Source organism: Hydrogenophaga sp. GW823-FHT04C09, from assembly GCF_058796355.1.
Window position 1 is genome coordinate 278,513 of the sequence record NZ_JBXAIO010000006.1, and the last position, 44,270, is coordinate 322,782.

The 44,270-nt window shown below is 68.7% G+C and carries 40 protein-coding genes and 1 pseudogene (1 of these 41 cut by a window edge); 31 read left to right on the forward strand and 10 right to left on the reverse strand.

Features of this window, described 5'->3' with window-relative positions; genetic code table 11:
- A protein-coding gene (locus AC1Q9M_RS18325) for a septation protein A (protein ID WP_382324935.1) crosses the window boundary here: on the reverse strand, window positions 1-336 show its 5' portion. Its footprint begins 213 nt before the window's first position; the window shows 336 of its 549 coding nt (coding positions 1-336); the start codon lies at window positions 334-336; the stop codon falls past the left edge of the window.
- Window positions 337-476: 140 nt separating this feature from the next.
- Between AC1Q9M_RS18325 and AC1Q9M_RS18330 the strand changes: the two genes are divergently transcribed.
- Entirely contained in the window at window positions 477-1,436 is a 960-nt protein-coding gene (locus AC1Q9M_RS18330) for a YcjF family protein (RefSeq protein ID WP_492434971.1), read from the forward strand.
- Between the two features lie 87 nt (window positions 1,437-1,523).
- On the opposite strand, the gene AC1Q9M_RS18335 is transcribed toward AC1Q9M_RS18330, so the two are convergent.
- Genes AC1Q9M_RS18335 through AC1Q9M_RS18355 form a run of 5 tightly spaced genes read right to left on the reverse strand, consistent with a single transcriptional unit; the run spans window position 1,524 to window position 6,421 of the window.
- Window positions 1,524-2,549: an LLM class flavin-dependent oxidoreductase gene (locus tag AC1Q9M_RS18335; protein ID WP_382324933.1), complete on the reverse strand. Its 1,026-nt coding sequence runs from the start codon at window positions 2,547-2,549 to the stop codon at window positions 1,524-1,526.
- Window positions 2,546-3,466, reverse strand: a complete 921-nt coding sequence (gene cysK / locus AC1Q9M_RS18340; protein ID WP_492434973.1) for a cysteine synthase A — start codon at window positions 3,464-3,466, stop codon at window positions 2,546-2,548. Before cysK ends, AC1Q9M_RS18335 begins: the two co-directional genes overlap by 4 nt.
- Window positions 3,463-3,882 carry a peptide-methionine (R)-S-oxide reductase MsrB gene (msrB, locus tag AC1Q9M_RS18345; RefSeq protein ID WP_444686608.1) on the reverse strand — a complete coding sequence of 140 codons (420 nt, stop codon included), beginning with the start codon at window positions 3,880-3,882 and terminating at the stop codon, window positions 3,463-3,465. Before msrB ends, cysK begins: the two co-directional genes overlap by 4 nt.
- An 11-nt stretch (window positions 3,883-3,893) precedes the next feature.
- Window positions 3,894-5,381, reverse strand: coding sequence for a protein adenylyltransferase SelO (locus tag AC1Q9M_RS18350; protein WP_492434976.1), 1,488 nt, complete (start codon window positions 5,379-5,381; stop codon window positions 3,894-3,896).
- A gap of 44 nt (window positions 5,382-5,425) precedes the next feature.
- A complete protein-coding gene (locus AC1Q9M_RS18355; protein ID WP_382157782.1) occupies window positions 5,426-6,421 on the reverse strand; it encodes an AraC family transcriptional regulator in 996 nt (331 codons plus the stop codon).
- Between the two features lie 219 nt (window positions 6,422-6,640).
- On the opposite strand from AC1Q9M_RS18355, the gene AC1Q9M_RS18360 reads away from it, so the two are divergent.
- The 23 genes from AC1Q9M_RS18360 to AC1Q9M_RS18470 all read left to right on the forward strand — a co-directional run bounded on the left by AC1Q9M_RS18360 (window position 6,641) and on the right by AC1Q9M_RS18470 (window position 30,886).
- Complete coding sequence (locus tag AC1Q9M_RS18360) at window positions 6,641-8,365, forward strand: carboxylesterase/lipase family protein (RefSeq protein ID WP_492434978.1); 1,725 nt, start codon at window positions 6,641-6,643, stop codon at window positions 8,363-8,365.
- A 181-nt stretch (window positions 8,366-8,546) separates the two neighbouring features.
- Complete coding sequence (locus tag AC1Q9M_RS18365; RefSeq protein ID WP_444686606.1) at window positions 8,547-10,190, forward strand: 3-(methylthio)propionyl-CoA ligase; 1,644 nt, start codon at window positions 8,547-8,549, stop codon at window positions 10,188-10,190.
- A 136-nt stretch (window positions 10,191-10,326) separates the two neighbouring features.
- A complete protein-coding gene (locus AC1Q9M_RS18370; protein ID WP_382157788.1) occupies window positions 10,327-11,562 on the forward strand; it encodes a branched-chain amino acid ABC transporter substrate-binding protein in 1,236 nt (411 codons plus the stop codon).
- Between the two features lie 81 nt (window positions 11,563-11,643).
- Window positions 11,644-12,678: a branched-chain amino acid ABC transporter permease gene (locus AC1Q9M_RS18375; RefSeq protein ID WP_382157790.1), complete on the forward strand. Its 1,035-nt coding sequence runs from the start codon at window positions 11,644-11,646 to the stop codon at window positions 12,676-12,678.
- 3 nt (window positions 12,679-12,681) lie between these two features.
- On the forward strand, window positions 12,682-13,974 hold the full coding sequence (locus AC1Q9M_RS18380; RefSeq protein WP_382324918.1) for a branched-chain amino acid ABC transporter permease: 1,293 nt from the start codon (window positions 12,682-12,684) through the stop codon (window positions 13,972-13,974).
- A gap of 2 nt (window positions 13,975-13,976) precedes the next feature.
- Window positions 13,977-14,759 (forward strand): ABC transporter ATP-binding protein, encoded by a 783-nt coding sequence (locus tag AC1Q9M_RS18385; protein WP_382324916.1) that lies wholly within the window; start codon window positions 13,977-13,979, stop codon window positions 14,757-14,759.
- A complete protein-coding gene (locus tag AC1Q9M_RS18390; protein WP_382157796.1) occupies window positions 14,759-15,454 on the forward strand; it encodes an ABC transporter ATP-binding protein in 696 nt (231 codons plus the stop codon). The genes AC1Q9M_RS18385 and AC1Q9M_RS18390 overlap by 1 nt, the downstream gene beginning before the upstream one ends.
- A 342-nt stretch (window positions 15,455-15,796) precedes the next feature.
- On the forward strand, window positions 15,797-17,911 hold the full coding sequence (locus tag AC1Q9M_RS18395; RefSeq protein ID WP_444686605.1) for a 3-hydroxyacyl-CoA dehydrogenase NAD-binding domain-containing protein: 2,115 nt from the start codon (window positions 15,797-15,799) through the stop codon (window positions 17,909-17,911).
- 31 nt (window positions 17,912-17,942) lie between these two features.
- Window positions 17,943-19,118 (forward strand): acetyl-CoA C-acyltransferase, encoded by a 1,176-nt coding sequence (locus tag AC1Q9M_RS18400; protein ID WP_444686604.1) that lies wholly within the window; start codon window positions 17,943-17,945, stop codon window positions 19,116-19,118.
- A gap of 11 nt (window positions 19,119-19,129) precedes the next feature.
- Window positions 19,130-19,567, forward strand: coding sequence for a PaaI family thioesterase (locus AC1Q9M_RS18405; protein WP_444686603.1), 438 nt, complete (start codon window positions 19,130-19,132; stop codon window positions 19,565-19,567).
- Between the two features lie 13 nt (window positions 19,568-19,580).
- Complete coding sequence (locus AC1Q9M_RS18410; protein ID WP_444686602.1) at window positions 19,581-21,404, forward strand: acyl-CoA dehydrogenase; 1,824 nt, start codon at window positions 19,581-19,583, stop codon at window positions 21,402-21,404.
- Window positions 21,404-21,706, forward strand: a complete 303-nt coding sequence (locus tag AC1Q9M_RS18415; protein ID WP_382324912.1) for a Dabb family protein — start codon at window positions 21,404-21,406, stop codon at window positions 21,704-21,706. The genes AC1Q9M_RS18410 and AC1Q9M_RS18415 overlap by 1 nt, the downstream gene beginning before the upstream one ends.
- A gap of 27 nt (window positions 21,707-21,733) precedes the next feature.
- A complete protein-coding gene (locus AC1Q9M_RS18420) occupies window positions 21,734-22,525 on the forward strand; it encodes an SDR family oxidoreductase (RefSeq protein WP_291119432.1) in 792 nt (263 codons plus the stop codon).
- A gap of 7 nt (window positions 22,526-22,532) precedes the next feature.
- A complete protein-coding gene (locus AC1Q9M_RS18425; protein WP_382157808.1) occupies window positions 22,533-22,961 on the forward strand; it encodes a PaaI family thioesterase in 429 nt (142 codons plus the stop codon).
- A 29-nt stretch (window positions 22,962-22,990) separates the two neighbouring features.
- Window positions 22,991-24,007: an NADP-dependent oxidoreductase gene (locus tag AC1Q9M_RS18430; RefSeq protein ID WP_382157810.1), complete on the forward strand. Its 1,017-nt coding sequence runs from the start codon at window positions 22,991-22,993 to the stop codon at window positions 24,005-24,007.
- A gap of 16 nt (window positions 24,008-24,023) precedes the next feature.
- Window positions 24,024-25,079: a fatty acid desaturase family protein gene (locus AC1Q9M_RS18435; RefSeq protein WP_382324910.1), complete on the forward strand. Its 1,056-nt coding sequence runs from the start codon at window positions 24,024-24,026 to the stop codon at window positions 25,077-25,079.
- Window positions 25,063-26,712, forward strand: coding sequence for an isovaleryl-CoA dehydrogenase (locus AC1Q9M_RS18440; RefSeq protein ID WP_382326647.1), 1,650 nt, complete (start codon window positions 25,063-25,065; stop codon window positions 26,710-26,712). The genes AC1Q9M_RS18435 and AC1Q9M_RS18440 overlap by 17 nt, the downstream gene beginning before the upstream one ends.
- A gap of 23 nt (window positions 26,713-26,735) precedes the next feature.
- The gene (locus AC1Q9M_RS18445) at window positions 26,736-27,671 is read left to right on the forward strand and encodes a glutathione S-transferase family protein (RefSeq protein WP_492434985.1); all 936 of its coding nucleotides are present in this window, start codon (window positions 26,736-26,738) and stop codon (window positions 27,669-27,671) included.
- Window positions 27,668-28,135 (forward strand): GNAT family N-acetyltransferase, encoded by a 468-nt coding sequence (locus tag AC1Q9M_RS18450; RefSeq protein ID WP_382324904.1) that lies wholly within the window; start codon window positions 27,668-27,670, stop codon window positions 28,133-28,135. Before AC1Q9M_RS18445 ends, AC1Q9M_RS18450 begins: the two co-directional genes overlap by 4 nt.
- 25 nt (window positions 28,136-28,160) lie before the next feature.
- Window positions 28,161-29,066 carry an SDR family oxidoreductase gene (locus AC1Q9M_RS18455; protein WP_382157820.1) on the forward strand — a complete coding sequence of 302 codons (906 nt, stop codon included), beginning with the start codon at window positions 28,161-28,163 and terminating at the stop codon, window positions 29,064-29,066.
- 7 nt (window positions 29,067-29,073) lie between these two features.
- Window positions 29,074-29,631 (forward strand): methylated-DNA--[protein]-cysteine S-methyltransferase, encoded by a 558-nt coding sequence (locus tag AC1Q9M_RS18460; protein WP_382157822.1) that lies wholly within the window; start codon window positions 29,074-29,076, stop codon window positions 29,629-29,631.
- Window positions 29,628-30,548 (forward strand): helix-turn-helix domain-containing protein, encoded by a 921-nt coding sequence (locus AC1Q9M_RS18465; RefSeq protein ID WP_382324900.1) that lies wholly within the window; start codon window positions 29,628-29,630, stop codon window positions 30,546-30,548. Before AC1Q9M_RS18460 ends, AC1Q9M_RS18465 begins: the two co-directional genes overlap by 4 nt.
- Window positions 30,527-30,886: a VOC family protein gene (locus tag AC1Q9M_RS18470; RefSeq protein ID WP_382324898.1), complete on the forward strand. Its 360-nt coding sequence runs from the start codon at window positions 30,527-30,529 to the stop codon at window positions 30,884-30,886. The genes AC1Q9M_RS18465 and AC1Q9M_RS18470 overlap by 22 nt, the downstream gene beginning before the upstream one ends.
- Window positions 30,887-30,890: 4 nt before the next feature.
- On the opposite strand, the gene AC1Q9M_RS18475 is transcribed toward AC1Q9M_RS18470, so the two are convergent.
- Complete coding sequence (locus AC1Q9M_RS18475) at window positions 30,891-32,684, reverse strand: monovalent cation:proton antiporter-2 (CPA2) family protein (protein WP_382326654.1); 1,794 nt, start codon at window positions 32,682-32,684, stop codon at window positions 30,891-30,893.
- A gap of 125 nt (window positions 32,685-32,809) precedes the next feature.
- Between AC1Q9M_RS18475 and AC1Q9M_RS18480 the strand changes: the two genes are divergently transcribed.
- Window positions 32,810-34,024 (forward strand): multidrug effflux MFS transporter, encoded by a 1,215-nt coding sequence (locus tag AC1Q9M_RS18480; protein ID WP_492434989.1) that lies wholly within the window; start codon window positions 32,810-32,812, stop codon window positions 34,022-34,024.
- Window positions 34,021-35,406, forward strand: a complete 1,386-nt coding sequence (locus tag AC1Q9M_RS18485) for an MFS transporter (RefSeq protein ID WP_382324896.1) — start codon at window positions 34,021-34,023, stop codon at window positions 35,404-35,406. The genes AC1Q9M_RS18480 and AC1Q9M_RS18485 overlap by 4 nt, the downstream gene beginning before the upstream one ends.
- Here AC1Q9M_RS18485 and AC1Q9M_RS18490 read toward each other — a convergent pair.
- Window positions 35,380-36,441, reverse strand: coding sequence for a DUF72 domain-containing protein (locus AC1Q9M_RS18490; RefSeq protein WP_444686595.1), 1,062 nt, complete (start codon window positions 36,439-36,441; stop codon window positions 35,380-35,382). The two genes, AC1Q9M_RS18485 and AC1Q9M_RS18490, sit on opposite strands and share 27 nt — an antisense overlap.
- 97 nt (window positions 36,442-36,538) lie before the next feature.
- Here AC1Q9M_RS18490 and AC1Q9M_RS18495 point away from each other — a divergent pair, with 97 nt between their 5' ends.
- The 5 genes from AC1Q9M_RS18495 (at window position 36,539) to trhO (ending at window position 42,904) form a co-directional block, all read left to right on the forward strand.
- Window positions 36,539-38,911: a Tex family protein gene (locus AC1Q9M_RS18495; protein WP_492434992.1), complete on the forward strand. Its 2,373-nt coding sequence runs from the start codon at window positions 36,539-36,541 to the stop codon at window positions 38,909-38,911.
- Window positions 38,912-39,037: 126 nt separating this feature from the next.
- Window positions 39,038-39,865, forward strand: coding sequence for an HDOD domain-containing protein (locus tag AC1Q9M_RS18500; protein ID WP_382157839.1), 828 nt, complete (start codon window positions 39,038-39,040; stop codon window positions 39,863-39,865).
- Window positions 39,866-39,947: 82 nt separating this feature from the next.
- Window positions 39,948-40,781 carry an HDOD domain-containing protein gene (locus AC1Q9M_RS18505; protein ID WP_382157841.1) on the forward strand — a complete coding sequence of 278 codons (834 nt, stop codon included), beginning with the start codon at window positions 39,948-39,950 and terminating at the stop codon, window positions 40,779-40,781.
- A 40-nt stretch (window positions 40,782-40,821) separates the two neighbouring features.
- Complete coding sequence (locus tag AC1Q9M_RS18510) at window positions 40,822-41,916, forward strand: patatin-like phospholipase family protein (RefSeq protein WP_444686593.1); 1,095 nt, start codon at window positions 40,822-40,824, stop codon at window positions 41,914-41,916.
- 19 nt (window positions 41,917-41,935) lie between these two features.
- The gene (gene trhO, locus AC1Q9M_RS18515) at window positions 41,936-42,904 is read left to right on the forward strand and encodes an oxygen-dependent tRNA uridine(34) hydroxylase TrhO (RefSeq protein ID WP_382157845.1); all 969 of its coding nucleotides are present in this window, start codon (window positions 41,936-41,938) and stop codon (window positions 42,902-42,904) included.
- A gap of 2 nt (window positions 42,905-42,906) precedes the next feature.
- On the opposite strand, the gene AC1Q9M_RS18520 is transcribed toward trhO, so the two are convergent.
- Complete coding sequence (locus AC1Q9M_RS18520) at window positions 42,907-44,160, reverse strand: phenylacetate--CoA ligase family protein (RefSeq protein ID WP_382324886.1); 1,254 nt, start codon at window positions 44,158-44,160, stop codon at window positions 42,907-42,909.
- Window positions 44,161-44,171: 11 nt separating this feature from the next.
- Window positions 44,172-44,270, reverse strand: a pseudogene (locus AC1Q9M_RS18525) (ABC transporter ATP-binding protein); the annotation flags it as partial.

Below are 44,270 nucleotides of genomic sequence, written 5' to 3' on the forward strand. Positions count from 1 at the left end.
GGGGAGGTTGAGCTGGCTGCCCAGCAGGATCTGCAGGAAATTCTTCTTCCAGATCCACAGGGCGGCCGCCAGCACGATGGCCATGCTCGCGTACAGCACGGTGGGCTTCCATTTGATGAAGCGCTCGTCCTGAAGGAACAGCGTGAGCGCACCGAACACCAGCACCAGCACCAGCGTGACCTTGTGCAGGGTCTGCAGCTTGCGGTCGAGCGCGTAGATGAGGGCGGTCTGGACCAGGGTGGCGGCCATCAGCACACCGGTGGCGGTGTAGATGTCGGCCATCTTGTAGGCCACGACGAAAAGGCCGATGGGGAAAAAATCGATGAGAAAACGCATGCGGCGATTATCGGGCTTGGATATGACGCATCCTTAAGCGGGGCTTTGGGCGCGGCGACCGAGCGGAACTTGCGGCCCGGCAGGGGCTCTCTATCGTGTCCCCGGTCCCGATTCACCCTTTCTCCAGGAGCCTCGCGCGCATGACCCCACAGGAACAGCAGTCCATCCTCTCCATCGCCTTGCTGGCCGCGTTCGCCGACGGCAACAAAGCCGACGCCGAGCGCGAAGCGATCCGGCGCATGGCCGAATCGCTGCCGCACGAATCGGGCGGCACCGTGCTGGTGCGCCTGTACCAGGACGTGCTGCTCAAGCGCGTGTCGCTGGCCGATGCGGTGGCCGGCCTGCCGGACGCCGGGCAACGGCAGCTCGCCTACGAAATGGCGGTCTGTGTGTGCGACGCCGACGGACGGCAAAGCCCGGCCGAGGCGGCTTTCCTGAGCGATCTCAAGGCCCGCCTGAAGCTGGACGCGGGCGAGGCCGCCGCCTTCGAGCGCGAGGCGGATGCCGTCCTGGACGCGGCGGAGAAGGCGGTGCCGGTCGCCGTGCCCGTGGCGCCCCCGGTGGTCGCCGCCAGCGTGGCGCCGGGCGTGGACCTCGACAAGTCCATCCTGAACTACGCGCTGCTCAACGGCGCGCTGGAGCTGCTGCCGCAGTCCTGGGCCTCGATGGCCATCATCCCGCTGCAGGTGAAGATGGTCTACGCGATCGGCAAGGCGCACGGCGTGGAGCTGGACCAGGGCCACATCCGCGAGTTCATCGCGGCGGTGGGCGTGGGCCTGACCTCGCAGTACCTGGAGCAGTTCGGCCGCAAGCTGCTCGGCGGCCTGCTGGGCAAGGCGGCCGGGCGCACCGTGGGCCGCCTGGGCGGCGCGGCCACCGGCATGGCGTTTTCGTTCGCCACCACCTACGCGCTGGGCCAGGTGGCCAGGCGCTACTACGCGGGCGGGCGTGTGATGAGCACCGAGCTGCTCAAGCAGAGCTTCCAGGACCTGCTGGGCCCGGCCAAGCAGATGCAGGCGCAGTACCTGCCGCAGATCCAGCAGAAGGCGGCGACGCTGGACGCCGCCCAAGTCATGCAGATGGTGCGCGGCGGGGTGTAGAGAAGCACCCCTGCGCCGCCTCCGGCGTCTCCCCCTCGAGGGGGCGCACCCAGCGGCCCGGCAAAGCCGGTTCCGCGGGTGCTCTGGTCAAGCGGAGGCGGCGACCGGCTGCTGCGTGGCCATCGCCTCGGCGGCGATGCTCAGCGAGCGCAGGCGCAGCGCGGGGTCGAACAGGTCGCTCACGATCATGAACTCGTCGGCCTGGGTCACCTGGGCCAGCGACTGCAGGCCCGCGCGCACGGTCTCGGGCCCGCCGATCACGGCGGCGGCCAGGAAATCGGCGATCGCCGCCTGTTCCTGCGCGTGCAGGCCTTGCATGAAGCCCTTCACCGGTGGCGGCAGCTGGCCGCGCTTGCCGGTGAGGATGCCCAGCACGCGCTGGTAGGTGCTGCTCGCGAGGTACTCGGCCTCTTCGTCGGTGGGCGCGGCCACCAGCGGCACGCCCACGACGGCGTAGGGCTCGGCCAGCGTGGGCGAGGGCTGGAAGCGCGTGCGGTAGACATCCAGCGCCTGCAGCAGCAGGCGCGGCGCGAAGTGCGAGGCAAACGCATAAGGCAGGCCGCGCTCGGCCGCCAGCTGCGCGGAAAACAGGCTCGAACCCAGCAGCCAGATCGGCACGTTGGTGCCCGCGCCGGGGTTGGCGATCAGCCGCTGGCCGGGCGAGGCCGGGCCCAGCAGGTGCTGCAGCTCGGCCACGTCGCGCGGGAAGTCGGCCTCGGTCTCCACGCGGTCGCGCCGCAGCGCGCGCATGGTGTGCGGGTCCGTGCCGGGCGCGCGGCCCAGGCCCAGGTCGATGCGGCCCGGGTAGAGCTCGGCCAGGGTGCCGAAGGCCTCGGCCACCACCAGCGGCGCGTGGTTGGGCAGCATGACGCCGCCCGAGCCGATGCGCATGCGCTTCGTGCCGCCCGCGATGTGGCCGATCAGCACGGCGGTGGCCGAGCTGGCGATGCCGCTCATGTTGTGGTGCTCGGCCAGCCAGTAGCGCGTGAAGCCGAGCGACTCGGCGTGCTGCGCGGTGCGCAGGGCCACGGCCAGCGCGTCGGCCACGGTGCCGCCTTCGCGCACGGCCACCAGGTCGAGCATGGACAGGCGGATGTCGGAGAGGTTTTTCATGCCGGGAGGAAGCCTTCGATGGAGAGATACCGCTCGCCGGTGTCGTAGTTGAAACCGAGCACCACGGCCTCGGCCGGCAATTCGGGCAGCTTCTGCGCGATCGCCGCCAAGGTGGCACCCGAGGAAATGCCGACCAGGATGCCTTCTTCGCGCGCGCTGCGGCGCGCCATGTCGCGCGCGGGTTCGGCGTCGACCTGGATCACGCCGTCGAGCAGGCTGGTGTCGAGGTTGTTGGGGATGAAGCCCGCGCCGATGCCCTGGATGGGGTGGGGCGAGGGGTTGCCGCCGGAGATGACGGGCGAGGCCGACGGCTCCACCGCGAACACCTTGAGCTTGGGCCAGCGCGCCTTGAGCACGCGCGCCACGCCCGTGATGTGGCCGCCCGTGCCCACGCCGGTGATGAGCACGTCGATGCCGTCGGGGAAGTCGGCCGCGATCTCTTCGGCCGTGGTGCGCACGTGCACGTCCACGTTGGCGGGGTTGTTGAACTGCTGCGGCATCCATGCGCCCGGCGTGGCGGCCACGATCTCCTCGGCGCGCGCGATCGAGCCCTTCATGCCCTTCTCGCGCGGGGTGAGGTCGAAGCTGGCGCCGTAGGCCAGCATCAGGCGGCGGCGCTCGACCGACATGCTGTCGGGCATCACCAGGATCAGTTTGTAGCCCTTGACGGCGGCGACCATGGCCAGGCCGATGCCGGTGTTGCCAGAGGTGGGCTCGACGATGGTGCCGCCGGGCTGGAGCGCGCCCGAGCGCTCGGCGTCTTCCACCATGGACAGGGCGATGCGGTCCTTGATGGAGCCGCCCGGGTTGCTGCGCTCGGACTTGATCCAGACCTGCTGGCTCGCGTCGCCGAACAGGCGCTGCACGCGGATGTGCGGGGTGCGGCCGATGGTGTCGAGAATGTTCTGGGCTTTCATGGCGTGTCCTTCTTCGGTTGGTGTTCCAGCGAGGCGGAGTTCATGCAATAGCGCAGGCCGGTGGGGGAGGGGCCGTCTTCGAACACGTGGCCCAGGTGCGCGCCGCACTGGCTGCACACGGTTTCCACGCGCACCATGCCGTGGCTGCGGTCGGTGATCTCGGTGATGGCGCCCGGCACGGCCAGCGAGAAGCTGGGCCAGCCGCAGCCGGCGTCGAACTTGGTGTCGGCGTCGAACAGCTTGTTGCCGCAGCAGATGCAGTGGTAGCTGCCGTCGGCCCAGACCTGCTCGAACTTGCCGGTGTAGGGGCGTTCGGTGTGGGCATGGCGGGTCACGTCGAAGGCGCGCGGCTCGGCGCCTTTGGCGGCCAGCAGCTCGCGCCATTCGGCTTCGGTTTTCTGGACGGGGAAGTTCATCGGGAGGTCTCCTAGGACGAGCAGCTGATCTCGATCTGGCTGGCCCAATCGGGCGGGAAAGCGGCCAGGTCTTCCTGGCCGGGAAGTTCTTCAAATGGGTGTTCGAGCGCGTTTTGCAACCGCGCGAGCTCGCTGAAGTCGCCCTGCTTGGCGCGCTGGATGGCGATTTCGCCGAGGTGGTTGCGCAGCACCACCTGCGGGTTGGTGCGCAGCATGCGGGCCTGTGTGGCGCCGGCATCGAAACCGGGCTCGGTCCGCAGGCGCTCCTGCCAGCGAATGGCCCAGGCATCGAAGGCCTCGCGCTGCAGGAACAGGTCGCGCACCGGGTCGAGCGGGCCGGCCACGGCGTGGCTCAGGCGGCGCCAGAAGATGGTGAAGTCCACCGCGTCGGCCGCCATCAGCTTCATCAGCGATTCGGTGAGCTCGGCGTCGCCGTCTTCCGCGCGGCCCAGGCCCAGCTTGGCGTTCATGCGGCGCTGCAGCGCGGCCGGCATCAGCGCCTTGTAGGGCTCCAGCGCGTCCAGCGCCTGCTGCTGGTCGTCCATCAGCGGCAGCAGCGCCTGGCCCAGCGCGAACAGGTTCCAGTAGGCGATGTTGGGCTGGCGGTTGTAGGCGTAGCGCCCGCCGGTGTCCGAGTGGTTGCAGATGTGGCCGGGGTTGAAGGCGTCGAGAAACTGGAACGGCCCGTAGTCGATGGTCAGGCCCAGGATGCTCATGTTGTCGGTGTTCATCACCCCGTGGCAGAAGCCCACGGCTTGCCACTGCGCCACCATTTCGGCGGTGCGCGCGCTCACGGCCTCCAGCAGGGCCGCGTAGGGGCTGCCCGGTGCTTCGCGGCAGGCGGGGTAGAAGCGGTCGATCACGAAGTCGGCCAGCTGGCGCAGCTCGCCGTGCAGGCCGTGGTGCGAAAAATGCTCGAAGTGGCCGAAGCGAATGAAGCTGGGCGCCACACGCGTGACCACGGCGGCGGTCTCGATCTGCTCGCGGCGCACCGGCGCGGGCGAGCCCGTGACGCACAGCGCGCGGCTGGTGGGAATGCCCAGGGCGTGCATGGCCTCGCTGCAGAGGAACTCGCGAATCGAGCTGCGCAGCACCGCGCGGCCGTCGCCCATGCGCGAATACGGCGTCAGGCCGGCGCCCTTGAGCTGCACCTCCTGCGGGCCCGAGGGCGTGTCCACCTCGCCGAGCAGGATGGCGCGGCCGTCGCCCAGCTGGCCGGCCCATTGGCCGAACTGGTGGCCGCTGTACACGCTGGCCAGCGGCTGTGTGCCCGCGATGGGCAGGTTGCCGGTGAAGGCGTCGAGCGCGGCGGGCGAGGACAGCCAGGCCCGGTCCAGGCCCAGCAGATCGGCCACGGCCGGGCTCGTGCCCACCCAGTGGGGCGAGGGCAGGGGGGTGGGGGCTCTGAGGGTGTAGAAGGCTTCGCCCAGGCTGGCGAAGCGGTTGTGCCAGGCCAGGCCAAGCGCCAGGCTGGCGGCCATGTCGACGGGTCGGTTCATGTGCACCATTGTCCGCATCGGGGCCGACATGGCGGGGCGCAGGGTCAATCCGACGCGTTCAGCGACGCGGCCAGCGGCTCGCTCTCGGCCAGGCGGGCGCGGTACTGCCCCGGCGACACACCGAACCAGCGCTTGTTGGCGCGGAAGAAGTTGCTCTGGTCGGCAAAACCCAGCAAGTCGGCCACCTGGCCGAGGGTGTAGCGGTCTTCGGCCAGGTACTTCTGCGCCAGGTCGCGCCGGGCGTCGTCCAGCAGCTGCTGGAAGTTGGTGTCTTCCTCGCGCAGGCGGCGCTGCAGGGTGCGGTCGGCCATGGCCAGGCTGCTGGCGATGTCTTCGCGGCGCGGCTCGCCGAGGTGCAGGCGGTGGATGATTTCCTCGGTCACGCGCTGGCCGGTGCTGGCATGGCCCAGCCGCACCAGGCGCGACTCGATCACGCGCTGGTGCATGTCGAACAGCACCGGGTCGCTGGAGAGCAGCGGCATCTCCAGGTCCCGGTTGGTCAGCAGCAGCCGGTTGCGCGGCTGGCCGAAGCGCACCGGGCAGCCGAACGCCGCCACATAGGGCCGGGCATCCGCCGGCTCGGGGTCGACGAACTCCACGGCCTGGGGCTGCACGTCGCGCCGCGTGATCCAGCGGCACAGCGTGGCCACCGTGAGCAGGCTGTATTCCAGGCGCTGGCGCGGCAGCGGCCGGGTGTTGCCGATCAGGCCCAGCACCATCCAGTGGTTGCTGCCGTCGGGTTCGAGGTCGAGCGTGATCGCGTCCGAGATCACGGCGTAGTAGCGCGAGAGGTTGATCAGCCCGGCCTTGAGGGTCGGGCTGGCCAGCATCACGTAACCCACCATGTCGAAGTTGACATGCCGCGCCGGCAGCTCGCGGTCCATGCCCAGGGCCGGGTTGCCAGACCAGGCGACGGCCAGTTCCCACAGGCGGGTGATGTCATCGACTTCGACCCGCCCGTCCGGGTCCTGCAGCAGGGCGTCGTCGATGCGCGCGCCGGCCAGCAGGCGCGGCGCGTCCAGGCCCCGGGAGGCAAACATGTCGGCGAGGCATTTGACCCAGAGGGCGGAACTGCTTCTTCGGCTGGGGTGGTGGCGTCGTGAAGTCACTCGATTGGTCGTGTTGCGATAGCGGCGTATCGGGCACCCGTTCCTAGAATTTCCGAGGACGGTGGGCATCGGCGGGAAGCTGGAATTCAAAAGGATTTCAGGCGCTGGCGCAAGCGGGTTATCGCTTCAAAGAATCACAGGAGACAAGACATGGGCAGCAACACACGGTGGTGGGTGGCGGGCGCAGCCTGCCTGACTTTGATGGCCTGCGGCGGCGGCGGGTCCGGCGAGACGCCGCCCGTCCCGGGGCCGGAGGTCCGGCAGATCGCCCAGGGCACGATCAAGGGCCGCAACGACGCGGCCTCCAACGGCACCTACGCCTGGAAGGGCATTCCGTTCGCCCAGCCGCCGGTGGGCGCGCGGCGCTGGAAGGCGCCCGCGGCGGTGGCGGCCTGGAGCGGCACACGCGACACCACCCAGTTCGGCGCGGCCTGTCTGCAGAACGGCCGCCTCTACGGGCCGGGCGCCAACAACCGTTTCGACGCCACGATCGGCGCGACGCTGAACACGCCGGTGGGCAGCGAGGACTGCCTGTTCCTCAATGTGTGGCGGCCGGCCAGCGCCACCACCGGGCTGCCCGTGATCGTCTTCGTGCACGGCGGCAGCAACATCACCGGCTACACCGCCGACCCCATCTACGACGGCGCGGCCCTGGCGCGCAGCGCCAATGCGGTGGTGGTCACGCTCAACTACCGCCTGGGCGTGCTGGGCTTCATGAACCTGCCGCAGCTCAAGACCGGGCTCGACAGCGCGGAGGATTCGGGCAACTTCGCCCTGCTCGACATCGTGCAGGGCCTCAAGTTCGTGCAGCAGAACGCCGCCGTCTTCGGTGGCAACGCGGCCAACGTGACGCTGATGGGGCAATCGGCCGGCGCGACCAACGTCTGGTCGCTGGTCGCCTCGCCGCTGGGCGCGGGCCTGTTCCACAAGGCCGTGCCGATCTCGGGCGGCATTTCGCTGGCGAGCAACCTGCCGGTGGGCACCATCCCCTCGCTGAACGACGCAGCGGCCTCGCTGGCGCAGGGCAATGCGCTGCTGGTCCGGCTGGTGATCGCCGATGGCCTGGCCGTCGACCTGCCAACGGCGCAGGCCTACATCGCCACGCAGTCGGCGCCGCAGGTGGCGGACTACCTGCGCGGCAAGGCCGGCGGCACCGTGCTCACCACCTTGCTGGCCAACAACCTCACGGGTTCGGGCCCGATTCCCGACGGCACGGTGTTGCCGCTGAACCCGATCAACGAGTTCGCGGCGGGCCGTTACAACAAGGTCCCCGTTCTGGCCGGCACCACGGCGGAAGAGGGCAAGCTGTTCCCCAGCTTCCTCACGCTGCTGGGCGGGCCCGCCGGCTTCATCGTGACCGACGCCCAGCTCTTCAACCTGCTGTTCGGCTTCGACCCGAATGCGCCGACGCTGCTGACCGAGGGCGACTTCCTCAACGCCGCGTACCTGCCGTCCAACGCGGCCGTGACCGGCTGGACCGCGCGGGCCGCGCAACTCACGGCGGCGTCCTTCGGCGTTGGCCGCGACAACGTGCTCAACACGCTGCGCACGCAGCAGGCCGACATCTGGCACTACCGGTTCGACTGGGCGCAGCAACCCGCGCCGTGGAACACGGTGTATGGCGCCGCGCACGCCTTCGACCTGCCGTTCGTGTTCGGCAACTTCGGCCCTTCGCTGTTCGCCAACGCCATCGGCGGCAACGCCAACCGGGCAGGGCGCGAGGCGCTGTCGGGCCACATGATGGCCAGCGTCGGCCAGTTCGCCCGCACCGGCAACCCCAACCACGCCACACTGGGCGCCACCTGGCCGGCCTGGCCCGGTCAGCTGCATTTCAACGCCTCGCTCACGGCCGCGCAGATCAGCGCCGTGCCTTGAGGCAGATCAAGCCACCGCCATTCACCCCATTCGACGCAACACCATGTTGATGAAGGCCGAGGTATCGTGTCCCGCAACGGACACCGAGGGCATTCCCCCTGGATATCCCCGGGGCAGCCGTGCGGGGCAACCCGCTACGATGAACGCCGATTCCAACCCCCTCATCGACAGGAGACTCCCCATGCTGGGCCAGATGCAGAGCCAACCCCTTTTGATTTCCTCGCTGATCGTGCATGCCGAGCGGCACCACTCGAGTGGCGAAATCGTGTCCCGCCGTGTGGAAGGCGACATCCACCGCAGCACCTGGGGCCAGATCGCGAGCCGCTCGCGCCAGGTGGCCAATGCGCTGGACGGCCTGGACCTGCCCCAGGGCGACCGCGTGGCCACGCTGGCCTGGAACGGTTATCGCCATCTGGAACTGTATTTCGGCGTGAGCGGCACCGGCCGCGTGCTGCACACCCTCAACCCGCGCCTGCACCCCGAGCAACTGGTCTGGATCGTCAACCACGCGGAAGACAAGGCGGTCTGTTTCGACATGACCTTCCTGCCGCTGGTCAAGGCGGTGGCGGCCAAGTGCCCGACGGTGAAGCACTGGATCGCGCTGTGCGACGCGGACAAGCTGCCGGCCGACAGCGGCATTCCCGGCCTGCGGAGCTACGAGGCCTGGATGGGCCAACAGCCCACGACCTACGACTGGCCGACCTTCGACGAGAACTCCGCCTCGAGCATGTGCTACACGAGCGGCACCACCGGCAACCCCAAGGCCGCGCTGTACTCGCATCGCTCCACGCTGCTGCACGCATTCGGCGCGGCGCTTCCCGACGCCATGTGCCTCTCGGCGCGCGACAGTGTGCTGCCCGTGGTGCCCATGTTCCACGTCAACGCCTGGGGCCTGCCTTACGCGGCGGCGGCCGTCGGCTGCAAGCTGGTGTTCCCCGGTGCGGCGCTGGACGGCAAATCGGTCTACGAACTGATCGAGGCCGAGAAGGTCACCATGGCCGCCGGCGTGCCCACCGTCTGGCAGATGCTGCTGGGCCACCTGCAGGCCAACAACCTCAAGTTCAGCACGCTCAACCGCACCGTCATCGGCGGCTCGGCCTGCCCGCCGGCCATGATCAGCGCCTTCAACGACGTGTACGGCGTGGACGTGCTGCACGCCTGGGGCATGACCGAGATGTCGCCGCTGGGCACGGTCTGCACGCTGAAGAACGCACAGCTGGCGCTGTCGCCGGCCGAGCAGCTCAAGGTTCGCCTCAAGCAAGGCCGCGCCATCTTCGGCGCCGACATGAAGATCGTCAACGAGGCCGGCGAAGAGCTGCCCTGGGACGGCAAGGCCTACGGCGACCTGCTGGTGCGCGGCCCCTGGATCATCGCCAGCTACTTCAAGGGCGAGGGCGGCGACCCGCTGCGCTACGACGCGCAGGGGCACGGCTGGTTCCCCACCGGCGACGTGGCCACCATCGACGCCGACGGTTTCATGCAGATCACCGACCGCAGCAAGGACGTGATCAAGTCCGGCGGCGAGTGGATCAGCTCGATCGACGTGGAAAACATCGCGATGGCGCACCCGTCCGTGGCCATGGCGGCCTGCGTGGGCATGAAGCACCCCAAGTGGGACGAGCGCCCCATCGTGGTGGTGGTGAAGAAACCCGGCACCGAACTCAGCCGCGAGGAATTGCTGGCCTTCTACGAAGGCAAGATCGCCAAATGGCAGATCCCGGACGACGTGGTGTTCGTCGAGGCGATCCCGCTGGGCGCCACCGGCAAGATGCAGAAGATGACCCTGCGCGAGCAGCTCAAGGACTACGTGCTGCCGGGCGTGTGAAAAGGGGCCCGGGCGCACCATCGCAAGGCACCTTGTCGCCTGCGTGATAGAAGCCCGGGCAATCCCCTACGCTGCACCGCACCAGAAGCCCTTACGCTGCGCCTATTCGATTCGTCAACAACAAGGAGACATAGGTATGAAACTGACCGTGAAGATGATTGCAGGCGCCGCCATGCTGGTGGCCGCCGGTGCGTCGTTTGCCCAGGCGGGTGAAACCGTCAAGATGATCCGGATCGACCCGCTGACCGGCCTGCTCGGTCCCGTGGGCGTGAGCCAGATCAAGGGCTACCAGTTCTTCGCCGAAAAGTTCAGCGGCAAGGGCAACCCGGCCGGCGTGAAGTTCGAAGTCACCCCGATCGACAACAAGCTGAGCCCGGCCGAAAGCCTGAACGCGCTCAAGGCCGCGATCGACCAGGGCGCGCGCTACATCATCCAGGGCAATGGCTCCTCCGTCGCGCTGGCACTGGCCGACGCGGTCGAGAAGCACAACGCCCGCAACCCTGGCAAGGAAGTCCTGTACCTCAACGACTCCGCCGTGGACCCGGACCTGACCAACAGCAAGTGCAGCTACTGGCACTTCCGCTTCGATGCCGACACCTCCATGAAGATGGAAGCCATGGCCAGCTTCATCGCCAAGCAGCCCGACATCAAGAAGGTGTACTTCCTGAACCAGAACTACTCGCACGGCCACCAGGTCGTGAAGTTCGGCAAGGAAGCCCTCACGCGCAAGCGCCCGGACATCCAGTTCGTCGGTGAAGACCTGCACCCGCTGGCCCAGACGCGCGACTTCGCCCCCTACATCGCCAAGATCAAGGCCTCGGGCGCCGACACCGTGATCACCGGCAACTGGGGTTCCGACCTCTCGCTGCTGATCAAGGCGGCCAACGAGAACGGCTACACCGGCAAGTTCTTCACCTACTACGCCGGCGTCACCGGCACGCCCACCGCGCTGGGCTCCAACGGCGCCGGCCGGGTCTACCAGATCGCCTACAACCACTACAACATGGGTGGGCAGATGGACGCCTGGATGAAGGAGTTCAACCAGAAGTACAACGACGACTTCTACACCGGCTCCACCATCCGCATCTTCGAGTTCCTCGGCGCGGCCATGGCCAAGGCCAAGTCCACCGACCCCGTGAAGGTGGCCGCCGCCATGGAAGGCCTCACCGTCAAGAGCTTCAACGGCGAAGTGCAGATGCGCAAGAACGACCACCAGCTGCAGCAGCCGCTGTACATGTCGGTCTGGCAGAAGGCCGATGCCAAGTACCCCTACAGCCCCGAGAAGACCGGCATGACGCTGGCGCCGGTGGCGGAGTACCCCAACTACGTGTCGAGCACGCCGACGAGCTGCCAGATGAAGCGCCCCGGGTAAACCACCACACCCATCCAAAGAGCCCGAGCGGGTTGCCGTATCGGGCTCTTTTTCATTCATCGATGAGGAAGGTTTGAGGGAATGGAGTTTTTCATCATCTCGATGCTGAACGGGCTGAGCTACGGGCTCCTGCTGTTCATGCTGAGTTCGGGTCTCACGCTGATCTTCAGCATGATGGGCGTGCTCAACTTCGCGCACGCCAGCTTCTACATGCTGGGGGCCTACGTGGGTTACACGGTGGCGCAGTTCGTGGGCTTCTGGCCCGCGCTGCTGATCGCGCCGATCGTGGTGGGCCTGCTGGGTGCGGCGTTCGAACGCCAGTGCCTGCGCAAGGTGCACAAGTACGGCCACGTGCCTGAACTGCTGGTGACTTTCGGCCTGTCCTACGTCATCGTCGAGCTGGTGCAGCTCGTCTGGGGCCGCATCGCGGTCGAGTTCCGCCCGCCCGAAGAGCTGCGCGGTCCGGTCTTCACCCTGATCAACAACTCCGTCGAAGGCCTGCGCATGGTCTGGGGCGCCGCGCCGCCCGAGCTGTGCAGCGCCGCCGACGCGGCCATCCGCGTGGTCTGCTCGCCGTTCCCGGCCACACGCGGTTTCATGATGCTGGTGGCGGTGGTGATGCTGGCCTCGGTCTGGCTGCTGCTCACGCGCACCCGCATCGGCCTGGTGATCCAGGCCGCGCTCACCCACCCCGAAGCCGTCGAGTCGCTGGGCCACAACGTGCCGCGCGTCTTCATGCTGGTGTTCGGCGCGGGCTCCGCGCTGGCCGGCCTGGCCGGCGTCATCGGTGGCAGCACCTTCCTCACCGAACCGGCCATGGCCGCCACGGTGGGCTCGGTGATCTTCGTGGTGGTGGTGGTCGGTGGCATGGGCTCGCTCTCGGGTGCCTTCGTCGCCTCCATCCTCATCGGTGTCATCCAGACCTTCGCCGTGGCCTTCGAGTACTCGCTGGCGACGCTGGCCCAGCAGATCGGCCTGCCGCTGTCGGACGCCGTGGCCAACAACTCGTACGTCAAGCTCACGCTGTCCCAGGTCGCGCCCATCCTGCCGTACCTGTTCCTGGTGCTGATCCTGATCTTCCGGCCGCGTGGCCTGCTCGGCAAACGGGAGGGCTGAGCGATGACCTCCAAACACTACGCATTCAAGCCGCTCAACGTCGGGCGCTGGCTGACCTGGGGCCTCTTCGCGCTGCTGCTCATCGTGGCGCCGAGGATCTTCACCAGCGGCCTGGCGATGACGGTGCTCTCGCAGATGGGCATCGCCATCATCGCCTGCCTGTCCTACAACATCCTGCTGGGGCAGGGCGGCATGCTCAGCTTCGGGCACGCGGTCTACACCGGCCTGGGCTCCTTTCTGGCGATCCACGCGCTCAACAGCGTGACCTCCGGCTCGCTGCCGCTGCCGGTGTCGCTGATCCCCATCGTGGGCGGCCTCGCGGGCGTGGGCTTCGCGGTGCTGTTCGGCTACGTGACCACCCGCAAGTCGGGCACCACCTTCGCCATGATCACGCTGGGCCTGGGCGAACTCGTGTTCGCGCTCTCGCTCATGATCCCCGAGTTCTTCGGTGGCGAAGGCGGCGTCTCGGGCGACCGCATGGCCGGCAAGCCCTTCATGGGCATCACCTACGGGCCGCAGGTGCAGGTGTACTACCTGATCGCCGTCTACACCTTCATCTCGGTCGGGCTCATGTTCGCCTTCACCCGCACGCCGCTGGGCCGCATGCTCAACGCCGTGCGCGACAACCCCGAGCGCGTGGAGTTCGTGGGCTACGACACCCAGCGCGTGCGCTACATGGCCTTCATCATCGCCGGCTTCTTCGCCGGCATCTCGGGCGGCCTGGGGGCCTTGAACTTCGAGATCGTCACCGCCGAGGTGGTGGGCGCGGCGCGCTCGGGCGCCTACCTGCTGTTCACCTTCCTGGGTGGCGCCACCTTCTTCTTCGGGCCCATCATCGGCGGCATCCTCATGGTGCTGGCCTTCGTGCTGCTCTCGGAGTTCACCAAGGCCTGGCTGCTCTACCTGGGCCTGATCTTCCTGTTCATGGTGATGTACGCCCCCGGCGGCATCGCCAGCCTGATCATGATGAACCTGCGCGTGGCGGCCTTCGGGCGCCTGCGCGAACTCTGGGTGAGCTACCTCGCGCTGGCCGGCACCGCCCTGGTGATGCTGGTGGGCGCGGCGGCCATGATCGAGATGGTCTACCACCTGCAGCTCAACACCACCCTGGGCTCCGAACTGCGCTTCCTCGGCGTGCCACTGGACGCCAAGGGCATCAACAGCTGGTTCGGCGCGGGCATGGTCATGCTCACCGGCCTGGGCCTGTTCGAACTCACGCGCCGCGCCTTCCTGCGCGAATGGGGCGAGATCCAGGAATACATCGAAAAAGAAATCAAGCGGCGGGAGGCGCTGTGAGCATGAACGCACCATCAACCTACGCGCTGGAACTCAAGGACCTGCGCAAGAGCTTCGGCAAGACCGAGATCATCCGGGGCGTGAACCTGGCTGTGAAGGCGGGCGAGCGCGTGGGCATCATTGGCCCCAACGGCGCGGGCAAGTCCACGCTGTTCAACCTCATCAGCGGGCGCTTCGCGCCCAGCAGCGGCCAGGTGCTGCTCAACGGCCAGCGCATCGACGGCAAGAAGCCGTTCGAGATCAACCGCGCCGGGCTCTCGCGCAGCTTCCAGATCACCAACATCTTCCCCAAGCTCAGCGTGTTCGAGAACCTGCGCTGCGGCGTGCTCTGGAGCCTGGGCTACAAGTACACCTTCCTGAAGTTCCTGGCCGACCTGGACGACGCCAACGAGCGCGCCGAGCAGCTCATGGAGATGATCAAACTCGACCGCAAGCGCGACACGCTGGCCATGAACCTGACCTACGCCGAGCAGCGCGCGCTGGAGATCGGCATCACCATCGCCGGCGGCGCCAACGTGATCCTGCTCGACGAGCCCACCGCCGGCATGAGCAAGAGCGAAACCAGCCGCTTCATCAGCCTCATCAAGGAAGTGACCGTGGGCAAGACCCTGCTCACGGTGGAGCACGACATGGGCGTGGTGTTCGGCCTGGCCGACCGCATCGCCGTGGTCGTCTATGGCGAGGTGCTCGCCTTCGACACACCCGCCGCCGTCCGGGCCAACCAGCGCGTGCAGGAGGCCTACCTGGGCTCGCACGTGGCAGACGCGCAGGGAGCGGCACACTGATGTTGAAAATCGAAAACCTCCACGCCTACTACGGCAAGAGCCACGTCCTGCACGGCGTGAGCTTCGACGTGCAGCCCGGCGAGATCGTCGCGCTGCTGGGCCGCAACGGCTCGGGCCGCTCCACCACCGCCAAGGCCGTCATGGGCCTGGTGGAATGCCAGGGCAGCATCCACTGGAAGGGCCAGCAGATCATGGGCAAGAAGGCCTATGAGGTGGCCCACCTGGGCCTGGGCTACGTGCCGGAGAACCGCGACATCTTCCCCACGCTCACCGTGCACCAGAACCTGATGCTGGGGCAGAAGGGCCGCGGCAAGGGCTCGCGCTGGAGCTTCGAGGACATGTACGGCATGTTCCCGCGCCTGCGCGAGCGCCAGCACACCGAAGCGGGCGTGCTCTCGGGCGGCGAGCAGCAGATGCTCACGCTGTGCCGCGCCCTCATGGGCGACCCCGACCTCATCATCATCGACGAGCCCACCGAGGGCCTGGCGCCCAAGATCGTGGAGCTGGTCGGCCAGTACCTGCAGACGCTCAAGTCGCGCGGGATCTCGGTGCTGCTGATCGAGCAGAAGCTGACGATTGCCATGGCGATTTCGGATCGCGCGCTGGTCATGGGGCACGGCAGCATCGTGTTCCAGGGCACGCCGGAGAGCCTGCGCGCCGATCCTTACACCCGCAAGGAGTGGCTGGAGGTTTAGGTGTGGCCCCCACGCTCCGCCGCTGCGCGGGTCGCTGCCCCCCAAGGGGGCTTTCCCGGCTTGGGGCGGCCCGGCGCCGGGACTCCCCCGCGCCGCCTGCGGCGGCACCCCCCACTGGGGGGCGATGCCTGTGGGCCGGCGGAGCCGGACCCACGGCATCCTGGTTGCGGGCACGCCCTCCGGAGCCAATTCCTTTTTTCGCCTCCCTGAGACAAGCCGGCGACACCCGGGTCTTGCGGCGTTGCACAATCTTTCTAGAATCGAACGATCGTTCTTTTTAAAGAAGAGCGTCACAGTCAACGCCCTCAGGCACTGTCCGACATACAACGAAGGAGCTTTTTCATGACCGCTGAGTACCAGGTCCACGGCGATGTGGCCGTCATCACCATGAACAACCCGCCGGTCAACGGCCTGGGGCTGTCCACCCGCCAGGGCATCACCGACGGGCTGGCCAAGGCCGAGGCCGATCCGGCCGTGAAGGCCATCGTGCTGACGGGTGCCGGCAAGGCGTTTTCGGGTGGGGCGGACATCCGCGAGTTCGGCTCGCCCAAGGCGCTGGCCGAGCCGAACCTGCTGTCGGTGATCCTGGCGGTGGAAAACGCCTCCAAGCCGGTCATCGCCGCGATCCACTCCGTCGCCATGGGCGGCGGCCTGGAGCTGGCCCTGGGCTGCCACTACCGCATCGCCGCGCCCGGCACCAACGTGGCGTTGCCCGAAGTGAAGCTGGGCCTGATTCCCGGCGCCGGCGGCACGCAGCGCCTGCCGCGCGCGCTGGGCGTGGAGCCCGCGCTCAACATGATCGTGAGCGGCGAGGCCGTCAAGAGCGAGATGCTGGCGCAGGTGCCCGGCCAGATGCTGTTCAACAAGCTGTCGGCCTCGCCCGAGAGCCTGGCCGAGGAAGCCCTGGCCCTGGCCCGCGAGATGGCCGCGAAACACGCCGACGGCAGCGCGCTGCCCCGGGTGCGTGACCTGCCCTGCAAGCACCCCAAGGGCGACGCGTACTTCCAGTTCGCGCGCAACATGGTCAAGGGCATGTCCAAGAACTTCCCGGCGCCGGCCAAGTGCGTGGACGCGGTGGAAGCCGCCACCAAGAAGAAGTTCGACGACGGCATGGCCTTCGAGCGCGAGATCTTCATCAACCTGATGTGGACGCCCGAGTGCCGCGCGCTGCGCCACCTGTTCACGGCCGAGCGCGCCGCGAGCAAGATTCCCGATGTGCCGGAAGACACGCCCAAGCGCGAGATCGCCTCGGTGGCCGTCATCGGCGCCGGCACCATGGGCGGCGGCATCTCCATGAACTTCCTCAACGCCGGCATTCCGGTGAAGATGCTGGAGATGAAGCAGGAGGCGCTGGACCGCGGCATCGCGACCATCCGCAAGAACTACGAAGCCCAGGTGAAGAAGGGCAAGCTCAAGCAGGACAAGTACGAGCAGCGCATGGCGCTGCTGAGCACCACACTGAGCTACGACGACATCGGCTCGGCCGACCTCGTGATCGAGGCCGTGTTCGAAGAGATCGGCGTGAAGGAAAAGGTGTTCAAGGAACTCGACCGCGTGATGAAGCCCGGCGCGATCCTGGCCTCCAACACCTCCACGCTGGACGTGAACCAGATCGCCAATTTCACCCAGCGCCCGCAGGACGTGGTGGGCCTGCACTTCTTCAGCCCGGCCAACGTGATGAAGCTGCTGGAAGTGGTGCGCGGCGAGAAGACCGCCAAGGACGTCATGGCCACCGTGATGGCCGTGGCCAAGAAGATCAAGAAGACGGCGGTGGTCTCCGGCGTGTGCGACGGCTTCATCGGCAACCGCATGATCGAGCAGTACGGCCGCCAGGGCGGTTTCCTGCTGGACGAGGGCTGCACGCCCGAACAGGTGGACAAGGCGATGGAGAAGTTCGGCATGGCCATGGGCCCGTTCCGCATGGGCGACCTGGCCGGCAACGACATCGGCTGGGCGATCCGCAAGCGCCGCTACCAGGAAAAGCCGGACATGAAGTACAGCAAGACGGCCGACCTGCTGTGCGAGAAGGGCCGTTTCGGCCAGAAGACCGGTGCCGGCTGGTACGACTACGTGCCGGGCAAGCGCGACGCGATCCCGAACGCCGAGGTCGTGAAGATGATCGAGGACCACCGCAAGTCGCTCGGCATCACGCCGCGCAAGATCTCCGACGAGGAGATCGTGCAGCGCCTGGTGTACTCGCTGGTGAACGAGGCCGCGCACATCCTGGAAGAGGGCATCGCCAACAAGGCCAGCGACATCGACGTGGTCTACATCTTCGGCTATGGCTTCCCGATCCACCGCGGCGGTCCGATGATCTACGCCGACACGGTGGGCCTGTTCAACGTGGTGCAGAGCATGAAGCGCTTCGCCAAGAACCCGCTGGACGACGCGAAATTCTGGGAGCCGGCACCGCTGCTGGCGCGACTCGTGGCCGAAGGCAAGACCTTCAACGCCTGAGCCCACGAACCCCACACTAGGAGAACATTTCATGACCAACGCCGTCATCGTTTCCACCGCCCGCACCCCCCTGGCCAAGAGCTGGAAGGGCGCTTTCAACATGACCCATGGCGCCACGCTCGGCGGCCACGCGGTGCAGCACGCCGTGCAGCGCGCCGGCATCGAAGCCGCTGAAGTGGACGACGTCATCATGGGCTGCGCCAACCCCGAAGGCGCCACCGGCGCCAACATCGCGCGCCAGATCGCGCTGCGCGCCGGCCTGCCCATCACCACCTCGGGCATGACGGTGAACCGGTTCTGCTCGTCCGGCCTGCAGACCATTGCCATGGCCGCGCAACGCATCATCGCGGGCGAGGGCGACGTGTACGTGGCCGGCGGTGTGGAGAGCATTTCCTGCGTGCAGCAGGAAATGAACACCCACATGCTGGCCGACCCCTGGCTGGTGAAGAACAAGCCCGAGATCTACTGGAACATGCTGCAGACCGCCGAGCAGGTGGCCAAGCGCTACAACATCTCGCGCGACGCCATGGACGAGTACGGCGCCGCCAGCCAGCAGCGGGCCACGGCCGCGCTGGAAGCGGGTCTCTTCAAGGCCGAGATCGCCCCCATCACCGTGACCGCCGGCGTGGTCGACAAGGTCATGGGCCTGAGCACCAAACAGGTGACGGTGGAGAACGACGAAGGCATCCGCGCCGGCACCACCAAGGAAGGCATCAGCGGCATCCGCCCGGCGATTCCCGGAGGCGTGATCTCGGCCGGCAACGCCAGCCAGTTCAGCGACGGCGGCGGTGCCTGCGTGCTGATGAACGAGACCCTCGCCGAGAAGCGCGGCCTCAAACCCCTGGGCCGTTTCCTTGGCTTCGCGGTGGCCGGCTGCGAGCCCGATGAAATGGGCATCGGCCCGGTCTTCGCCATTCCCAAGGTGCTCGCGCGCCTGGGCCTGAAGGTGAGCGACATCGATCTGTGGGAGCTCAACGAAGCCTTCGCGGTGCAGGTGATCTACTGCCGCGACAAGCTGGGCATCCCCGGCGACCGCCTCAACGTGAACGGCGGCGCGATCGCCGTGGGCCACCCCTACGGCGTGTCGGGCCAGCGCCTGACCGGCCACGCGCTGCTCGAAGGCAAGCGCCGTGGCGCCAAGCGCGTCTGCGTGACCATGTGCATTGGCGGTGGCATGGGCGCCGCCGGCGTGTTCGAAGTCCTCTGAGGGCCGGCACCATGGCCGAGGCCAGCGTCAGCCCCGAGGTGTTTCTGGCCATGGGGCGCGAGGTGCTGGCCGCGCAGCCGTTCTCGCGCCTCATCGGCGCCGAGCTGGCCGCGTTTTCCAAGGGGCATTGCGAGCTGCACGTGCCCATCGGCGAATCGGTGAAGCAGCAGCACGGCTTCGTCCACGGCGGCGTGCTGAGCTACGCCGCCGACAACGCGCTTACCTACGCCGGTGGCAGTGCCCTGGGCTTGCCGGTGGTCACGGCTGAGTTCAAGATCAACTATTTGCGGCCTGCGATTGGTGAGCGCCTGATCGCCCGGGCCGACGCCGTGCACACCGGCAGGACGCAATCGGTCTGCCGCTGCGACGTCTTCGTGGTCAAAGATGGGGTGGAGAAACTCTGCGCGGTGGCGCAGGGCACCATCGCCGCGCTGCCACCCAAGAACTGAAGAAGAGACATCCATGAGCCTGCGCCCCACCGTCGATTTCCTGCTTTACGACTGGCTCGATGCGCCCGCGCTGAGCGGGCGCGAGCGCTTCGCCGACCACAGCCGCGAGACCTTCGACGCCGTGCTCGACACCTGCGAGCGCATCGCGCGCGAGAAGTACGCGCCGTTCAACCGCGTGGTGGACACGCAGGAACCGCATTTCGACGGTGAGAAGGTGATCCTGCCCCAGGCCACGCACGACGCGCAGAAGGCCTACGCCGAGAGCGGCATGCTCAGCGCCGCGCAGGATTACGAGGTGGGCGGCATGCAGCTGCCCTACACGGTGGAGGCCGCGGCCAACGCCTTCTTCGCCATGGCCTCGGTGAGCATCGGCAGCGGCATGCTCACCACCGGCAACGCCAACCTGCTCATGGTGCACGGCACCGAGGCGCAGAAGAACGTGTTCGCGCTCAACGAGTTCTCGGGCCGGTTCTCCGGCACCATGTGCCTGTCCGAACCGCAGGCCGGTTCGTCGCTGAGCGACGTGACGACCCGCGCCGTGCCCGATGGCGCCGGCTTCGAGAGCGACCCGCTCGGGCCGCGCTACCGCCTCAAGGGCAACAAGATGTGGATCTCGGCCGGCGAGCACGAGCTGACCGAGAACATCATCCACCTGGTGCTGGCCAAGATCCCGGACGAAAACGGCAAGCTGGTGCCCGGCACGCGCGGCATCTCGCTTTTCATCGTGCCCAAGAAGATCGTGAACCCCGCCGGGGAATTGACGGGCGAACGCAACGACGTGGCGCTCGCGGGCCTGAACCACAAGTGCGGCTGGCGCGGCACCACCAACACGCTGCTCAACTTCGGCGAGGGCAAGTACCCGGTGCAGGGCGAAGCGGGCGCGGTGGGGTATCTGGTGGGGCAGGCGGGCAAAGGCCTGCACTGCATGTTCCACATGATGAACGAGGCCCGCATCGGCGTGGGCATGGCCGCCACCATGCTGGGCATGGCGGGCTACCTTGCCAGCCTGGACTACGCGAAGAACCGCCCGCAGGGCCGCCCCATGGGCCCGGCCGGCAAGGACCCGGCGCAGCCACCGGTGCGCATCATCGAACACGCCGACGTCAAGCGCATGCTGCTGGCGCAGAAGGCGTATTGCGAAGGCGCGCTGGCGCTGGAGCTGTATTGCGCGCGCCTGGTGGACGAGCAGCACACGGCCGACGCCGCCACGGCGGACGACGCGCGCCTGCTGCTGGAGGTGCTCACGCCCATCGCCAAGAGCTGGCCCAGCGAGTGGTGCCTGGAGGCCAACAGCCTGGCGATCCAGATCCACGGCGGCTACGGCTACACGCGCGATTTCCCGGTGGAGCAGTACTGGCGCGACAACCGCCTGAACATGATCCACGAAGGCACGCACGGCATCCAGGCCATGGACCTGCTGGGCCGCAAGGTGCTGATGGAAGGCGGCAAGGGCCTGAGCCTGCTGGCCGGGCGCATCAACGAGACCATTCAGCGCGCCATCCACGTGCCCGAACTGGCCGCCCACGCGAATGCGCTGGGCCAGGCGCTCGCGCAGGTGGGCGCCGCCACCAAGGCCGCCTGGGCCACCGGCGAACCCACCGACGCGCTGGCCAATGCCGTGCCCTACCTGCAGGCCTTCGGCCACACCGTGCTGGCCTGGATCTGGCTGGACGTGGCACTCGCCGCGCACGCGGCACCCGAATCGAACGCCCGCACCGGCCGCCTCGCCGCCATGCGTTTCTTCTTCCACTACGAGCTGCCCAAGATCGGCGCGTGGCTGCAGGTGGTGAGCAGCCGCGACCAGACCTGCGCGGCCCTGCCCGAGGAGGCCTTCTGATGTTGCATCACATCGTCATGTGGAAGATCAAGGCCACGGCCGACGGCAGCAGCCACGAGGCCAACATCGCCAAGGCCAAAGCCTTGCTCGATGCCTGTGCCAAGCTGGTGCCCGGCATCGTGCGCTTCGAGGTCGCCACCGCCGGCGGCGACCTGGAATGCACCTACGATCTGGTGCTCAACAGCAGCTTCACCGGCCGCGACGCGCTCGCCGCGTACCAGAACCATCCCTCGCACACCGCCCTCAAGCCGTTCATGCGCCTGGTGGTGGAGCAGCGGCAGTGCATGGACTACGAGACCTGATTCTTCACAGACACCACAGGAGACCACATGACCCGAACCATTCCCCAACTCTTCGACCTCAAGGGCAGGACCGCCCTGATCACCGGTGGCTCGCGCGGCCTGGGCCTGCAGATGGCCCACGCCCTGGGCGAGGCCGGCGCGCGCGTGCTGGTGAGTTCGCGCAAGGCCGAGGACCTGGAGAGCGCCACCGCCGAACTGCAGGCCGCCGGCATCGACGCGCGCTGGATCGCGGCCGACTGCTCGAAGGAAGAAGACATCCACCGCCTGGCCGACGAGAGTCTGCAGCGCCTGGGCGACATCGACATCCTGGTGAACAACGCGGGCGCCGCCTGGGGCGCGCCGGCCGAAGACCACCCGGTGGAGGCCTGGGACAAGGTGATGAACCTCAACGTGCGCAGCTACTTCATCCTGAGCCAGGTGATCGCCCGGCGCAGCATGATCGCGCGCAAGTCGGGCCGCATCATCAACACCGCGTCCATCGCCGGCCTGGGCGGCAACCCCTCGGGCATGAACACCATCGCCTACAACACCTCCAAGGGCGCGGTGATCAACTTCACCCGCGCGCTGGCCGCCGAGTGGGGCAAGTACGGCATCACCGTCAACGCGATCTGCCCGGGCTTCTTCCCGAGCAAGATGACCGTGGGCACGCTCAAGACCATGGGCGAGGAAAAACTCGCTTCGCACGCACCGCTGCGCCGCCTGGGCGACGACGAAGACCTCAAGGGCCTGACCGTGCTCTACGCCTCCGACGCCGGCAAGCACATCACCGGCCAGTGGCTGGCGGTGGACGGTGGCGTCAGCGTGATCACCGGAGGTTGAGCGTTTCATGGAGTTTTCCGTCCGCATCCCTTTCGTCGAGCTGTTGGGCTTCGAACTGCACCGGTTCGAAGGCGGGGAGGCGGAGCTGCGCTTCGACCCGGGGCCCGACCACCTGAACTCGTTCGACGTGGTGCACGGCGGCGCCAGCATGACGCTGCTCGACGTGGTCATGGCCCACGCCGCGCGCTCCACCGAGCCCGACATGGGCGCGGTCACCATCGAGATGAAGACCAGTTTCATGCGCGCCGCCAAGGGGCCGCTGCGGGCCACGGGCCGCACGCTGCACCGCACCGCCACGATGGTCTTCACCGAAGGCCACATTCACGACGCCGCCGGCAAGCTCTGCGCCCACGCCACCGGCACCTTCAAGCTCATGCCGCGCCTGGCCACCGGCGCCAGCAGCGCGCAGCCCCTCAACCGCATCCGGACCGACTGACGGTCCTTGTCGCCCAACGGAGAAACACCATGCCCGCCAACCAACAGATCCTGCTCGACAACCGCCCCGACGGTGAAGCCACCGTCCACAACTTCAAGCTCGTCACCACCCAGACGCCCGCGCTGGCCGACGGCCAGGTGCTGGTGCGCCACCACTTCCTGAGCCTGGACCCCTACATGCGCGGCCGCATGAACGACAGCAAGAGCTACGCCGCCTCGCAGCCGCTGGGCGAGGTGATGATCGGTGGCACCGTGGGCGAGGTCGCTGAATCGAAGCACCCCAAGTTCCAGCCCGGCGACAAGGTCGTGGGCATGGGCGGCTGGCAGGAATACAGCGTGGTCGATGCCGGCCAGCCCGGCGCGCTGCGCAAGGTGGACACCACCCACGTGCCGCTGTCGCACTACCTGGGCGCGGTCGGCATGCCGGGCGTGACCGCCTGGTACGGCCTGGTGAAGATCATCAACCCCAAGGCCGGCGACACCGTGGTGGTGAGCGCCGCCACGGGCGCGGTGGGCAGCGCCTTCGGTGCTTTGGCCAAGGCGCGCGGCTGCCGCGCGGTTGGCATCGCCGGTGGCCCGGACAAGTGCAAGTACGCGGTGGAAGAGCTGGGCTTCGACGCCTGTATCGACTACAAGGTCCACAAGGACATGTACTCGCTGGCCAAGGCCTTGAAGGAAGTCTGTCCCAAGGGCATCGACGGCTACTTCGAAAACGTGGGCGGCATGGTGCTCGACGCGGTGCTGCTGCGCATGAACGCCTTCGGCCGCATCGCGGTGTGCGGCATGATCGCCGGCTACGACGGCCAGCCGCTGCCGCTGGCCAACCCCGCGCTGATCCTGGTGAACCGCCTCAAGGTCGAGGGCTTCATCGTCAGCGAGCACATGGAAGTCTGGCCCGAGGCCCTGACCGAGCTGGGCACGCTGGTGGGCACCGGCAAGCTGCGCCCGCGCGAAACGGTGGCGCAGGGCCTGGCCGCCGCGCCCGAGGCCTTCATGGGCCTGCTCAAGGGCAAGAACTTCGGCAAGCAGCTCGTCAAGCTGGTCTGAGCCACCGGGGTCGCGCGTGGACACGCCGGGCCAGCAGCAAGGTGAAGAGTTCCGCCAGGACCTGCGGGCACCCGGCGCGCGCAACGCGCAGGCGCGCCGCCTGCTCAGCACGGCCGAGCTGGCGCCGCTGACGCGGCTGTCCACGGCGCGCTCCCTGCTGGCGATCGCGCAGACCCTGGGCTGGATCGCCGCGGCCGTGGCGCTGGCGGTGCTTACCTGGCCCAGCCCGTGGCTGGTGCTCAGCGTGCTGGTGCTCGGTGTGGCGCAGCACGCCGTCTTCATCCTGATCCACGAGGCCGCCCACTACCGCCTGTTCGCCGCGCGCTGGGCCAACGACGGCCTGGGCCGGCTGATGGGCATGGCCGTGGGCCTGTCGATGTGCACCTACCGCGTCACGCACCGCCTGCACCACAACCACCTCTACACCGAGGAAGACCCGGACACCGCCATCCACGGCGGCTACCCGCGCGGTCGCCTGTACCTGTTGCGCAAGCTGGGTGAAGACCTGCTGGGCCTCAACGCCTGGAAGACCTACGCCTACTTCTTCGGTGCGCCCGCCATCAACGACGACACGCGGCGCGAGATCCGCCCGCTGGACGACACCTCGCCCGCCTTGCGCGCCGCCGCGCGGCAGGACCGCTGGCTGGTGCTGGCCTTCCAGCTGACCGCGCCGCTGGCGGCCTTCGCCTGGGGTGGTGCGCAAGGCCTGCTGATGTACGCGGTGCTGTGGCTGTTGCCCCTGGTCACGGTGCTGCAGCCCATCTTGCGCCTGCGTGCGATCTGCGAGCACGGCGCGGTGACCGACCTGTCCTCGCCGCTGACCGCGGCGCGCTGCAACCGCACCAGCGGCTCGCTGGCCAATTGGCTGGGCCGCGCGCTGCTGTTCCCGCACCACGTGAACTACCACCTGGAACACCACCTGTACCCGGCCGTGCCGCACTACCACCTGCCGCGCCTGCACCGGCTGCTGCGCGACAAGGGCGCGCTGGACGCCGCCGAGGTGCGCGACCTGAGCGACACCTGGACCCGGATCTTTGCCCCGAGGAGACCCCGAGATGCCCGCCACGCATGACGTTTTCAACCAGCCCGAGCCGCTGGTGGATGTGAACCTGTTCGACGGCAACCGGCCGATGCAGGCGGCGTTGAAATTCAACGCGCCCGCGCTGGACACCGCGCCGCTGCAGGCGCTGGGCGCCACGGTGGGCAACGGCGAGATGCAGACGCACGCGCGCCTGGCCAACGTGCACACGCCGCAGCTCAAGACGCACAGCCGCTTCGGCCACCGCATCGACCAGGTGGAGTTCCACCCGAGCTACCACGCGCTGATGACGGCCGCGGTGGGCGCGGGCCTGCACGGCACCGCGTTCTCGGCCGAGCAGCAGGCCACCGGCCACGCCCACCAGCTGCGCGCCGCCGGTTTCATGCTCTTCACCGAGCTGGAACCCTCCATCCTGTGCCCCATCTCCATGAGCTACGCGGTGGCGCCCGCGCTCAAGGACAACCCGGCCATCTACCGGGACTGGGCGCCCGGCCTCACCAGCCGCGCCTACGACCCGGCGCTCACGGTCTGGCGCGACAAGCCCGGCCTGACCATGGGCATGGGCATGACGGAGAAGCAGGGTGGCTCCGACGTGCGCGCAAACACCACGCGCGCCGAGCCCGCCGGCAGCGACGCCTGGGGCCAGCGCTACAGCGTCACCGGCCACAAGTGGTTCTTCTCGGCACCGATGTGCGACGCCTTCCTGATCCTGGCGCAGACGGCCAGCGGGCTCTCGTGCCTGTTCCTGCCGCGCGTGCTGCCCGACGGCACGCTCAACCAGCTGTTCATCCAGCGCCTGAAGGACAAGCTGGGCAACAAGGCCAACGCGAGCTCCGAGGTGGAGTTCGTGGGCGCCAGCGCCTGGCTGGTGGGCGAGGAGGGGCGCGGCGTGCCGCAGATCCTGGCCATGGGCACCATGACGCGGCTGGACTGCGCGCTGGGCACCAGCGGCCTGATGCGCCAGGCGCTGTCCATCGCGCTGAACCACACCACGCAGCGCAAGGCCTTCGGCAAGGCGCTGATCGACCAGCCGCTGATGAAGAACGTGCTGGCCGACCTGGCGCTGGAGTCCGAGGCGTCCACCGCGCTGGCCCTGCGCCTGGCGCGCAGCTTCGACCGCGCGGCCGACCCGCACGAGCAGGTGATGACGCGCCTGCTCACCCCGGTGGCCAAGTTCTGGATCTGCAAGCGCGGCAGCCACTTCGCGCAGGAAGCCATGGAATGCCTGGGCGGCAACGGCTACGTGGAGGAGGGCGGCGAGGGCGTCATGGCGCGCATCTACCGCGAAATGCCGCTCAACTCGATCTGGGAGGGCGCGGGCAACATCATGGCGCTGGACCTGCTGCGCGCCTTGCGCAAGGCCGATGCCGCCGCCGCGCTGGCCCAGGAACTCGCGCCCGCGCGCGGCATGCACGCCGCGCTGGATCACCTGGCCGATCGCCTGCCGGCTCGCGTGGAAGAGATGGCCACCGAGATGGAAGCCCGCCGCCTGGCGCAGGACGTGGCCCTGGCCGTGCAGGCCGCGCTGCTGGCGCAGACCGCGCCTTCGGCCGTGTTCGGCGCCTTCTGCGAGTCGCGCCTGGCCGGGCAGTGGGGTTACAGCTTCGGGTCGCTGGGTGCGGGCACCGATTTCGATGCCATCATTGCCCGAGCCATGCCGCGCTGAACATTCCCACAAGGCCCCCCGATATGTCCGACCTCATCCTTCACCACTACGCCACGTCGCCGTTTTCCGAGAAAGCGCGCCTGATGCTGGGCCACAAGGGCCTTGCCTGGCAGAGCGTGAACATCCCGCGCATCATGCCCAAGCCCGACGTGGTCGCGCTCACCGGCGGCTACCGCCGCACGCCCATCCTGCAGGTCGGCGCCGACATCTACTGCGACACCGCGCTGATCTGCGACGTGCTGGAGCACCGCCAGCCCCAGCCCGCGCTCTACCACGAGCACCACAAGGGCGTGGCGCGCGTGCTGGCTCAATGGGCCGACACCACGCTGTTCTGGGCCGCCATGGCCTACAGCCTCAGCCCGAAGGGCGCGGCCGCGCTGTTCGCCGGCCAGCCGCCCGAAGCGGCCCAGGCCTTCGCGGCCGACCGCGGCGCGATGCGCGGCGGCATGACCAGCCTGCGCCCGGGCGACGCCACCGCCGCCTACCGCAGCTACCTGCGCCGCCTCTCCACCATGGTCGAGGAACAGCCCTTCCTGCTGGGCGGCGCGCCCTGCGTGGCCGACTTCGCCGCCTACCACCCGCTGTGGTTCACCCGCGTGGTCAACCCCGCGATGGCCGGCATCCTGGACGCCACGCCCCACGTGATCGAGTGGCTGGACCGCATGGCCGCCATCGGCCACGGCACGTCGCACAAGATGACGTCCACCGAGGCGATCGCCATCGCGGCCGCCGCCGAGCCCGCGCCGCTGACCGACGACGTGTTCCAGGACGAACACGGCATCGCCCTGGGCAGCCGCGTGACCGTGACCGCCGAGTCCTTCGGCCCCGAGCCCACCGAAGGCATCCTGCGCGCGGCCACGCGCACCCGCTACACGCTGGAACGCAACGACGAGCGCGCCGGGCGCCTGCACGTGCACTTCCCGCGCATCGGTTATGTGTTGAGGGAAGTGCGCGCTTGAGCTCCCCGACCCCGAACCTGACCTGGCGCTGCCTGCCTTTTGATGCCCTGCATGCCCGCAACCTGTATGCCCTGCTGCAACTGCGCACCGAGGTGTTCGTGATGGAACAGAACTGCGTGTTCCAGGACATGGACGGCGCCGACGCCCGATGTTTCCACCTGCTCGGTGAACGCACCGACGGCACGCTGGCGGCCTACGCCCGCCTGGTGCCGGCCGGCCTGAAATTCACCGAGGCCAGCATCGGCCGCGTGGTCACGCTGCCGGCCGCGCGCGGCGGTGGCCAGGGCCATGTGCTCATGCGCGAAGCGGTGCGGGCCTTGCACGGCCTGTGGGGCGTGCAGCCCATCCGCATCGGCGCGCAGGCCAGATTGGAGGCCTTCTACCGCCAGCACGGCTTCGAACCGGCCAGCGAGATCTACATCGAAGACGGCATCGACCACATCGAGATGGTTCGGGCCGCCTGAGTTCTTTCACACACAGGAGACATCCATGATTCAGGATTTCAAGGGCAAAACGGCGGTGCTCACCGGCGCCGGCTCGGGCTTCGGCCTCGAATGCGCGCGCATCGGCGCGAAGCTGGGCATGAATCTGGTGCTGGTGGACGTGCAGCAGGACGCGCTGGACAAGGCCACGGCCGAGATCGAGGCCACCGGCGTGCAGGTGCTCTCGCGCAAGGTCGACGTCTCCAGCCAGGAACAGATGGAAGCCCTGGCCAAGGCGGTCGAACAGCGCTTCGGCGCTCCGCACTTCGTCTTCAACAACGCGGGCGTGGGCTCGGCCGGCCTGGTGTGGGAAAACTCGGTGCGCGACTGGGAATGGGTGCTGGGCGTGAACCTCTGGGGCGTGATCCACGGCGTGCGCCTGTTCACCCCCATGATGCTGGCCGCCGCCAGGAAAGACCCGAACTGGCGCGGCCACATCGTCAACACCGCCAGCATGGCCGGCCTGCTCACGCCGCCCAACATGGGCATCTACAACGTGAGCAAACACGCCGTGGTGAGCCTGACCGAGACGCTCTACCAGGATCTGAAGCTGGTGAGCGATCAGCTCAGCACCAGCGTGCTGTGCCCGTACTTCGTGCCCACCGGCATCAACCAGAGCCACCGCAACCGCCCGGCCGAGATGGCCGACGAAAAAGCCACGCAAAGCCAGCTGATCGGTCAGGCCATGACCGACAAGGCCGTGGGCTCGGGCAAGGTCTCGGCCGCCGAGGTGGCCCAGCTGGTGTTCGACGCCATCAGCGCCGACCGCTTCTACATCTTCAGCCACCCGCGCGCGCTGGGCAATGTGCGCGCGCGCATGGAAGGCATCGTCAACCAGACCAACCCGGCCGACCCGTTCCTCGAACGGCCCGAGATCGGTGCGGGTTTGCGCGCGGCGCTGCGCGCGGTGTGAGACCGCGATGGACGGCGGCCACACGCTGTTCGACACCGCCATCGGTGCCATCGGCATCGCCTGGGGGCCGCACGGCGTGGTGGCGGTGCAGTTGCCCGAAGCGGACGCCACGCGCACCCGGGCGCGGCTGCTGAAGGGCCTGCCGCCGCTGCCGGAAGACGCGCACCCGCCCGCGCCGGTGCAGGCCGCCATCGACGGCGTCCAGGCCTTGCTGGCGGGCGCCTCGCGCAGCGATCTGCGCGAGATCGCGCTCGACATGAGCGGACTCACCCCGTTCCAGCGCGAGGTCTATGCCCTGGCCCGCGCGATACCACCCGGCGAAACGCGCACCTATGGCGAACTGGCCGAGGCCTTGGGCGACGCCGGCCTGGCCCGGGCGGTGGGGCAGGCCATGGGCCACAACCCGTTCGCGCCCATCGTGCCTTGCCACCGCGTGCTCGCGGCGGGCGGGCGCTCGGGTGGTTTCTCGGGCGGCAGCGGCGTGCCGACCAAGCTGCGCATGCTGCAGATCGAGCGCGCCCGCATCGGCAACGAGCCCGGCCTGTTCGACGGAGAGCCGCCGTGATCACCGCCACCGAGCTGCAGGCCGGCCCGGTGCGCGTGGTGGACTACCGCTGCGGCACAGGCCCGGCCGAGCGGCCGTTCACGGAGGTGCACCAGGGCCATTCGGTGTCCTATGTGCGCAAGGGCACCTTCGGCTACCGGGTGGGCGGCGATGCCTACGAGCTGGTGGCCGGCTCGGTGCTGGTGGGCCACCCGGGCGACGAATTCATGTGCACGCACGACCACGCGGTCTGCGGCGACGAGTGCCTGGCCTTTCACCTCTCGCCCGGCTTCGTCGAACTGGTCGGTGGCGACCGCCGCACCTGGCGCACCGGCGGCCTGCCGCCCTTGCCCGGGCTCATGGTGCTGGGCGAGCTCGCGCAGGCCGTGGCCAGCGGCCAGGGCGACGCCGGCCTGGACGAGGTGGGCCTGTGGTTCGCGTCGCGCTTCGTGGACGTGGTGAGCGGCCGCGAGCTCAGGCCCGCGCCGGTGGCCGAACGCGACCGGCGCCGCGCGGTCGAGGCCGCGACGTGGATCGCGGCCCATTCGAACGAGGCCGTCGACCTGGACCGGGCGGCGGGCGAAGCGGCCCTGAGTCCGTTCCATTTCCTGCGGGTGTTCTCGCGGGTGCTGGGCGTCACGCCGCACCAGTACCTGGTGCGCTCGCGCCTGCGGCACGCGGCCCGGCTGCTCGCCGAGGACGATCGCCCGGTGACCGAGGTGGCGCTGGAGGTGGGCTTCGCCGACCTCAGCAACTTCGTGCGCAGCTTCCACCGCGCGGCCGGCCTGTCCCCGCGCGGCTTCCGGCGCGCCGCCCGCAACGGTCTTCCCCAAGACCGCAAGATTCTCCAAGACCGCCTGGCGACCCTGCTCGAAGATGAACGCCTCATCCACCCATCGAGCAGGAAACCTTCGCCATGTACGACCACCTCGGACTGAAAGTCAACGACCTCGCCAAGAGCACCCGCTTCTACGAAGCCGCGCTCGCGCCGCTCGGCCACGTGCTGGGCTCCCACGACGACAGTTATGCCGGCCTGGGGCCGAAAGACGCCCCCGCGCTGTGGCTCTACGCGGCGCCGGGCCACCAGGGCCCGGGCACGCACGTCGCGTTTCGCGCCTCCGACCACCGGGCGGTGGACGCCTTCTACAAAGCGGGCCTGAAGGCCGGCGCGCGCGACAACGGCGGCCCCGGCGCGCGGCCCGACTACAGCCCGACCTACTACGCGGCCTTCCTGATCGATCCCGACGGCAACAACGTCGAAGCCGTCTGCCCGTGAGGGTTCAGGCCGGGGCCTGCGCGTCCTGGCCCTCGGCCTGCTGTTTCTTCACCTGGTTGCCCAGCACCAGCTGGCGGCCGGCGAACAGGCCGCCGGCGGCTTCGAGGTCCATGCGCTCGGCGTCGCGCCGGCGCAGGTGCTCCATCACCTCGTCGGCTTCCTCCTCGGCGGCCCCGAGCGTGAGCACCGCCTGGCGGCCCATGGCCATGGCCGACTCGAAGGTCTCGCGCACGAGGTAGCCCACGTCGGCCTTGCGCAGCTCGAGCACGTGTTCGCGGTCGAACGCGCGCACCAGCAGCTCGGCGTGCGGGAACTCGGTCTTGGCCAGCTCGGCGATGCGAGTGGCGGCTTCCTTGTTGTCCAGGCAGACCAGGATGGCCTGCGCCGCGTGGGCGCCGGCCGCATGCAGCACGTCGGCGCGGCAACCGTCGCCGTAATAGACCTTGAAACCGTAGGCTTCGGCGTCGCGGATCATCTGCACGTTGTTGTCGATGATGGTGATGCTCGCGCCCCGGGCGATCACGCCCTGGCTGGCGATCTGGCCGAAACGGCCGAAGCCGATCACCAGCACGCTCGCGGCCCGGTCGGCCACGGTCTCGATGCCGTCCATGGACACGCCGGTGTCCTTGGCCGCGAAGCGCCGGTGCACCAGCACCACCAGCGGGGTGAGCGCCATGGACAGGACCACGATGGCGGTCATGTTGGCGTTGACCACCGGGTCGATCACCTTGGCGCCCAGCGCGGCGGCGAACAGCACGAAGGCGAACTCGCCGCCCTGCGCCATGAGCACGGCGCGGTCCAGCGCGTCGGCGTGCGAGCTGCGGGCGAAGCGCGCCACGCCGTAGATGCACAGGGCCTTGACCAGCATCATCGCCACCACGCCGGCCACGATGATGGGCCAGTTGCTCGCCACGGCCGCCAGGTCCAGCGACATGCCCACGCTCAGGAAGAACAGGCCCAGCAGCAGGCCGCGGAAGGGCTCGATGTCGGCCTCCAGCTGGTGGCGGAAGGTGGATTCGGACAGCAGCACGCCGGCCAGGAAGGCGCCCATGGCCATGGACAGGCCACCGACCTGCATCAGCAGGGCCGCGCCCAGCACCACCAGCAGGGCGGCGGCGGTCATCACCTCGCGCGCCTTGGCGTTGGCCAGGATGCGGAAGAGGGGGTTGAGCAGCCACACGCCTGCGGCCACGAGCGCCACCAGCGAGCCCAGGCCCAGGCCGATCGCGCCCCAGCGCGACGAGTTGGCGGCCACCGGCCCGCCGATGTCGGGCGGCGCCAGGAAGGCCACCACCGCCAGCAGCGGCACGATCAGCAGGTCCTCGAACAGCAGGATGGCGACGATCTTCTGGCCGCGCGGCTGGGCCATGTCGCCGCGCTCGCCCAGCAGCTGCATCACCACGGCGGTGGAGGTCAGCACGAAGCCCATGGCGCTCACGAAGGACACGCCCAGCGGGAAACCGAAGGCCAGGCCGACGCCGGTGAGCAGAAAGCCGCACACCACCACCTGCAGGCTGCCCAGGCCGAAGATGGCCTTGCGCAGGCTCCAGAGGTGCGAGGGCTGCATCTCCAGGCCGATCACGAAGAGGTACATCACCACCCCGAGCTCGGCCGTGTGCAGGATGGTGGCCGGGTCGCTGATCAAGCCCATGCCGAACGGCCCGATGGCCAGGCCCGCGGCCAGGTAACCCAGCACCGAGCCCAGGCCGATGCGCTTGAACAGGGGCACGGCGACCACCGCTGCGCCCAGCAGGGTCACGACTTTGAGCAGGTCGCCTGCGCTGCCTTCAACGGCCATGGTGGGGTTCTCCGGGGGAAAGTAAGGGGGTGGGATGCGAAATTGTGACGCACCCGGACCGCCCTTACACCAGAACGGTCCAACCGTGCCCCGGCAAAGCCTTCGCGCCCTGGCGACAATAGGGGATGTTCTTCACCCGTTATCTCAAGATGGCCCTGATTCTGGGCCTGCTCTCCGCCATCGGCCCCTTCGCCATCGACATGTACCTGCCCGCGCTGCCCGACATCGGGAGCAGCCTGGGCGCCGAGGTCGGTGCCGTGCAGTTCAGCCTGACCGCGTTTTTCCTGTCCCTGGGCGTGGGACAGCTGCTCTACGGCCCGGTGTCCGACATGGTGGGCCGCAAGCCGCCGCTGTACTTCGGCCTGGGCCTGTTCACCCTGGCCAGCATCGGCTGCGCGCTGGCCACCGACATCCAGACCCTGGTGGCGCTGCGCTTCCTGCAGGGCCTGGGCGCGGCCGCCGGCATGGCGATCCCGCGCGCCGTGGTGCGCGACCTGCACACCGGCGCCGATGCCGCGCGCCTGATGTCGCTGCTGATGCTGGTGTTCAGCGTCTCGCCCATCCTGGCCCCGCTGGCGGGCAGCGGCGTGATCGCGCTGACCGGCTGGCGCGGCGTGTTCTGGGCCGTGGCCCTGGCTTCCGTGGCCGGGCTGGCCCTGGTCTACGGCACGCTGCAGGAGACCCGCACCGAAGCCGAGCGCGTGGAAAGCAGCCTGGGCAGCGCCCTGCGCGCCTACGCCTTGCTGCTGCGCGACTGGCACTACCTGGGCCTGGTGGGCATCGGCGCCACGGCCATGGCCGGGTTCTTCGTCTACCTGGCCGGCTCGCCCTTCGTGCTGATCAACCACTACGGCCTCACGCCCACGCAGTACAGCCTGGCGTTCTCGCTGAACGCCATCGCCTTCATCGGCGCCTCGCAGTTCACCGGCGTGCTCGGCCGGCGCTTCGGCCTGGTGCGGCTGGTGAAGGTGGCGGCCACCGCCTCGGGCCTGACCATGGCGCTGATGCTGGCCTACTACCTCGCGGGCGGCGACCAGCTCGTGGTGCTGATCATTCTGTATTTCATCGCCAGCGCCTTCATGGGCCTGGTCATTCCCACCACCTCGGTGCTCGCGCTGGAGAAACACGGCGCCATCGCCGGCACCGCCTCGGCGCTGCTGGGCACCCTGCAGATGCTGGGCGGCGCGGCCGCCATGGGCATCGTGAGCCTGTTCGCCACCGGCAAGCCCCTGCCCATGGTGGTGGGCATGGCCACGGGCGCGCTGATCGGCGTGGCGTTGACCTGGATCACGCTCTCGGGCGACCCCACGAGGCACCTGGCCGCCGAGGCGCGCGGGTGACGGCGCAGGACGGTCTGCCGTCTCCCCAGCGCGGCAAGGCCGTGCTGGTGATCGTGCTCGGCATCGCCATGTCGGTGATGGACGGCAGCATCGTCAACCTCGCGCTGCCCGGCATCGCGCGCCAGCTCCAGGCCGAGGCCTCGCAGGCGATCTGGGTGGTCAATGCCTACCAGATCGCTTCGCTGGTGATGCTGCTGCCCCTGGCCGCGCTGGGCGACCGGCTGGGCTACCGCCGCGTCTACCTGGTGGGCATGCTGCTGTTCGTGCTGTCCTCAGTGGCCGCCATGCTGGCGGATTCGCTGGCCATGCTCACTGCCGCGCGGGCGCTGCAAGGGCTGGGCGCGGCCGGCATCATGAGCGTGAACACCGCGCTCGTGCGCCTGGTCTACCCGAGTTCGCGCCTGGGGCGCGGCATCGCGCTCAATTCGATGGTGGTGGCCACCTCCACCATGGCCGGCCCGGCGGTGGCGGCGGCCATCCTGTCGGTGGCGTCGTGGCCCTGGCTGTTCGCGCTGAACCTGCCGCTGGGCCTGCTCACGCTGTGGATGGGGCGGCGCGCGCTGCCCTACAACCCCACGCGCGCCGAGGCCGCGCCCCAGTTCTCGCTGATCGACGTGGCGCTCAACGTGCTCATGTTCACGCTGGTCTTCGTCGGCGCCGATTACCTGGGTGTGCGCAGTGGCGCGGCGCACAGCGCCCCGGTGCTGGGCTGGGCCTTGCTGGCCGCCGGGGTGGCGGTGGGGGTGGTCTACCTGCGCCGCCAGCGGCGGCTGACGGCGCCCCTGTTCCCGCTGGATTTGCTGCGCATTCCCGTGTTCGCGCTGTCCATGGGCTCGTCGCTCGGGGCCTTCTGCGCGCAGATGCTGGCCTTCCTCAGCCTGCCGTTCCTGCTGCTGGAAGTGCAGGGCCGCTCGCACATGGACGCCGGCCTGATCATGACGGCCTGGCCGCTGGCCACCGTGGTCGTGGCGCCGATCGCCGGCCGCCTGATCGGCCGCTACCCTGCGGGCTGGCTGGGCGGCATCGGCATGGTGGTGTTCGCCACCGGCCTGCTGCTGGTGGGCCTGCGGCCCGAGCACGCCACCAGCTTCGAGATGGGCTGGCGCCTGGCCTTGTGCGGCGCGGGTTTCGCGCTGTTCCAGTCGCCCAACAACCACACCATCGTGACCACCGCGCCGGTGCACCGCAGCGGCGCGGCCAGCGGCATGCTGGGCACGGCGCGGCTCACGGGACAGACGCTGGGCGCGGTGATCCTGGCGGCGATCTTCGCGGTCTGGAACCAGCACGACGGCCGGGCCGAGACGATCGCGCTGTGTCTGGCGGCGGGTTGCGCGCTGTTGGCAGGGCTGAGCAGCTCACTTCGGGTGAGGGCCACCCGCTAAGCCCTCGGCCAGGGCCCGCACCGACAGCGGCGCGCAGCCCTCGGCCTTGTTGCTGATGGTGACAAAGACGTTCTGGCCGGCGCCCGCGATGCCCGCCATGGTGCGCACCAGCAGCTCGCGCGTGTCCTGGTCCACGTCGTGGATGCGGTCGTAGGGGCTGTACTCGCGCTGGGCGTCTTCGTAACCGTAGGCGCCGTGCAGCGGGTTGAGGTTCCAGCGGCAGACCATGGGGCCGGGCCAGAGCGCCCGCAGCAGGGGCAACTGGTCGCGCAGGCGCGGCATCTTGGCGTGCAGGCACAGGCACCAGGTGGCACCGGCCTCGCGCAGCACGGCGGCCAGCTCGTGCACGAAGGGTTCGTCCAGCCACTGCGGGTCGCGCACCTCCACGGCCAGCACGCCGTCGGGCGCGGTGGGCGCCAGCGGCGGCTGGGCCAGCAGGAGCTTGCGCAGGCGTTGCAGCACCAGCGGCAGGTTGTGCAGCAGGTGCCGGGGCAGCGGGCTGAGCTGGAACACCAGCGCGCCGACCTTGTGGCCCAGGCCCGCGAGCGCGGGCGCCACGAAGTCCTGCGTCGCCAGCGCCGGGTCGAGGAACGCCGGGTTGGGCTGCACGCCCCGGCCGTCCTCGCCGCGCACCAGCGCGTCGGTGACGTGGCTGGGCGCTTTCACCACGAAGCGGAAGTCGTCCGGCACCTGGGCGGCGTAGCGCGCGTACTGGTCCTGCGTGAGCGGGCGGTAGAAGCTGCGGTCCACGCTGACCGAGCGCATCAGCGGGTGCTGGCCATAGGCGCGCAGGCCTTCTTTCGACAACAGGGCGTCGGGGTATTCGGTGTCCCACACCAGGCCGGCCCAACCGGGGTAGGTCCAGGACGAGCTGCCCAGCCGCACGCGAGCGGGCAGGGCGGCGGCCAGCGCCTGCAGCACCGGATCGGGCGGCGCGGGATTCACCCGGGCCAGGCTTTTGCGCGCGGCCGGGGCGGGTGAGGGCGCCGGGGGCGCGGGGGGAGGAGGCGGGTCGCCGAAGAGGTCGTCTTGCATGGTGGAAACGGGTCAGGCGCCTACCACAAACAGCGCCCATGGTAGCCCCAACGGCTGTGGCAAACTCGCGCGCTTCTCGTTTTCACATCGACGGTGCATGCAGCAGATCATCCGGCAGATCGCCACAGAAATCAGGGTTGAAGAACGACAAGTGCTCGCAGCGGTCGAGCTGCTGGATGGGGGAGCCACGGTGCCCTTCGTCGCGCGCTACCGCAAGGAAGCCACGGGCGGCCTGGACGACATCCAGCTGCGCGAGCTGTCCTACCGCCTGGACTACCTGCGCGAACTCGAAGACCGCCGTGCCTCGGTGCTCAAGAGCATCGACGAACAGGGCAAGCTCACCGACGCGCTGCGCGCCGCCATCGCCGCCGCGCCGACCAAACAGGAACTCGAAGACCTCTACCTGCCGTTCAAGCAGAAGCGCCGCACCAAGGGCCAGATCGCGCGGGAATTCGGCATCGAACCGCTGGCCGACAAGCTGTTCGCCGACCCCACGCTGGACCCGGCGGCCGAAGCCGCCGCGTTCACCCGCCCGCCAGAAGTGCTGGACGACGGCAAGCCCGGCGCCGATTTCTCCACCGTGCCGGCCGTGCTCGACGGTGTGCGCGACATCCTGAGCGAGCGCTGGGCCGAAGACGCCACCTTGCTGCAGAACCTGCGCGAATGGCTCTGGACCGAAGGCCTGCTCAAGAGCACGCTGGTGAACGGCAAGGACGAGAACGCGCCCGAGGTGGCGAAGTTCCGCGACTATTTCGACTACGACGAGCCGATCGCCCGCGTGCCGTCGCACCGGGCGCTGGCCGTGTTCCGCGGCCGCGCGCTGGAGATCCTGGACGCCAAGCTGGTGCTGCCCGAGCCCGAGGTGGTGCCCGCCACCACCGGCAAGGCCGCGCCCGTGGTCTCGCTGGCCGAAGGCCGCATCGCCCTGCACCTGGGCTGGAGCCACAAGGGCCGCGCCGCCGACGACCTGCTGCGCAAGTGCGTGGCCTGGACCTGGCGCGTCAAGCTCTCGCTCTCCAGCGAGCGCGACCTGTTCGCCCGCCTGCGCGAGAGCGCCGAGGCGGTGGCGATCAAGGTCTTCGCCGACAACCTGCGCGACCTGCTGCTGGCCGCGCCGGCCGGCCCCAAGGTGGTGATGGGCCTGGACCCGGGCATCCGCACCGGCGTGAAGGTGGCGGTGGTCGATGCCACCGGCAAACTCGTCGACACCGCCACGGTGTACCCGCACGAACCCCGGCGCGACTGGGACGGCGCTCTGCACACCCTGGCGCTGCTGGGCCGCAAGCACGGCGTGAACCTGGTCGCCATCGGCAACGGCACCGCCAGCCGCGAGACCGACAAGCTCGCCGCCGACCTCATCAAGCTGCTGGAGAAGGCCAACCTGACCGGTGTGCAGAAGGTCGTGGTCAGCGAGGCGGGCGCCTCGGTCTATTCCGCGAGCGAATTCGCCTCGCAGGAAATGCCCGACGTGGACGTGAGCCTGCGCGGCGCGGCCAGCATCGCGCGCCGCCTGCAGGACCCGCTGGCCGAGCTGGTGAAGATCGACCCCAAGAGCATCGGCGTGGGCCAGTACCAGCACGACGTGAACCAGAGCGAGCTCGCGCGCACCCTCGACGCCGTGGTGGAAGACTGCGTGAACGGCGTGGGCGTGGACCTGAACACCGCCAGCGTGCCGCTGCTCTCGCGCGTCTCCGGCCTTTCGGGCAGCGTGGCCAAGGCCGTGGTGCGCTGGCGCGAGACGCATGGCGCGTTCAAGAGCCGCCAGCAGCTGATGGACGTGGCCGGCCTGGGCGCCAAGACCTTCGAGCAGAGCGCGGGCTTCCTGCGCATCCGCGGCGGCGAGAACCCGCTGGACATGACCGGCGTGCACCCCGAAACCTACGCCGTGGTCGAGCAGATCATGGAGAAGACCGGCAAGCACGTGGGCGAGCTGATGGGCCGCGCCGACATGCTCAAGACCCTGCGGCCCGAGCTGTTCGCCAACGAGCGCTTCGGTGTCATCACGGTCAAGGACATCCTGGGCGAGCTGGAAAAGCCCGGGCGCGACCCGCGCCCGGACTTCCAGGTGGCGCGTTTCAACGAAGGCGTGGACGACATCAGCGACCTGCGCGAGGGCATGGTCCTCGAAGGCACGGTGAGCAACGTGGCCCAGTTCGGCGCTTTCGTGGACCTCGGCGTGCACCAGGACGGCCTGGTGCATGTGAGCCAGCTGTCGCACAAGTTCGTGAACGACGCGCGCGAGATCGTCAAGACCGGCGACATCGTCAAGGTCAAGGTGATGGAAGTGGACGTGGCGCGCAAGCGCATCGGCCTGTCCATGAAGCTCGACGCCGCGCCGGCCCGGCGCGATGGGCCGCGCGACAACCGCTTCGAAGCCTCGCGCGGACACGGCCGCTCCAGCGGCCCGGCCTCGCCACCGGCGCCATCGGCCATGGCCTCGGCCTTCGCCAAGCTGAAAAAAGGCGCCTGAGCCTGCGCCGGGGCCCGGCCGGGCAGGGGCGACAGACTTGAGGCCCACCGGCCTCAAGTCTTCGGTTGAATCGCCGATAAGGAGGGAAATCGGAAATCCTTCTGCACGCACGGCCTTCACCACCCCATGGAACTCGAAGCCCTCCTGAACTACCCGCGCGCCTTGCCCGCGATGTCGCGCACCGTCTCGGACCTGCTGGCCGAGATGAACAAGGAAGACCCCAGCCCCAAACGCGTCGCCAGCCTGGTGGCGCACGATCCCGCGCTCACCACCCGCGTGCTGCGCCTGTCGAACTCGGCCTTTTTCCGCGTCAGCCGCCAGATCGGCAGCGCCGAAGAGGCGGTGGCCCTGCTGGGCATGACCCATGTGCGCTCGCTGGTGATGGCCGCGGCGCTGGGCTCAAGCTTCAAGAACGTGCCGGGCGTGGACATGGTCCAGTTCTGGCGCTACAGCCTGCGGGTGGCCGATATCTCGCGCTCGCTCTCCAGCCTGCTGCGCCAGAACGAGGGCAATGCCTTCACCGCCGGCCTGGTGCACGCCATCGGCGACCTGATCATGCACATCGCCATGCCCGACGTGATCGGGCCCATCGACATGGGCACGCCGCCGCTGGACCTGCGCCGCGCCGAGGTGGAGCGCTCGGTGCTGGGCTACACCTACGCCGAGGTCGGCGCCGGCATGGCCGAAAAGTGGCAGTTCCCCACCACCATCGTCTCCGCCCTCAAGCACCAGACCGCGCCGTTCGACGGCGAGGTGTACGACACGCTCGGCGGCGTGCTGCACCTGGCCTCCTGGCGCGCCCGTGCCGAGGAAATCCAGCTCGACGAAGCCGGCCTCGTGGCCACCTTCCCCGACATGATCGGCCTCACGCTGGGCCTGGACCTGGACAGCGTGCTGGGCAAGGATCCCACGGAATGGTCATTCAGCCAGGCCCTCAGCGCATTCATTGACTGAAAAGTTCTAAAGTGCGTCGCCTTTGCGACGATGACAAAGGGACAACTTTCTTGCAGTCACGTCTCAGCAAAGGCAGGTCATCATGCAACTCGAAAAGCTCCTCAAGCAACCGAATGCACTTCCGTCTGCGCCCAAGGTCGTGCGCAAGCTGATCGAGACCTTCGACAAGGAAGATGTCGACGCCATGCTGGCGGCCTCGTTGATCGAAGACGATCCGGTGCTGACCGCCAAGCTGCTCAAGACCGCCAATTCCGCCTTCTTCGGGCTGCACCGCTCGGTGAGCAATGCGCGCGACGCGATCAATGTGCTGGGCCTCATCAAGGTGCGCGCGCTGGTGATTGCCGCCTCGCTGGGCGAAGGCTTCCACACCGTGGGTGGGGTCAACCTCAACCAGTTCTGGCGCTACAGCCTCAACACGGCCAACCTCTCGCGCTACATCGCGCTGCCGATCAAGATGGACGAGAACACCGCGTTCACGGCCGGCCTGATCCATGGCATCGGCGAACTCGTCATGCACGTGGGCATGCCCGAGGCCATGATCGACCTCGACCGCAGCGTACCCATGCTCGATCTCAAGCGCGCCAAGGCCGAGCGCGGCCTGTTCGGCTACAGCTACGCCGAAGTGGGCGCGGCGCTGGCGCGCGACTGGCATTTCCCCAAGCGCATGATCAACGCGATCCTGCACCAGACCGCGCCGTTCGACAACGATGTGTACGAGCCCATTGCCGGCGTGATCCACATCGGCTCCTGGCGCGCTCGCGCCGAAGAGCAGCAGATGCGCTCGGAGCTGCTGATCAACACCTACCCGGATCCCGTGGGGCTGGTGCTCGGCATCGATCCCGACACCGTGGTGGCCGAAGAGATTCCGTCGATTTCGCGCCATTCGGAAGTCACCGAGGCGTCCGAACCGAACTGATCTTTTTGAACCTCCGGGGCTGCGCGACAATCGCAGCCCTATGTCCGCGCTCCGTCTCTACGCCGGCCCCACGGCCCGGCGGCATATCGAACAACATGGCCTGCGTCCCCACGACGTCGGCATCATCCCCGCGGCGGCGGGCGGCCCCAAGGGCCTGATCCTCGGCCCCCTCGATCGTTTCCTGTTCGGCGAGTGGCTGCCGCGCAGCGATCAGGCCGTGCACCTGGTCGGTGCGTCCATCGGCGCCTGGCGCATGGCCACGGCCTGCCTGGACAACCCCGTGGAAGCCTTCGAACGGCTGGAGCGGGACTACATCGCCCAGCACTACGACCTGCCCGCCGGGCAAAAGCGCCCCACGGCCAGCCAGATCAGCCAGCGCTTCGGTGAAAACCTTCAGCTGTTCTACGGCGGACGGGTGGAGGAAGCCCTTCACAACCCCCGCTACCGCCTGCACATCGTCACCTCGCGGGGGCGCCTGCTGCTGCGGCACGAAGGCCACCTGCGCACGCCGCTGGGTTACCTCGGCGCCTTCACCGCCAATGCGCTGCACCGCAAGGCGTTGGGCGCCTGGCTGGAGCGGGTGGTGTTCTCGTCCGTGCCGTCCGGCTCGGGCGGGGTGAGCCCGCTGCCTTTCGCCACGCTCGACTACCGCACGCGGCAGGTACCGATGTTCGCCGACAACTTCATGGACGCGTTGCAGGCGAGCTGCTCGATTCCCTTCATGCTGCGCCCGGTGCGCAACATCGCGGGCGCGCCACCGGGCACCTACTGGGACGGCGGTCTCACCGACTACCACCTGCACCTGCAGTACCAGCCGCCGACGGCATCGCCCATCGTGCTGTACCCCCACTTCCAGAAAGCCGTGGTGCCCGGCTGGCTCGACAAGGCCTGGAAGGGCCGGCACCGCAGCAGCCCGGCGCTGGACACCATGCTGGTGATCGCGCCCGATCCGGAGTGGGTCAAGCAGTTGCCCAACAGCAAGCTGCCCGACCGGGACGACTTCAGCCGCTACGGGCAGGACCTGCCGGCGCGCATGAAGGCCTGGAACGGCGCCACCAGCGCCGCGCGCCAGCTGGCCGACGAGTTCGCCCGGTGGCTGGAGAAGCCCGACCTCTCGCGCGTCGAGCCGCTGTAGGGCGCGGGATAATCCCCCCATGCCCGCCTTTCTCACCGCCGCCCTGTACCAGTTCGTCGATCTGCCGGACCACGCCGACCTGCGCGAACCCCTTCTGGCCTGCTGCGAGGCCCACGGCGTCAAGGGCACGTTGCTGCTGGCGCGCGAAGGCATCAACGGCACCATCGCGGGGCCGGAAGAGGGGGTGCTGGCGGTGCTTGCCCACCTGCGCGCCGACCCGCGCCTGGCTCAGTTGCCGCACAAGACCTCCTGGAGCGATCATCCGCCGTTCCACCGCATGAAGGTGCGGTTGAAGAAAGAGATCGTCACCCTGCGGGTGCCCGGGCTGGACCCGAACCAGACCGTGGGCCAGTACGTGAAACCGCAGGACTGGAACGCCTTGCTGGCCGATCCGGACGTGGTGCTGATCGACACGCGCAATGATTACGAAGTGGCCATCGGCACCTTCCAGGGCGCGATCAACCCGAACATCAAGACCTTCACCGAACTGCCGGCCTGGCTGGATGCCCAGCCGGCCTTGCAGGGTGAGGGCAGGAAACCCAAAGTGGCGATGTTCTGCACCGGCGGGATCCGCTGCGAGAAGTCGACCGCCCTCATGAAGATGCGAGGCTTCGACGAGGTCTATCACCTGGAAGGCGGCATCCTCAAGTACCTGGAAGAGGTGCCGCCCGAGCAAAGCACCTGGCAGGGCGACTGCTTCGTGTTCGACGAGCGCGTGAGCGTGGGCCACGGCCTGGCGCCCGGCCCGCACGAGCTCTGCCGTTCGTGCCGCTGGCCACTGAGCCCCGAGGAAAAGGCCTCACCCCACTACGTCAAGGGCGTGAGCTGTGCCCATTGCCACGACCAGCGCAGCCCGGAAGAGAAAGCCCGCCTCGCGGAGCGCCAGCGCCAGGTGGAGCTGGCCGAAGCGCGCGGCGAGGTGCACGTGGGGGCGCGCATGGACGGGCAAGGCGGCGGTGCGGAGGGCCAGCCCGAGCCGCATGCCTGACCCTAGCGGTGGCGCCTCAGGTCTTCGATGGTCTTGCCGTCCTCGGGAAGCGCTCCGGGCACCAGCAGCGCCACCTCGGCCCGCAGCTTGGTGACTTCGCGGATCGCCTCCTGGATGCGCTGCTCGAGTTCTTCGGAAGGTCTCGACACCTCGACCTGGAAGAGCATGTGGTCCGTGCCCATTTCGCCGCTGACGACCAGCTTGGCACGCCGTATCTCTGAAAAGCGCTCGGAGATCGATGCCACCTGGGTCGGGTGCACGAACATGCCGCGCACCTTGGTGGTCTGATCCGCGCGGCCCAGCCAGCCCTCGATGCGCAGATTGGTCCTGCCGGTGGGGCATTGGCCGGGCAGGAAGGCCGACAGGTCGCCCGTGGCAAAGCGGATCAACGGGTAGGTGGGGTTGAAGGTGGTGACGACCACCTCGCCGATTTCACCCACGGCCACCGGCTCGCCGGTGCCGGGCCGCACGATTTCCAGAACCAGGTTTTCGTCCAGCACCATGCCCTCCAGCGCCTGGGTCTCGTAGGCGATCAGGCCCAGATCGGCCGTGGCGTAGGCCTGGAAGGCCGAAATGCCCTGTTCCTGGAACCAGCCCCGCAGGCTTTGCGAGCAGGCCTCGCCACTGAAAAGGGCGCGCTTGAGCGAAGACAGGGGCACGCCCATGTCGGCGGCCCGCTCCAGAACGATCTTCAGGAAGCTCGGGGTGCCCACGTACGCCTGCGGCCCCAGATCGGCCATGGTCTGCACCTGCAGCTCTGTCTGCCCGGTGCCGGCGGGCAGCACGGTGCAGCCCAGGCTGATGGCGCTGGACTCCATGATGGCGCCAGCGGGCGTGAGGTGGTAGCTGAAGGCGTTGTGGATCAGGTCGCCGCGCCGGAAACCGGCGGCGTGCATGGCGCGCGCGACGCGCCAACTGCCCCGGCCTTCGCCCTCGGGTTCGTAGATCGGTCCCGGGCTGGCGAAGACCCGGGACATGCCGGGCCCGTAGCCGATGCTGCAGAAGCCACCAAAAGGGCCCCCATGCAGCGCGCGCCCTTGGCGTTGCAGCGCGATCAGTTCGTGCTTTCGGGTGACGGGCAATTGCGCCAGCGCTTCGCGCGTGTTGATGGCCGCGGGGTCGACATCCTTGAGGATGTCGGCATAGGCGGTGGTGTGCCGTCTGGCGTGCTCGACCTGCCGCGCCAAGGCCTTCATCAGATAGGCCTCCCGCTCGGCCTGCGAGCGGGTCTCCAAGTGATCGAAATGCTCGCTCATGGTGGTATCTCCTACGCCAGCCAGCGCTTGCGCCGCTTGTAGCTCTTGATGTCCTTGAAGGACTTGCGCTCGCCCCCGCCCATGCCGAGGTAGAACTCCTTGACGTCCTC

Bases quoted from the DNA above. Each gene is read 5' to 3' on its own strand.
- AC1Q9M_RS18480 (WP_492434989.1), top strand. From the start codon at position 32,810: ATGTTCTTCACCCGTTATCTCAAGATGGCCCTGATTCTGGGCCTGCTC.
- AC1Q9M_RS18460 (WP_382157822.1), top strand. From the start codon at position 29,074: ATGGACGGCGGCCACACGCTGTTCGACACCGCCATCGGTGCCATCGGC.
- AC1Q9M_RS18395 (WP_444686605.1), top strand. From the start codon at position 15,797: ATGACCGCTGAGTACCAGGTCCACGGCGATGTGGCCGTCATCACCATG.
- AC1Q9M_RS18425 (WP_382157808.1), top strand. From the start codon at position 22,533: ATGGAGTTTTCCGTCCGCATCCCTTTCGTCGAGCTGTTGGGCTTCGAA.
- AC1Q9M_RS18415 (WP_382324912.1), top strand. From the start codon at position 21,404: ATGTTGCATCACATCGTCATGTGGAAGATCAAGGCCACGGCCGACGGC.
- AC1Q9M_RS18500 (WP_382157839.1), top strand. From the start codon at position 39,038: ATGGAACTCGAAGCCCTCCTGAACTACCCGCGCGCCTTGCCCGCGATG.
- AC1Q9M_RS18520 (WP_382324886.1), bottom strand. From the start codon at position 44,160: ATGAGCGAGCATTTCGATCACTTGGAGACCCGCTCGCAGGCCGAGCGG.
- AC1Q9M_RS18375 (WP_382157790.1), top strand. From the start codon at position 11,644: ATGGAGTTTTTCATCATCTCGATGCTGAACGGGCTGAGCTACGGGCTC.
- AC1Q9M_RS18440 (WP_382326647.1), top strand. From the start codon at position 25,063: ATGCCCGCCACGCATGACGTTTTCAACCAGCCCGAGCCGCTGGTGGAT.
- cysK (WP_492434973.1), bottom strand. From the start codon at position 3,466: ATGAAAGCCCAGAACATTCTCGACACCATCGGCCGCACCCCGCACATC.
- AC1Q9M_RS18370 (WP_382157788.1), top strand. From the start codon at position 10,327: ATGAAACTGACCGTGAAGATGATTGCAGGCGCCGCCATGCTGGTGGCC.
- msrB (WP_444686608.1), bottom strand. From the start codon at position 3,882: ATGAACTTCCCCGTCCAGAAAACCGAAGCCGAATGGCGCGAGCTGCTG.
- AC1Q9M_RS18330 (WP_492434971.1), top strand. From the start codon at position 477: ATGACCCCACAGGAACAGCAGTCCATCCTCTCCATCGCCTTGCTGGCC.
- AC1Q9M_RS18455 (WP_382157820.1), top strand. From the start codon at position 28,161: ATGATTCAGGATTTCAAGGGCAAAACGGCGGTGCTCACCGGCGCCGGC.
- trhO (WP_382157845.1), top strand. From the start codon at position 41,936: ATGCCCGCCTTTCTCACCGCCGCCCTGTACCAGTTCGTCGATCTGCCG.
- AC1Q9M_RS18420 (WP_291119432.1), top strand. From the start codon at position 21,734: ATGACCCGAACCATTCCCCAACTCTTCGACCTCAAGGGCAGGACCGCC.
- AC1Q9M_RS18430 (WP_382157810.1), top strand. From the start codon at position 22,991: ATGCCCGCCAACCAACAGATCCTGCTCGACAACCGCCCCGACGGTGAA.
- AC1Q9M_RS18390 (WP_382157796.1), top strand. From the start codon at position 14,759: ATGTTGAAAATCGAAAACCTCCACGCCTACTACGGCAAGAGCCACGTC.
- AC1Q9M_RS18380 (WP_382324918.1), top strand. From the start codon at position 12,682: ATGACCTCCAAACACTACGCATTCAAGCCGCTCAACGTCGGGCGCTGG.
- AC1Q9M_RS18350 (WP_492434976.1), bottom strand. From the start codon at position 5,381: ATGAACCGACCCGTCGACATGGCCGCCAGCCTGGCGCTTGGCCTGGCC.
- AC1Q9M_RS18505 (WP_382157841.1), top strand. From the start codon at position 39,948: ATGCAACTCGAAAAGCTCCTCAAGCAACCGAATGCACTTCCGTCTGCG.
- AC1Q9M_RS18510 (WP_444686593.1), top strand. From the start codon at position 40,822: ATGTCCGCGCTCCGTCTCTACGCCGGCCCCACGGCCCGGCGGCATATC.
- AC1Q9M_RS18335 (WP_382324933.1), bottom strand. From the start codon at position 2,549: ATGAAAAACCTCTCCGACATCCGCCTGTCCATGCTCGACCTGGTGGCC.
- AC1Q9M_RS18470 (WP_382324898.1), top strand. From the start codon at position 30,527: ATGTACGACCACCTCGGACTGAAAGTCAACGACCTCGCCAAGAGCACC.
- AC1Q9M_RS18405 (WP_444686603.1), top strand. From the start codon at position 19,130: ATGGCCGAGGCCAGCGTCAGCCCCGAGGTGTTTCTGGCCATGGGGCGC.
- AC1Q9M_RS18490 (WP_444686595.1), bottom strand. From the start codon at position 36,441: ATGCAAGACGACCTCTTCGGCGACCCGCCTCCTCCCCCCGCGCCCCCG.
- AC1Q9M_RS18400 (WP_444686604.1), top strand. From the start codon at position 17,943: ATGACCAACGCCGTCATCGTTTCCACCGCCCGCACCCCCCTGGCCAAG.
- AC1Q9M_RS18410 (WP_444686602.1), top strand. From the start codon at position 19,581: ATGAGCCTGCGCCCCACCGTCGATTTCCTGCTTTACGACTGGCTCGAT.
- AC1Q9M_RS18385 (WP_382324916.1), top strand. From the start codon at position 13,977: ATGAACGCACCATCAACCTACGCGCTGGAACTCAAGGACCTGCGCAAG.
- AC1Q9M_RS18495 (WP_492434992.1), top strand. From the start codon at position 36,539: ATGCAGCAGATCATCCGGCAGATCGCCACAGAAATCAGGGTTGAAGAA.
- AC1Q9M_RS18355 (WP_382157782.1), bottom strand. From the start codon at position 6,421: ATGTTTGCCTCCCGGGGCCTGGACGCGCCGCGCCTGCTGGCCGGCGCG.
- AC1Q9M_RS18360 (WP_492434978.1), top strand. From the start codon at position 6,641: ATGGGCAGCAACACACGGTGGTGGGTGGCGGGCGCAGCCTGCCTGACT.
- AC1Q9M_RS18445 (WP_492434985.1), top strand. From the start codon at position 26,736: ATGTCCGACCTCATCCTTCACCACTACGCCACGTCGCCGTTTTCCGAG.
- AC1Q9M_RS18365 (WP_444686606.1), top strand. From the start codon at position 8,547: ATGCTGGGCCAGATGCAGAGCCAACCCCTTTTGATTTCCTCGCTGATC.
- AC1Q9M_RS18475 (WP_382326654.1), bottom strand. From the start codon at position 32,684: ATGGCCGTTGAAGGCAGCGCAGGCGACCTGCTCAAAGTCGTGACCCTG.